At 64.3% G+C, this 45,903-nt stretch carries 39 protein-coding genes, 1 tRNA gene and 1 pseudogene; 20 read left to right on the forward strand and 21 right to left on the reverse strand.

All coding sequences use genetic code 11. From position 1 onward, the window contains the following. Positions 1-122 precede the first annotated feature (122 nt). From IVA98_RS36420 to IVA98_RS36440, 5 genes are all read left to right on the forward strand, one after another. Entirely contained in the window at positions 123-1,379 is a 1,257-nt protein-coding gene (locus IVA98_RS36420) for an aspartate kinase (RefSeq protein ID WP_247297796.1), read from the forward strand. Between the two features lie 286 nt (positions 1,380-1,665). Beyond that, entirely contained in the window at positions 1,666-3,933 is a 2,268-nt protein-coding gene (gene ptsP / locus IVA98_RS36425) for a phosphoenolpyruvate--protein phosphotransferase (protein ID WP_247356907.1), read from the forward strand. A 58-nt stretch (positions 3,934-3,991) separates the two neighbouring features. Then, positions 3,992-5,077, forward strand: coding sequence for a peptide chain release factor 1 (gene prfA, locus IVA98_RS36430; protein ID WP_247297793.1), 1,086 nt, complete (start codon positions 3,992-3,994; stop codon positions 5,075-5,077). A gap of 3 nt (positions 5,078-5,080) precedes the next feature. Then, positions 5,081-5,962 (forward strand): peptide chain release factor N(5)-glutamine methyltransferase, encoded by an 882-nt coding sequence (prmC, locus tag IVA98_RS36435; protein WP_247297791.1) that lies wholly within the window; start codon positions 5,081-5,083, stop codon positions 5,960-5,962. Between the two features lie 460 nt (positions 5,963-6,422). Beyond that, positions 6,423-7,184 carry a DUF4167 domain-containing protein gene (locus tag IVA98_RS36440; protein WP_247276266.1) on the forward strand — a complete coding sequence of 254 codons (762 nt, stop codon included), beginning with the start codon at positions 6,423-6,425 and terminating at the stop codon, positions 7,182-7,184. A 54-nt stretch (positions 7,185-7,238) separates the two neighbouring features. Here IVA98_RS36440 and IVA98_RS36445 read toward each other — a convergent pair whose 3' ends face one another. After that, complete coding sequence (locus tag IVA98_RS36445; protein WP_247297789.1) at positions 7,239-7,985, reverse strand: class I SAM-dependent methyltransferase; 747 nt, start codon at positions 7,983-7,985, stop codon at positions 7,239-7,241. Between the two features lie 108 nt (positions 7,986-8,093). On the opposite strand from IVA98_RS36445, the gene gloB reads away from it, so the two are divergent. Both gloB and IVA98_RS36455 read left to right on the forward strand, forming a co-directional pair. Next, positions 8,094-8,861 carry a hydroxyacylglutathione hydrolase gene (gene gloB, locus IVA98_RS36450; RefSeq protein ID WP_247297787.1) on the forward strand — a complete coding sequence of 256 codons (768 nt, stop codon included), beginning with the start codon at positions 8,094-8,096 and terminating at the stop codon, positions 8,859-8,861. A gap of 23 nt (positions 8,862-8,884) precedes the next feature. Further along, positions 8,885-9,307, forward strand: a complete 423-nt coding sequence (locus tag IVA98_RS36455; RefSeq protein ID WP_247297785.1) for a cupin domain-containing protein — start codon at positions 8,885-8,887, stop codon at positions 9,305-9,307. Positions 9,308-9,313: 6 nt separating this feature from the next. Here IVA98_RS36455 and yddG read toward each other — a convergent pair whose 3' ends face one another. The 3 genes from yddG to IVA98_RS36470 form a co-directional block, all read right to left on the reverse strand. After that, the gene (gene yddG, locus IVA98_RS36460; protein ID WP_247297784.1) at positions 9,314-10,183 is read right to left on the reverse strand and encodes an aromatic amino acid exporter YddG; all 870 of its coding nucleotides are present in this window, start codon (positions 10,181-10,183) and stop codon (positions 9,314-9,316) included. 115 nt (positions 10,184-10,298) lie between these two features. After that, the gene (phbB, locus tag IVA98_RS36465; RefSeq protein ID WP_247276261.1) at positions 10,299-11,024 is read right to left on the reverse strand and encodes an acetoacetyl-CoA reductase; all 726 of its coding nucleotides are present in this window, start codon (positions 11,022-11,024) and stop codon (positions 10,299-10,301) included. 248 nt (positions 11,025-11,272) lie between these two features. Then, the gene (locus tag IVA98_RS36470; protein ID WP_247297782.1) at positions 11,273-12,451 is read right to left on the reverse strand and encodes an acetyl-CoA C-acetyltransferase; all 1,179 of its coding nucleotides are present in this window, start codon (positions 12,449-12,451) and stop codon (positions 11,273-11,275) included. A 304-nt stretch (positions 12,452-12,755) separates the two neighbouring features. Between IVA98_RS36470 and phaR the strand changes: the two genes are divergently transcribed. Beyond that, positions 12,756-13,346 (forward strand): polyhydroxyalkanoate synthesis repressor PhaR, encoded by a 591-nt coding sequence (gene phaR, locus IVA98_RS36475; protein ID WP_247276259.1) that lies wholly within the window; start codon positions 12,756-12,758, stop codon positions 13,344-13,346. Between the two features lie 43 nt (positions 13,347-13,389). Next, positions 13,390-14,007 carry a class I SAM-dependent methyltransferase gene (locus IVA98_RS36480; protein WP_247297781.1) on the forward strand — a complete coding sequence of 206 codons (618 nt, stop codon included), beginning with the start codon at positions 13,390-13,392 and terminating at the stop codon, positions 14,005-14,007. A 192-nt stretch (positions 14,008-14,199) separates the two neighbouring features. On the opposite strand, the gene IVA98_RS36485 is transcribed toward IVA98_RS36480, so the two are convergent. After that, positions 14,200-15,087 (reverse strand): branched-chain amino acid aminotransferase, encoded by an 888-nt coding sequence (locus IVA98_RS36485; RefSeq protein WP_247297780.1) that lies wholly within the window; start codon positions 15,085-15,087, stop codon positions 14,200-14,202. Between the two features lie 114 nt (positions 15,088-15,201). Between IVA98_RS36485 and IVA98_RS36490 the strand changes: the two genes are divergently transcribed. Then, a complete protein-coding gene (locus IVA98_RS36490) occupies positions 15,202-16,137 on the forward strand; it encodes an alpha/beta hydrolase (protein ID WP_247297779.1) in 936 nt (311 codons plus the stop codon). Between the two features lie 8 nt (positions 16,138-16,145). Here IVA98_RS36490 and IVA98_RS36495 read toward each other — a convergent pair whose 3' ends face one another. From IVA98_RS36495 to IVA98_RS36505, 3 genes and pseudogenes are all read right to left on the reverse strand, one after another. Then, entirely contained in the window at positions 16,146-16,391 is a 246-nt protein-coding gene (locus tag IVA98_RS36495) for a hypothetical protein (protein WP_247298006.1), read from the reverse strand. Between the two features lie 205 nt (positions 16,392-16,596). Beyond that, positions 16,597-17,156: pseudogene (locus tag IVA98_RS36500) on the reverse strand (carboxymuconolactone decarboxylase family protein). Between the two features lie 81 nt (positions 17,157-17,237). Then, positions 17,238-17,702 carry an Lrp/AsnC family transcriptional regulator gene (locus IVA98_RS36505; RefSeq protein WP_247276253.1) on the reverse strand — a complete coding sequence of 155 codons (465 nt, stop codon included), beginning with the start codon at positions 17,700-17,702 and terminating at the stop codon, positions 17,238-17,240. 162 nt (positions 17,703-17,864) lie between these two features. Here IVA98_RS36505 and IVA98_RS36510 point away from each other — a divergent pair, with 162 nt between their 5' ends. Then, positions 17,865-18,878, forward strand: a complete 1,014-nt coding sequence (locus IVA98_RS36510) for a 1-aminocyclopropane-1-carboxylate deaminase (protein ID WP_247298003.1) — start codon at positions 17,865-17,867, stop codon at positions 18,876-18,878. A gap of 101 nt (positions 18,879-18,979) precedes the next feature. On the opposite strand, the gene recQ is transcribed toward IVA98_RS36510, so the two are convergent. The 6 genes from recQ to IVA98_RS36540 all read right to left on the reverse strand — a co-directional run bounded on the left by recQ (position 18,980) and on the right by IVA98_RS36540 (position 27,390). Continuing rightward, complete coding sequence (gene recQ / locus IVA98_RS36515; protein WP_247297778.1) at positions 18,980-20,845, reverse strand: DNA helicase RecQ; 1,866 nt, start codon at positions 20,843-20,845, stop codon at positions 18,980-18,982. A 235-nt stretch (positions 20,846-21,080) separates the two neighbouring features. After that, a complete protein-coding gene (locus tag IVA98_RS36520) occupies positions 21,081-21,824 on the reverse strand; it encodes a polysaccharide deacetylase family protein (RefSeq protein WP_247297777.1) in 744 nt (247 codons plus the stop codon). A gap of 103 nt (positions 21,825-21,927) precedes the next feature. Then, on the reverse strand, positions 21,928-22,926 hold the full coding sequence (metA, locus tag IVA98_RS36525; RefSeq protein ID WP_247356911.1) for a homoserine O-succinyltransferase MetA: 999 nt from the start codon (positions 22,924-22,926) through the stop codon (positions 21,928-21,930). Beyond that, positions 22,923-24,239 carry an O-acetylhomoserine aminocarboxypropyltransferase/cysteine synthase family protein gene (locus tag IVA98_RS36530; protein WP_247356913.1) on the reverse strand — a complete coding sequence of 439 codons (1,317 nt, stop codon included), beginning with the start codon at positions 24,237-24,239 and terminating at the stop codon, positions 22,923-22,925. The genes metA and IVA98_RS36530 overlap by 4 nt, the downstream gene beginning before the upstream one ends. A 290-nt stretch (positions 24,240-24,529) precedes the next feature. Next, entirely contained in the window at positions 24,530-26,089 is a 1,560-nt protein-coding gene (locus IVA98_RS36535; protein ID WP_247297773.1) for an amidase family protein, read from the reverse strand. 119 nt (positions 26,090-26,208) lie between these two features. Further along, positions 26,209-27,390 carry an MFS transporter gene (locus IVA98_RS36540; RefSeq protein ID WP_247297771.1) on the reverse strand — a complete coding sequence of 394 codons (1,182 nt, stop codon included), beginning with the start codon at positions 27,388-27,390 and terminating at the stop codon, positions 26,209-26,211. Positions 27,391-27,488: 98 nt separating this feature from the next. On the opposite strand from IVA98_RS36540, the gene IVA98_RS36545 reads away from it, so the two are divergent. Then, positions 27,489-28,442: a LysR family transcriptional regulator gene (locus IVA98_RS36545; protein ID WP_247333306.1), complete on the forward strand. Its 954-nt coding sequence runs from the start codon at positions 27,489-27,491 to the stop codon at positions 28,440-28,442. A 5-nt stretch (positions 28,443-28,447) separates the two neighbouring features. Here the strand turns inward: IVA98_RS36545 and IVA98_RS36550 are convergent. Beyond that, positions 28,448-28,537: transfer RNA gene (locus IVA98_RS36550), tRNA-Ser, on the reverse strand. Positions 28,538-28,731: 194 nt separating this feature from the next. On the opposite strand from IVA98_RS36550, the gene IVA98_RS36555 reads away from it, so the two are divergent. Continuing rightward, positions 28,732-29,073, forward strand: coding sequence for a hypothetical protein (locus IVA98_RS36555; RefSeq protein WP_247297739.1), 342 nt, complete (start codon positions 28,732-28,734; stop codon positions 29,071-29,073). A gap of 132 nt (positions 29,074-29,205) precedes the next feature. On the opposite strand, the gene IVA98_RS36560 is transcribed toward IVA98_RS36555, so the two are convergent. The 3 genes from IVA98_RS36560 to IVA98_RS36570 all read right to left on the reverse strand — a co-directional run bounded on the left by IVA98_RS36560 (position 29,206) and on the right by IVA98_RS36570 (position 33,218). Further along, positions 29,206-30,669, reverse strand: a complete 1,464-nt coding sequence (locus IVA98_RS36560) for a trehalose-6-phosphate synthase (RefSeq protein WP_247297737.1) — start codon at positions 30,667-30,669, stop codon at positions 29,206-29,208. Between the two features lie 239 nt (positions 30,670-30,908). Further along, entirely contained in the window at positions 30,909-31,730 is an 822-nt protein-coding gene (otsB, locus tag IVA98_RS36565) for a trehalose-phosphatase (protein ID WP_247297735.1), read from the reverse strand. A gap of 3 nt (positions 31,731-31,733) precedes the next feature. Further along, positions 31,734-33,218, reverse strand: coding sequence for an MFS transporter (locus IVA98_RS36570; RefSeq protein ID WP_247297997.1), 1,485 nt, complete (start codon positions 33,216-33,218; stop codon positions 31,734-31,736). A 180-nt stretch (positions 33,219-33,398) separates the two neighbouring features. Between IVA98_RS36570 and IVA98_RS36575 the strand changes: the two genes are divergently transcribed. Beyond that, on the forward strand, positions 33,399-33,773 hold the full coding sequence (locus IVA98_RS36575) for a DUF3175 domain-containing protein (protein WP_247297727.1): 375 nt from the start codon (positions 33,399-33,401) through the stop codon (positions 33,771-33,773). A 33-nt stretch (positions 33,774-33,806) separates the two neighbouring features. Here the strand turns inward: IVA98_RS36575 and IVA98_RS36580 are convergent, their stop codons facing one another. After that, positions 33,807-35,840 (reverse strand): methyl-accepting chemotaxis protein, encoded by a 2,034-nt coding sequence (locus IVA98_RS36580; RefSeq protein ID WP_247333292.1) that lies wholly within the window; start codon positions 35,838-35,840, stop codon positions 33,807-33,809. Positions 35,841-36,073: 233 nt separating this feature from the next. Then, a complete protein-coding gene (locus IVA98_RS36585; protein WP_247356915.1) occupies positions 36,074-38,113 on the reverse strand; it encodes a methyl-accepting chemotaxis protein in 2,040 nt (679 codons plus the stop codon). 340 nt (positions 38,114-38,453) lie between these two features. Between IVA98_RS36585 and IVA98_RS36590 the strand changes: the two genes are divergently transcribed. The 4 genes from IVA98_RS36590 (at position 38,454) to IVA98_RS36605 (ending at position 43,494) form a co-directional block, all read left to right on the forward strand. Beyond that, the gene (locus IVA98_RS36590; protein WP_247297721.1) at positions 38,454-38,939 is read left to right on the forward strand and encodes a (2Fe-2S)-binding protein; all 486 of its coding nucleotides are present in this window, start codon (positions 38,454-38,456) and stop codon (positions 38,937-38,939) included. A gap of 79 nt (positions 38,940-39,018) precedes the next feature. Then, positions 39,019-41,361: a xanthine dehydrogenase family protein molybdopterin-binding subunit gene (locus IVA98_RS36595; protein ID WP_247297719.1), complete on the forward strand. Its 2,343-nt coding sequence runs from the start codon at positions 39,019-39,021 to the stop codon at positions 41,359-41,361. A 15-nt stretch (positions 41,362-41,376) separates the two neighbouring features. Next, on the forward strand, positions 41,377-42,177 hold the full coding sequence (locus tag IVA98_RS36600; RefSeq protein ID WP_247297709.1) for an FAD binding domain-containing protein: 801 nt from the start codon (positions 41,377-41,379) through the stop codon (positions 42,175-42,177). A gap of 204 nt (positions 42,178-42,381) precedes the next feature. Continuing rightward, complete coding sequence (locus tag IVA98_RS36605) at positions 42,382-43,494, forward strand: CaiB/BaiF CoA transferase family protein (RefSeq protein ID WP_247297707.1); 1,113 nt, start codon at positions 42,382-42,384, stop codon at positions 43,492-43,494. Positions 43,495-43,611: 117 nt separating this feature from the next. Here the strand turns inward: IVA98_RS36605 and hppD are convergent, their stop codons facing one another. Next, positions 43,612-44,730: a 4-hydroxyphenylpyruvate dioxygenase gene (gene hppD / locus IVA98_RS36610; RefSeq protein ID WP_247297705.1), complete on the reverse strand. Its 1,119-nt coding sequence runs from the start codon at positions 44,728-44,730 to the stop codon at positions 43,612-43,614. Positions 44,731-44,850: 120 nt separating this feature from the next. Here hppD and IVA98_RS36615 point away from each other — a divergent pair, with 120 nt between their 5' ends. Both IVA98_RS36615 and IVA98_RS36620 read left to right on the forward strand, forming a co-directional pair. Beyond that, a complete protein-coding gene (locus IVA98_RS36615; RefSeq protein WP_247297703.1) occupies positions 44,851-45,330 on the forward strand; it encodes an Lrp/AsnC family transcriptional regulator in 480 nt (159 codons plus the stop codon). Positions 45,331-45,404: 74 nt separating this feature from the next. Further along, positions 45,405-45,716: a DUF1272 domain-containing protein gene (locus IVA98_RS36620; RefSeq protein WP_247297701.1), complete on the forward strand. Its 312-nt coding sequence runs from the start codon at positions 45,405-45,407 to the stop codon at positions 45,714-45,716. Positions 45,717-45,903: the final 187 nt, after the last annotated feature.

Raw genomic sequence — 45,903 nt, forward strand, 5'->3', positions numbered from 1 at the left:
GCCCCCGCAGGAACCCGCTTGCCCCCGGCCCCGCCGCTCTGTATACGCGCGGTCGGTATCCGCGAGGCACCCGTCCGGTGCGGTCACCATACTGATCCTTATGAGGGAATGCACGCGCCGTCATGAGCCGCCTCGTGATGAAATTCGGCGGCACATCCGTCGCCAACATCGAACGTATCCGCAACGTCGCGCGCCATGTGAAGCGCGAGGTCGACGCCGGCCATGAAGTAGCCGTTGTCGTCTCGGCGATGTCCGGCAAGACCAACGAGCTGGTGGCCTGGTGCACCGAGGCCTCGCCCATGCACGATGCGCGCGAGTACGACGCCGTCGTGGCCTCCGGCGAACAGGTGACGTCCGGCCTGCTTGCCATCGTGCTGCAGGGCATGGGCATCCAGGCCCGCTCCTGGCAGGGCTGGCAGATACCGATCAAGACCAGCGACGCCCATGCCTCGGCCCGAATCGAGGACATCGACGGCAGCGAGATCATCAAGCGCTTTAGGGAGCGCAAGGAGGTCGCGGTGATCGCCGGCTTCCAGGGCATCAACCCCGAGACTGGTCGCATCACCACGCTCGGCCGTGGCGGCTCCGACACCTCGGCCGTGGCGGTCGCCGCCGCCGTCAAGGCGGACCGTTGCGATATCTACACCGATGTCGACGGCGTCTACACGACCGATCCACGAATCGTGCCGAAGGCCAAGAGGCTCGACAAGATCGCATTCGAAGACATGCTGGAACTGGCCTCCCAGGGCGCCAAAGTGCTCCAGGTCCGCTCGGTGGAACTCGGCATGGTCCACAACATGCCGATTTTCGTCCGCTCAAGCTTCGACAAGCCCGAGGACATCGACCCGCATGCCAACCAGCCGCCCGGCACGCTGATCTGCGGCGAGGAGGAGATCATGGAAAGCCACGTCGTCACCGGTATCGCCTTCTCCAAGGACGAGGCCCAGATCTCGGTGCGCCAGATCGAGGACAAGCCGGGCGTCGCGGCCTCGATCTTCGGCCCGCTGGCGGACGCCAACATCAACGTCGACATGATCGTTCAGAACGTTTCTGAAGACGGCAAGACCACCGACCTCACCTTCACGGTGCCGGCCGCCGACTACACCCGCGCCAAGGACACAATTACCGCCGCCAAGGCCAAGATCGGCTATGCCCGGCTCGACACCGCCACCGACGTCGCCAAGATCTCGGTGATCGGCAGCGGTATGCGCAGCCATGCCGGCGTTGCTGCCCAGGCGTTCTCGGCCCTCGCCAGACGGAATATCAATATCCGGGCCATTACAACCTCCGAGATCAAATTCTCGGTTTTGATCGATGCGGCCTATACCGAGCTTGCAGTGCGCACCCTGCACACGCTCTACGGCCTCGATCAGACTTAGACGAATTTTCTCTTAGCGGTCGCAGCAAACGCGAAGGCGTCCACACATTCGCGTTTGGCAGGCGTTTTGCTTGGCAAAAGAAGCCCCAATTCGCTATACGGCGAACAGGGTTGGCTGCCGAAAACTGTGCCCCAGTTGAAGCGGTGTCGATTCGGCAAAAGCGTCAAGGCTCACTAGATTGAGCTTGGGCCGGCGCCGGACGAGCAGGCTTTGTTGCTTTTCTGGATTTCTGGGCCAGCCGCCGACGACCCTTTCGGGCTCGGCAGACGGAGGAGATTGACGGTTCATGCGGAGCGCGTCGGGAGGTCCCCGCGTCTTATTGAGACGGCTCCGCGAAACCATGGCGGAGCAGGTTTCGGCCCAGGAGCGGCTGGACAAGATCGTGGTGCTGATCGCCGCCAATATGGTGGCCGAGGTCTGCTCGGTCTATGTGCTGCGCGTCGACAACACGCTCGAGCTCTACGCCACCGAAGGTCTCAATCGCGAGGCGGTGCATCACACGGTGCTCAGCGCCCATGAGGGCCTGGTCGGCCTCGTCGCCAGCGAAGCGACGCCGCTCAATCTAAGCGATGCGCAGAGCCACCCGGCCTTTTCGTTCCGCCCCGAGACCGGCGAAGAAATCTACCACTCCTTCCTCGGCGTCCCGATCCTGCGGGCCGGCAACACGCTCGGCGTGCTGGTGGTGCAGAACCGCGCCAAGCGCAACTATGTCGAGGAGGAGCTCGAGGCGCTCCAGACCACCGCCATGGTGCTGGCGGAGCTGATTGCCTCCGGCGAACTATCCGCGCTGGCCCAGCCGGGCCAAGAGCCTGCCGCGCGCCATTCCGCGCAGAAGGTCGGCGCCATCCTGTCGGAAGGCATCGCGCTCGGCCATGTCGTGCTGCACGAGCCGCGCGTGGTCATCAAGGACTACATCGCCGAGGACCTGCCGAAAGAAATCAAGCGGCTCGACACCGCGCTCGCCAAGCTGCGCGCCGATCTCGACCGCATGCTTGAGCGCGGCGACGTCGCGGAGGGCGGCGAGCACCGCGAGGTGCTGGAAGCCTATCGCATGTTCGCCAACGACCAGGGCTGGTCGCACAAGCTGCATGAGGCGGTCGCCACCGGCCTCACCGCGGAGGCCGCCGTCGAGCGCGTCCAGTCCGACACCCGCGCGCGCATGCTGCGCTCGACCGATCCATATTTGCGCGACCGCCTGCACGACCTGGAAGATCTCGGCTACCGGCTGATGCGGCAGCTGGTCGGCCAGGACCACGCGCCCTCCCGCGAGCAATTGCCCGACAACGCCATCGTCATCGCGCGTGCGATGGGCCCGGCGGCGCTGCTCGACTACGACCGCAAGCGCCTGCGCGGCATCGTGCTGGAGGAAGGCACCGCCAATTCCCACGTCTCGATCGTGGCGCGCGCGCTCGGAATTCCTGCGGTCGGTGAAGTCCCGAACGCGCCGGGTATCGCCGATCCCGGCGACGCCATCATCGTCGACGGCACGTCGGGCTCGATCTATGTGCGCCCCTCGCAGGAAATCGAGGCCGCCTTCGCCGAGCGCGTGCGCTTCCGCGCCCGCCGCCAGGCGCAGTACCTCGCACTGCGCGACCGGCCTTGCGTGACCAAGGATGGCCAGAAGGTCGAGCTCATGATCAACGCAGGTCTCGCCATCGACCTGCCCCATATCGAGGACACCGGCAGCGCCGGCATCGGCCTGTTCCGCACCGAATTGCAATTCATGGTCGGCCAGAGCCTGCCGCGCACCAGTGACCAGCTCGCGCTCTATCGCACCGTGCTGGATGCGGCCGGCAGCAAGCCCGTCACCTTCCGCACCCTCGACATCGGCGGCGACAAGGCGCTGCCCTACATGGAAGCGGTGGTCGAGGAGAATCCCGCGCTCGGCTGGCGCGCGATCCGGCTCGGGCTCGATCGGCCCGGCCTGTTGCGCGGCCAAATCCGCGCGCTGTTGCGCGCCGGCGGCGGCCGCGCACTGCGCATCATGTTCCCGATGATCTCGGAAGTCGCCGAATTCGATGCGGCCAAGGCGCTGGTCGAGCGCGAACTCACATATTTACGCCAGCACGGCCACACGCTGCCGGAGCGGATCGACATCGGCACCATGGTCGAGGTGCCCGCCCTGCTCTACCAGCTCGACGAGCTCCTGAGGAAGGTCGACTTCATCTCGGTCGGCTCGAACGATCTGTTCCAGTTTCTGTTCGCTGTCGATCGTGGCAACCCAAAAGTGTCCGAGCGCTTCGACACCATGTCGGCGCCGATCTTGCGCGCGCTGCGCGACATCGCACGCAAGTCCCATGCGGCCAAGAAGTCGCTTTCGCTCTGCGGCGAAATGGCCTCGAAGCCGGTCGGCGCGCTGGCGCTGATCGCACTGGGTTATCGCTCGCTCTCGCTGTCGGCGACCGCCCTCGGCCCGGTCAAGGCCATGGCGCTCGACCTCGACGCCAGGAAGGCCGAAGCCATGCTCGGCCCGTTGCTGGACGCGCCCGCGGGCAGCGTCTCGATCCGGCAGAAGCTGACGGAATTTGCCGAGGCCGAAGGCCTGGCGTTGTAGCGGGCCTGGCGCCGCTTCCGCTCACCTCGCCTCCGCCCGCCCATTTGAGACTGAACCGATGTCGCCACTCCCCGAAGCCAAACTCGACGTCCTGCTCGCGCATCACGCCTCGCTCGAGGCCGAATCGCTCGGCCAGCTCGCCTCCGACCGTTATGTGCAGATCACCCGCGAGCTCGCCGAGATCACGCCGCTGATCGAGGCGGTGAAGACCTATCGTTCCGCAGTCAAGGAGCTCGCCGACACCGAGGCCCTGATCGCCGATCCCGCGACAGACGCCGAGATGCGCAGCATGGCGGAAGCCGAACGCGACGAGCTGACGGCCAGGATCGAGGACCTGGTCCAGAAGATCCGCGTCGCGCTACTGCCCAAAGACGCCATGGACGACCGCAACGTCGTGCTGGAAATCCGCGCCGGCACCGGCGGCGACGAGGCTTCGCTGTTCGCCGGCGATCTGTTCCGGATGTACGAGCGCTTCGCCAGCCTGCAGGGCTGGAAGGTCGAGGTGATCTCGGCCAGCGAAGGCACCGTTGGCGGCTACAAGGAGATCATCGCGGAGGTGCAGGGCCGCGGCGCGTTCTCCAAGCTGAAATTCGAATCCGGCGTGCACCGCGTGCAGCGCGTGCCCGATACCGAGACGCAAGGGCGTATTCACACCTCGGCGGCGACGGTCGCGGTGCTACCGGAGGTCGAGGATGTCGACGTCGACATCAAGAACGACGATCTGCGCATCGAGACCATGCGTGCGCAGGGCGCCGGCGGCCAGCACGTCAACAAGACCGAATCGGCGATCCGCATCACCCACATCCCGACCGGCATCGTGGTGATGATGCAGGACAGCCGCTCCCAGCACAAGAACCGCGCCTCCGCCATGAACATCCTGCGCTCGCGCATCTACGACGCCGAGCGCCAGCGCGTCGACGCCGCGCGGTCGGCCGAGCGCAAGGAGAAGGTCGGCTCCGGTGACCGCAGCGAGCGCATCCGCACCTATAACTTTCCACAGGGGCGCGTGACCGACCATCGCATCAATCTGACGCTCTACAAGCTGCCACAGGTGATCGCGGGGGAAGCACTCGGCGAGCTGATCGACGCTCTGACCACCGAGCACCAGGCCGCGCAGCTCGCCGCGCAAGGCGCGGCGGCCTGACGCGTGAGCAATCCCTTCACCGGACAATCGATCGAGAGTGCACGGCGCACGCTGGCCACACAATTGAGGTCGGCGCAGCGCGACGAAGCCGATCTCGATGCCCGCATCCTGCTCGGTGCGGTGCTCGGCCTCGACCTCACCGGCCTGATCGCGCAGGCCACCCGCTCGCTCACGGATGCCGAGGCGTCGCGGCTCGCGCAGCACGCACAGCGTCGCATCGCCGGCGAGCCGGTGGCGCGCATCCTCGGGACACGCGAATTCTGGGGACTGCCATTTCGTCTGTCCGAAGCAACCCTGGTCCCGCGTCCCGATACCGAGACCGTGGTCGAGCTTGCACTCGAAATCCTTCGCGAGCAGAAGGCAGCTTATCCACCTCGCATCGCCGACATCGGCACCGGATCCGGCGCGATCCTGCTGGCGCTGCTGCATGAGATCCCTGACGCTTTCGGCGTCGCCACCGATCTCAGCCTGACCGCGCTCACAACCGCCAGGGACAATGCCACAGCGCTCGGCCTTGCCGACCGCGCCGCCTTCATTGCCTGCTCCTATGCCGCCGCGCTCTCGGGTCCCTTCGATCTCATCGTGTCGAATCCGCCCTATATTCCATCCGCCGAAATCCCTAAATTGAGCATCGAGGTGCGCGAACACGATCCGCATCTGGCGCTCGACGGCGGCAATGACGGATACGACGCCTATCGCGCCCTGATCCCGCAGGCGAGCGAACGTCTCGCCCCCCGCGGCGCGCTGATCGTGGAGGCCGGACAGGGCCAGGCCGGAAATATTGAAACCTTGATGCTGGCTGCGGCGTTAGTGGTGGACAGGCCACCCAAGGCCGATCTGGCGGGTATTCCGCGGGCCGTTTCGGCCCGAAAAATGCCCCCATAAAAGCCGGAATGGCCTGTAAAAACCTCTTGGAATATCCCGTGGGAACGACTACGTTCCGGTCAACACATCGGTGCCGGCCCCGTAGACCTACGGGCGAAAGCCGGGCTCTCGGGCGAGAGCTTACTGATATAGGTTCCAAGCCGCAGGTCCTGTTGAGCGCGATGGCCAGTGGAGCTGCGCTGCACTCCGACCGCAACGTGAACGAAAGCCTGAATTTGCGCTTGAAGACTTACGCAAGAAAGCTGGGCTTGTTTCGGCAGGCGATATGAATGGGTTCGCTGGCAATGAATGCTGGCGGGTGGGGAACGCGTCTTTGTTGAACGCGACGGTCGACGAACATCGGCAGGGTTCAGGACCCTCTTGCGCGCGGTGCGTGCGAGAGTCGTGAACCGCTGTCACCAGGCCACTCCTAGCAATCAGTAACGCGTGCAACCTTTAGGGCTGGAATTAAAGGCAGGACATGAGAAACGGTCAGAACAAGCAGCGGATGCGCAACCGCAACAACAATAACAACAACAACCGGCGCGGCCAGAACCCGATGACCCGGGTCTACGAGTCCAACGGGCCCGACATCAAGATCCGCGGCACGGCTTCGCACATTGCTGAAAAGTATCTTCAGCTCGCGCGCGATGCGCGCTCCTCCGGCGACCCGGTTGCAGCCGAGAACTACTACCAGCATGCCGAGCATTATTTCCGCCTGATCGCCGCCGCCCAGGAGCAGTTCCGCCAGAACCAGCAGCAGCCGCGCGGTGACGAGCCGACCGCCAGTAACGACGACGGCGAGGACGATGGCGAGAATTTCTCGGCTTTCGGCCAGGAGCCGGGCTTCGTGCCGCAGCCGCCGCAGCAGCCTTTCATGCGCGACCGCGACGGCCAGCGTGATCAGCAGCGCGAGAACCAGCAGCCATATCACCGCGACCAGCAGCAGCCGCGCGAGCACCGCGAACGCGACCATCGTCCGCAACCGCAATACCAGCCGCCGCAACCGCCGAACCAGCCGCAGCCCGTCATTGCCGATGCCGGCAACGTCGATCGCCTGCCCTCCTTCATCACCGGCGCGCAGCCGCAAGTGAATGTCGGCGCGAATGGCGGCCAGGGCGGTTTCGAGGGCGGTGGCGGCAGCGAGCGTTATCCGCGGCGGCGGCGTCGGCCGCATGGCCCCCGCCCCGAGCGCGAAGCCGCGCCGGCGGCATCCAACGACGATCTCGCGCCCGGCGAATGAGCTGGTTGGTTTTCGTAAACTGAATCGTCCCGGCTCCGCCGGGACGATTTGCTTTCAGCTCCGGGTTACCGTCGTCGAGGACGGCACCAAGACGGGCTTCGCCAACGAGGGAATCAGCCGTGTCCGCTCGCGCTTGGCGGGAATCGCGCGGTAGACCTGCTTGGTGGCTTCGACGATGTGCACGCCGGCAAAGGGCAGTGACAGCGCCGCGCCGGCGCGCTCCCACATCTGCGCCGATTTCAAGACCCAGCCGCCGGCATAAGGCGGCATGAACAGCGCCTCGCCCCAGGCGGTCGGCGTGAACCAGGTCTGGCGCAGCAGCTCGGTGATCTGTGAGCGCGAATAGGGCCGGCCGTGGCCGAACGGCGTGCTGTCGGTGCGCGTCCACACCCCACGCCGATTCGGGATCACCGCAATGACGCGGCCGGACGGCGCCAGCACGCGCCAGACTTCGCGCAGCAGCGCAGCCGGGTCGTCCGACATCTCGAGCGCGTGGACCAGGAGAATGCGGTCGACCGCGGCGTCAGGAAGCGGCAGCGAGAATTCATCGACCAGCGAGGCCAGCGCCGGCCGCCCCGTCGGCCATTTCAGGACCCCCTGGGCCGCCGGCATGAACGCGAGGCAGCGCTCCGCGTCCTCGCGGAACAGTCCGAGATAGGGCGTGGGATAGCCGATGCCGAGTACGCGTTGACCCGCCGCGCCCGGCCAGCGCTGCCTGATGCCACGGTTGATCATTTGTCGCGCCACGATCCCGAGGCGGCGGGAATAGAACTCGCGGAGGTCGACGACGTCGATGGTCATGGCGGCAATGTAACATGCGCAAGGCCGCCGCCGCGCGCGGAATATTGCATTGCCTGCGCAACGTTAACGCCATATTTGTCTGGCGGGGCTGAGCGCGATGGAGATGTCATGGCCGCCGAAATTCGTACTTTCACCTGTTTAAGCGACAATTTCGGTTATCTGATCCACGATGAGGAAACCAAGGCGACGGCGTCGATCGACGCGCCGGAGGCAGGTCCCATCCTCAAGGCGCTGGAGCGCGAGGGCTGGCAACTCACCGACATCCTGATCACCCATCATCATGGCGATCATGTCGGCGGGGTCGCCGAACTCAAGCGGAAATTCAGTTGCCGCGTCGTCGCGCCGCACGACAAGACGACGAGAATTGCCGACGTCGATTTGCGTGTCGCCAATGCGGACGTGGTCAAGATCGGCAACCTGCTGGCGCGGGTCGTGGAGACGCCGGGCCACACGCTCGACCACATCTCTTACGTGTTCGACAATGAAAAGACCGTGTTCGCCGCCGATACGCTGTTCTCGATCGGCTGCGGCCGCGTGTTCGAGGGCACCTATCCGATGATGTGGGACTCGCTGTTGAAGCTGCGGGCCCTGCCCGACGACTTCAAGCTCTATTGCGGCCACGAATACACGGCGTCCAACGTCAAGTTCGCGCTCACCATCGAGCCGGACAACGCGGCGCTCCAGGCGCGCGCAGCGGAAGTTGCGAGGCTGCGGGCCGAGAACAAGCCGACCATTCCCGCCCTGCTCGGCGACGAGAAGCGGGCCAACGTGTTCCTGCGCGCCGATGAGCCATCGGTCGCAGCCAGGCTGCACATGAAGGGCGCGGATGCCGCCGCGGTGTTCGGCGAGCTACGCGAGCGCAAGAACAAATCCTGAAGCACAAGTCCTGACGGGGATCGATGCCGACTGCAGCCGAGATCATCGCCCGCCTCGAACTTCGCCCCCATCCCGAAGGCGGGCACTACCGCGAGACGTTTCGCGACCAGACCACGGATAGCAACGGGCGCTCGCGTTCGACCTTGATCTATTTCCTGCTCGCGCGCGGCGAGCGCTCGCACTGGCATCGCATCGATGCAGTCGAAGTTTGGCACTATTACGCCGGCAGTCCCTTGATGCTGCGCATCGCGCACGAGGGCTGCTCGCAGCACGAGGTGCAGCTCGGCACGGATCTCGTGAGCGGCGAGCGGCCGCAGGCCATCGTGCCGGCGAATGCCTGGCAGATGGCGGAAACGACCGGCGAATGGACGCTGGTCGGCTGCACCGTCGCGCCCGCATTCGAGTTCGCGAAATTCGAGCTCGCGCCGCCGGGCTGGGAGCCGTAGGCCCGTTCACTGCTTCCGCAGCACCATGTCCTTCGCCGCGATCAGGCCGCCACCGGCGATCAGGATGGCGGCGATGGCGATGTTGGTGCTGGCTTTCGCAAAGCCGGCAGCGATGAGGAAGCCGGTCGACAATAGCGGCGTCGCATAGGAGGCGGCGCCGAGCACGCGGATGTCGCCGCGCTTCATGCCGATGTCCCAGGCGTAGAAGGCAGCACCGACGGGACCGATGCCGAGCGCGGCCACGGAGAGCCATTGCAGCGCGGTCTCCGGCCAGACCGTGGTTTCGAGCAGAGCATGCATCAGCGCGGCAAGCGCGGCGGTGGCGAGGCAGAAGCCCGCGACCGCGTCGGTCGGAACCGCCTTGAGCCGGCGTGACAGCACCGAATAGCTCGCCCAGACGAAGGCGGCGATGAAGGCCGCGACCAGTCCCGGCACCGCGCCCGACGCGAAGCCCGAGGTGTTGCCGGCCAACAGCAGCACGGTGCCGACAAGTCCGAGCACGGCGCCGGCGATGTGATGCAGGGCGAGCCGCTCGCCCGGCAGGAAGGACGAGAACAGCACGATCAGCAGCGGCCAGAGATAATTCAAGAGGCCGGCTTCTGCCGGCGGGGCGAAGCGCAGAGCAAGGAAATAGAGCGCGTGATAGCCGAACAGGCCGCCGACGCCGACGACCCAGACGACGAGCGGCTGGCGCACGCTGCTTGCCGCCTCGCCGCGACCAATCCAGGTGAGCAGGCCGACGAGACCGCCGATCGCGAAGGTCATTGCGGCGAGCTGGAACGCCGGGATCTTTCCAGTCGCCACCGTCATCACTGACAGCAGCGACCACATCAGGATCGCGGTCAATCCGATCAGCGTCGCGGTGCGGGGAGTCATCGATCAAGGGCTCTGAGGACGCTTATGCCCGGCGCGGAGCCGGGCATTTGCGTCTTCACTATCGCCTTGTCGCGCCTGAGGCTACAGGCTTTTGGCTCAAAAGCCTGCGGCCCTATCAGGCCTGATACTGGCCGCCATTGATGGTCATGGTCGACCCGGTGATGAAGCCGGCCTCGTCCGCCGCCAGGAACACGACTGCCCGCGCGATCTCCTCGGGCTCGCCGAGCCGGTTGACGGGAATCTGCGGAATCACGCTCTTTTCCAAAACGTCCTTCGGCACCGCCTGCACCATTTCGGTATTGATGTAGCCGGGGCAGATCGCGTTGACGGTGATGCCGCCCTTGGCGTTCTCGAGCGCGAGCGCCTTGGTGAAACCGATGTCGCCGGCCTTCGCCGCTGAATAGTTGACTTGCCCGAACTGCCCCTTCTGGCCGTTGATCGACGAGATCGAAATGATGCGGCCGAACTTGCGCGCACGCATGCCCTCGATCACCTGGCGCGTCATGTTGAACAGCGAGCCGAGATTGGTGTTGATGACAGCGTTCCACTGCTCGAGCGTCATCTTGTGGAACGCGGTGTCGCGGGTGATGCCGGCATTGTTGACCAGCACCTCGATCGGGCCGAGATCGGCCTCGACCTTCTTCACGCCCTCGGCGCAGGCGTCGAAACTGCTGACGTCCCATTTGTAGACCGCGATGCCGGTCTCGGCCTTGAACTTCTCCGCCGCAGCATCGTTGCCGGCATAGCTCGCCGCAACCTTGTAGCCCGCCGCCTTCAGCGCCTTGCTGATGGCAGCACCGATGCCCCGCGTACCACCCGTGACCAATGCAACACGTGCCATGTCGTATTCCTTCCCTTGGACTCTTCGGACGTTTCTGACGCGATCGTTTTTTAACTGCGGATTATGCGGGACGTTTGACGGACATCAAGAACAAAACGCCCGGCGTCGAGCCGGGCGTTTCTCTTTAGTCGAGACGTGCGCAGTTGCGAAGAATATTTGATTTGCAACCGCCGCCTTTTTAATCGCGTGCAACGCACTCATTGACGTGTGCAGCGCACGCGCAAGTTAAGGTACGTGTCAGGTTCTTCTCAGTCGCGTGCCAGACACATCGCAATGCCCATGCCGCCGCCGATGCACAGCGTGGCAAGGCCCTTCTTCGAATCGCGCTTCTGCATTTCGTGCAGCAGCGTGACCAGCACGCGGGCGCCGGACGCGCCGACCGGATGACCGATGGCGATCGCGCCGCCATTGACGTTGACCTTGGAGGTGTCCCAGCCGAGGTCCTTGTTGACGGCGCAGGCCTGTGCCGCGAAGGCTTCGTTGGCTTCGATCAGGTCGAGATCACCGACATTCCAGCCGGCCTTCTTCAGCGCGGCGCGCGAGGCCGGGATCGGGCCCGAGCCCATGATCTTCGGATCGACGCCGGCCTGCGCCCAGGACACGATGCGGGCAAGCGGCTTCTTGCCTTCCTTGGCGGCCTGCTTGGCGCTCATGAGCACCACGGCGGCAGCGCCGTCATTGATGCCCGAAGCAGAGCCCGCAGTGACCGTGCCGTCCTTCTCGAAGGCCGGCTTGAGCTTGGCCATCGCATCGAGCGTCGCGCCATGGCGCGGATATTCGTCGGCGCTGACGACGACGTCGCCCTTGCGGGTCTTGATGGTGACGGGAACGATCTCGTCGTTGAACTTGCCGGCCTTCTGCGCGGCCTCGGCCTTCTGCTGCGAGGCGACCGCGAACTCGTCCTGTTGGGCGCGGGTGATCTGCCACTGCCGCGCGACGTTTTCGGCGGTGTTGCCCATGTGATAGCCGTTGAAGGCATCCCACAGGCCGTCCTTGATCATGGTGTCGACCAATTCGAGACCGCCCATCTTGACGCCGCCGCGCAGGTGCTGGGCGTGCGGGGCCATGCTCATGGACTCCTGTCCGCCAGCGACCACGATCTCGGAATCGCCGTTGAGCAGCGCCTGGTAGCCGAGCGCGACCGTGCGCAGGCCGGAGCCGCAGAGCTGGTTGACGCCCCAGGCCGGGCTCTCCACCGGAATGCCGGCGGCGATCGAGGCTTGACGGGCTGGGTTCTGGCCCTGAGCTGCGGTCAGGATCTGACCCATGATGACCTCCGAAACCCGGCCGGGCTCGATGCCGGCGCGCTCCAGTGCAGCCTTGATGGCGATGGCGCCGAGATCATGGGCGGGAAGAGTCGCGAACGCTCCGTTGAAGCTTCCGACCGGGGTGCGGGCGGCGCTGACGATGACGACATCGTCTGACATGGGCATCTCCTGAGGTTGAATGGGGGTAGGCGGGGCTGGGGAAACGGCTCGCCAGTCTCGGTCGGCATCCTGTTAACGTCATTGCGGCATGTCAATCGGCCGGCGGCCGAATTCATGCCGCAGCGCATTCAAAATAGCGTTCTTGGCGCTTTCGCAAGCACGTTTTTGCTCTCCGATTAACCGTGCCGCACAAAACGGTAGCGTGACCCCTTTGAAAATGCTTATTTTGTTGCGTTGCGTACTCTTCCCGCCCTGCGGCATAGCCCGCTGGGTTCCTGTTCTCCGCGTTTGCAAGTGAGAGCCCATGGCGAAATCAGACCAACCCACCACCATCAAGAAATACGCGAACCGCCGGCTCTATAATACCGGAACGAGCACTTACGTGACGCTCGAGGACCTCGCCGCCATGGTCAAGGACGGCGAAGATTTCCTGGTCTACGACGCCAAGACCGGTGACGACATCACCCGCTCCGTGCTCGCCCAGATCATCTTCGAGCAGGAGAACAAGGCCGGCCAGAACCTGCTCCCGACCACCTTCCTGCGCCAGCTCATCCGCTTCTACGGCGACAGCATGCAGATGGTGGTGCCGAAATATCTGGAACAGTCGATCGCGACACTGACGCAGGAGCAGGAGAAGTTCCGCAAGCAGATCGCCAACACGCTGTCCGGCACACCGTTTGCGCCGCTCGAGGAGCAGGTCCGCCGCAACATGGAGCTTTTCCAGCAGACCTTCTCGATGTTCAAGCCCTTCGCCGCGCCCCGTCCGGCGGCCACTCCGGAGCCGGAGCCCGATGCAAATGCCGAGGCGCCGAAGGACAGCAACATCGACGATCTGCGCCAGCAGATGAAGGAAATGCAGGAACGCCTCGAGCGGATGTCGAAGAAGGACGAGTAGGTCTATCCATTGAGCCGGCTCTCCGCGAGCCGGAGGACGCAACATGCCCGATCGACGCGCGCATTGGGATAACGTCTACGCCACCAAGGGCGAAGCCGAGGTCAGCTGGTTTCAGAACAGCCCGGCGACCTCGCTCGCGATGATCAGAGCAGCCAATTTGGACCGCGAGGCCGCCATCATCGACATTGGCGGCGGCGCATCGCGATTAGTCGATGCTCTGTTGCAGGACGGACATCGCGACGTCGCCGTGCTGGATCTCTCCGCCAATGCGCTTGACGTCGCGAAGAAACGCCTCGGCGCAGCCGCTTCAGTGGTTGACTGGATCGTTGCCGATGTCACGACATGGCGCTCAGCAAAGACCTACCATCTATGGCACGATCGCGCAGCGTTTCACTTCCTGACCGAATCCCGCGACAGGGCCGCCTATGTCGAGCGCCTGCGGTCGGCGCTTGCGCCCGGCGGCTACGTCATCATCGCGACGTTCGCGCCCGACGGTCCGGAGCAATGCAGCGGCCTGCCGGTGCAGCGCCATGACAGTTCGAGCCTTTTGGCGGAATTGGGGGCCGAGTTCGAGCTGATCGAGACGCGTAGCGAAATCCACCATACGCCGTGGCATTCGACGCAGGCGTTTCAGTTCAGCCGGTTTGAGCGAAGCCTTTAGAAACGGTGTCATGCCCCGGCTTGCCGCCTTCGCTAAAGCTTCGGCGGCCGAGCACCCTTGAGGCCCCGGCGTAGCCTTGGCGGAGCCGGGACCGGGGGCATCCAGCACGCCGCGCCTATCGAGGAGTCACAACTGTCTCTGGAATACTGGATCGCCAGATCAAGTCGGACGATGACAGCGGAGTAATGGCAGCTACGCCGCCAGCTTCACCGCATGCGCAAAATCCCAATAGAGTTTTCGCGCCCGGGCGTAGAACGGACCCGGCTTCAGTTCGCGCTCGTCGATGCGGACAACCGGCGCGACTTTGGCGAAATTGCCGGTGGAGAAGATCTCGTCAGCAGCGAGGAAGTCGGCATAGCGCAGCGTCTTCTCGACCACGGCGACGCCGTCGGCGCGAAGCAGGTTGATGACGCGCTGGCGCGTGATGCCGTTGAGGAACGTTCCGTTGGGCACGGGGGTGTAGACCACGCCGTCGTTGGCCATGAACACGTTGGAATTGCCGAACTCGGCGACATTGCCGAGCATGTCGAGCATCAACGCGTTCTGGAAGCCGCGCGAGGCGGCCTCAGCGAGCGCGCGCGAATTGTTCGGATAGAGGCAGGCGGCCTTGGCCTCGACCGGCGCGCATTCGGCGGTAGGCCTGCGAAACGGCGACAGCGTGATGGCGTTGCCGACGGGTTTTGGCATCGGCGCCTCGTAGATGCACAGGCACCAATTGGTAGTCTCGGGATCGAACAGCACGCCGCCGCCCGAACCGTGCTGCGCCCAATACATCGGACGGATGTAGAGCTCGGCGTTGGCCGCAAAGCGCGCAATGCCCTCGCGCGCGAGCGTGAGCCAGGTGTCGGTATCGACCACCGGCTTGAGGCCAAAGTTGACCGCCGATTGATTGGCGCGGGCGACGTGGCGGTCGAGATCGGGCGCCACACCCTCGAACGCACGCGCGCCGTCGAACACGACAGAGCCGAGCCAAGCCGCATGCGTCCGCGGGCCCATGATCGGCACATTGCCGTCCTGCCATTTGCCCTCGAAGAAGGTCCAGCTCGGTGAATATTCGATGGGCTTCCTGATCTCGGCCATGACCGGCCTCCCTGGCGTGATGCCGCATTAACGCGCCACTATTGGTCGCAATTTCTAAATGATTCCCTGCGGGAAGACAGTTACCCTCTTCCCTTGTCGGAGAATGAAAGATCCATGCCGCTCGATCCGCTCGCAAAACGTTTGTTGACCATGATGGCTGCCGCCGCGCCGCAGACACGAAGCCGGCCGAGCGTCGAGGCACGGCGGCAGTCGCTCGCGAAACTGATGCAGTTCGCGCGCGCTGATGCGCCGGATGTGACGACGTCCAATGGCAGGCTGCCGGGTCCTGGCGGCGAGCTGCCCTATCGCCTCTATGCGCCCGCAAGTGCCGGTGAACGCACGCCGGGATTCGTGTTCTTTCACGGCGGCGGGCTCGTCGCCGGCAGCATCGCCACGCACGACCGCATCGCAGCGGCGCTGGCGCATGCGACGGGCTGCCGCCTTGTCTCGGTCGACTACCGGCTCGCGCCCGAACACAAATTCCCTGCCGCCGTCGACGATGCGATCGCCGCCACCGAGTGGGTCGCGCGTGAAGCGCCAACACTCGGCATCGATGCGGAGCGGCTGGTGGTCGGCGGCGATTCCGCCGGCGCCACGCTGGCTGCGATCGTGTGCCAGGAGGCGATGCAGAACGCAGGCCTCTCCATCGTCGCGCAATGCCTGATCTGCCCGGTGCTGGATTTCGAGGAGATCTCGCCGTCACGCGAGGCGTTCGCCGAGGGCCACCTGATCGATCGCGCCACCATGGAAGCCGACCTCGCCGACTATCTGCCTCAGGGCTTGGATGCCGCCGATCCCCGCATCTCGCCGCTACGCGCGACACGGCTCGCGGGCCTGCCGATGGCGATCATCCATACCGCCGAATTCGACCCGATGCGTGACGAAGGCAATGCCTATGCGCGCAAGCTGCTGACCGCGGGCGTGGTCGTCGAGCACACCTGCCATGACGGCATGATTCACAATTTCCACGCCATGGGCGCCATCCTGCCGCAGGCGCAGCTCGTGCTGTCGCAAATCGGCGAGCAGGTCAGGCGAGCGGTGGAGAGATAGAACGCCAATCACACCCGCGCGTCGAGCACGGCCCTGGCTGCCACGACATATTCAGGCCAATGTGCATCAGCGTAAAGTTCGGCCTGTCGTGCACAGCTGACGTCGGGTGCATGCGCGGCCGCGATCATGCGCGCATAGCGCTCTTCCGCGACCGTCGTATCCTCGGTGGCAGGCTTCGGCGCGGCGGCCACCGCGGTCGGAGCGATAGCAAGCCCAGCCAGACCCGTGAGCAGGATACGGCGTGAGGTGTTCATGGCTTTCATGTCTCTATTGTCCTGCGCAGTGTTTAGTTCGGCCGTAACCGGCGAATGCGTCGCCGTGGCGGCAGCAAAATAGCGTTCGGCATCCGGATGGTCCAGCAGCCGACGGCGCCACTTGCTCGAACGCGCGACCAGCGCACCGGTTCTGTCGCCAAATCGCCGCACCGGGATGAGCCGCGCGCCCGGTTCGATCCGGGGGCTAATCCGGCACCGGCACGTCGTAGGTGTTGAGCGTGACCGAGACCATGCAGTAGACGCCGACGAGATAAGACAGCTCGGCTGCGCCGTGCTCGCCGAACTCCTTCACGGCGGCGCGCCAGGTCAGCTCCGGCAGCACGCCGCCGCCGACCAGCGCCGAGGCCATGTCGTAGGCGACCGCTTCCTGCTTGGTGAGATCGACCGGCCGCTGTCCAGCGACGATGGTCGCGAGCTTCTCGTCGGACAGCCGCGCTGCTCGGCGACCAGCACGTGGGCGTAGAGTTCGTATCCGGAGCGGAAATGCGAGCCGGTGACGAGGATGGCGACCTCGCGCACCGGTGCCGGCAGCAGCGGGTTCGACGCGATCGCCTTGACCAGCTCCCATACCGGCTTGCCGAAGCGCGGCTCGCGCAGCCAGGGATTCCACGGCCCCAGCAGCGCGCCGTCGTCGCGCATGTTCACAAAACCCTTGAAATGGTCCTTGATGCCGGCTCGCATGTCGTCATAAAGCGGCTTCTGTTCGTCGGCCAGATCCTTGGGATCGAGAATGGAAAGGCGCACGGCGGGATCTCCTCTTTGAGAAGATGCGAAGCTCGCCTGCATGCGCGCGCAGGGCAAGTGAAGTTGCTGTGACGGGCGCGCTCAAAACTCCAGCGGCGCGTTGTCGACGACTTCCTTCATCACGAAGAAGGTGCGGGTCTGGCGCACCCCGGGCAGCGCGATCAGCTGCTCGCCATGGATACGGTTGAAATCCTCCATGTCGCCGACACGGATCTTGAGGAAATAGTCGAAATCGCCGGCGACGAGGTGGCAATCGAGCACGAATTTCAGTTTTGTAATCGCCTGCTCGAAAGTGGCAAAACTCTCCGGGGTCGAGCGGTCGAGCACGACGCCGACCATCACCAGCGTGCCCTTGGCCACCTTCTTCGGCGCCACCATCGCGCGCACAGTCGCAATGAAGCCGTCCTCGAACAGGCGCTGGGTGCGGCGATGGCAGGTGGCGGGGCTGATCGCGACGGTTTCGGCCAGCTCGGCATTGCTGAGCCGGCCGTTATTCTGAAGCAATCGCAATATTTTAAGGTCGATACGGTCGAGCCGGGAAGGCATGGAAGAATCTCTCATCTTTAGCGGTCATCACGGCATAAATAGGCGTAATTGATGTCATTTTTGCAAGCAACGGCGCAAGATTGGTGCAGTATTTGAGAGCACCTTTCTTGCAGCAAGTGCTAGTCGCTGCGGCCAGCCCAATGCCAATCGGGATGACCCATGATGCTGAAAAAATTCGCGCGCTATCCGCTCACCTTCGGTCCGACGCCAATTGAGAAGCTTGAGCGGCTATCGAAATATCTCGGCGGTCAAGTCGAGGTCTACGCCAAGCGCGAGGACTGCAATTCGGGCCTTGCCTACGGCGGCAACAAGCTGCGCAAGCTCGAATACATCATTCCCGATGCGATCGCCTCCAACGCCGACACGCTGGTATCGATCGGCGGCGTGCAATCCAACCACACCCGCATGATCGCGGCGGTCGCCGCCAAGCTCGGCATGAAGTGCCGTCTGGTGCAGGAAGCGTGGGTACCGCACGAGGACGCCGTCTATGACCGCGTCGGCAACATCATGCTCTCGCGCATCATGGGTGCCGACGTGCGCCTGGTCGACGACGGCTTCGACATCGGCATCCGCAAGAGCTGGGAGCAGGCGATCGAGGAGGTGAAGGCGGCGGGTGGCAAGCCTTACGCGATTCCGGCCGGCGCCTCCGTGCACAAATTCGGCGGCCTTGGCTATGTCGGCTTCGCCGAGGAAGTGCGCAAGCAGGAGAAGGAGCTCGGCTTCAAATTCGACTACATCGTCGTCTGCACCGTCACCGGCTCGACCCATGCCGGCATGCTGGTCGGCTTCGCCGCCGACGACCGCGCCTGCAAGGTGATCGGCATCGATGCGTCGTTCACGCCTAGCCAGACGAAAGCCCAGGTGCTCGAGATTGCGCAGAACACCGCAAAGCTCGTCGAGCTCGGCAAGGAGCTCGTCCCCGACGACGTCGTGCTGATCGAGGACTATGCCTATCCCGCCTACGGCGTGCCGTCGGAAGAGACCAAGGAAGCGATCCGCCTCACCGCGCGGCTCGAAGGCATGATCACCGACCCCGTCTACGAGGGCAAGTCGATGCAGGGCCTGATCGACCTTGCGAAGAAGGGCTATTTCGAGAAGGGCGCGAAGATCCTGTACGCCCATCTCGGCGGCGCGCCCGCGTTGAACGGGTATGCCTATGCGTTCCGGAATGGGTGAGGTGGCGCAGATCCCGCCACATACACGGCTGTCGTCCGGACAAGCATGAGCACAGATCCGGCACCGAGAGCCACAGGGTCGCGTTGGGCGAAGACTACTCGCTAGCTCGCCCTGACGATCTGCAACAGCTCGTCGCCGTAATGCTCGAGCTTCTTGTCGCCGATCCCGGGCACGTTGCGGAGTTCATCCAGCGTCGTCGGCCAGGCCCGAACGATGCCGTCGATGGTGGCATCGTGCAGCACGACATAGGCGGGCACGCCGCGCTCGCGGGCGACGTCGGAACGCCAGGAGCGCAGCCGCGCGCGCAATTCGGGATCGATGTCGCCTTGCGGCGCGCTCGCCGCGGGTGCGAGGTCGCCGCGGCGCGATTTGACCCGTCTCGAACGGATGCGGGTGCCGGGCGCCTCCTCGCGCAGCCACACTTCCGTTTCGCCGCGCAGCACGCCCCGCGAAGAGTCCGTCAGCTTCAACGCGCCGAATGCTTCGCTGTCGCTCTGCAAATGCCCCATTGCCACTAATTGCCGCAGTACCGTGCGCCACTGCTTTTCGTTGAGCTCGCGGCCAATGCCGAACACCGACAGCTTGTCATGGCTGAACTGCATCACCTTCTCGGTCAGGCGCCCGACCAGCACGTCGATCAAATGCATTGCCCCGAAGCGTTGGCCGGTGCGGTAGACGCAGGACAACAGCTTCTGCGCCAGCACCTTGCCGTCACGCATTTTCGGCGGCGTCAGGCAATTGTCGCAATTGCCGCAACTCTCGGCCATCACGATCTCGCCGAAATAGGCGAGCAGCCGCCGACGCCGGCAATGCGGCGTCTCGGCAAGGCCGACCAGCGCGTCGAGCTTACCGATCGAGACGCGCTTGAATTCGTCGGAAGCGTTCGACTCGTCGATCATGCGGCGCTGCTGCACGATGTCGGAGAGGCCGTAGGCCATCCAGGCGGCGGAGGGCTTGCCGTCACGGCCGGCGCGCCCCGTCTCCTGATAATAGGCTTCGATGCTTTTGGGCAGATCGAGATGGGCGACGAAACGCACGTCAGGCTTGTCGATGCCCATGCCGAACGCAATGGTCGCGACGATGACGATGCCGTCCTCGTTGAGAAAGCGGTCCTGATTCCGGGAGCGCACGCTGCTGTCGAGGCCGGCATGATAGGGCAGCGCGGCCATGCCTGCGTCTTGAAGCGCGGCAGCGACCTCCTCGACGCGGTTGCGGGACAGGCAATAGACCACGCCGGCATCGCCCATGTGGCGCTCGCGGATGAACTCCTTCAGCTGAGACACCGCATTGCGCTTGTCGACGATCTCGTAGCGGATGTTGGGCCGGTCGAAGCTGGAGATAAATTGCGGGGACCCGGCAAGCTGAAGCCGCTCGACGATTTCCTTGCGGGTCAGATCGTCGGCGGTCGCGGTCAGCGCGATGCGCGGGACATCGGGAAAGCGCTCGGCGATGACGGACAGACCGACATATTCGGGCCGGAAGTCGTGGCCCCATTGCGAGACGCAATGCGCCTCGTCGATCGCGAACAGCGCCACCTTCGCCCGCGCCAGCATCGACAGGCAGCGCGGCGTCACCAGCCGTTCCGGCGCGACATAGAGCAGGTCGAGATCGCCCGCGATCAGGCGGCGCTCCACCTCCGAGGCTTCGTGCGGAGTCAGGGACGAGTTCAGCGCGGCCGCGTTCACACCTGCTTCGATCAGGCCCGCAACCTGATCGCGCATCAGCGCGATCAGCGGCGAGACCACGATGCCGCAGCCTTCGCGCAGCAGTGAGGGGAGTTGATAGCAGAGCGACTTGCCGCCGCCGGTAGGCATCAGCACAAGGCAATTGCCGCCTTCGGTCACGTGCCGGATGATCTCACCCTGCGCGCCGCGGAACCCCGGCAGGCCGAACACCGAATGCAAGACCGACAGCGCGTCGCGGCCGTTGGCCGGAGCAGACAGCGGAGCGGTCGAAGGAGAGGACATGGGCGTGAGGACATTGAGCTTTCGGTCAACGCCAGTCGCACGACCGAGCGGGCATGGCAAGACCGTTTGCGCGGCAGGGTATAGTGTTCCCCTCTCCGCTTTTGAGAGAGGCTGGCTCGCCGCATAGTGAGGGGTCTCTGACCGCGCATTCGATGAGACTTGTTTCGCGGCGACATACCCCTCATGCGGCCCTTCGCGCCACCTTCTCCACAAGAGGAAAAGGGAAGAACAGCCGCTATGCTCCGATCCTTCGCAGCGCCTCCGCGACGGTCAGGATCGGTACACTGCGCTTCTCGGCCGCCTTCAGCGCATGGCGCATCAAATGCGGCGTGCAACCATAGGGGCTCGGCCGGTCGGCGACGTCATGGCCGTACAAGATCAGCCATCCGCCGCTTGCGACCGCCTCGTCGAAATAGCGATCGATGCCTGTCGTATCGATGTCGCGGTCGATCAAGGGCGAAGCACGCAGGAACTGAAGGTCGATGACGCCGTGATTGACGCCGGGAAGGATGCCGCGCGCCGAACGGTAGGCTCTTGCAAGCTGCGGCTTGCGCCAAACCGAGGCGAGACCATACGGATAGGCGAAGTTCTCCAGCATGATCGAGGAATCGATGCTGCGGAAATGGTCGCGATTGCGCTCGATCTCGCGTTCCATGGCGGCTTCGTCGAGATCGACCGCGCTCTGGTGCGAGAAGGTGTGGCAGGCAATCTCGTGGCCGGCGCGGTGAAGCCGCACGATCGCGTCGTTCGACAGGCCCTGCCAATGATCCGACGGCTGATCGATCAGGCTGCCCGAGAGGTAGAATGTGCCGCGGCCGCCATGTTGCTCCAGGAGTTCGGCACCCTCCCCTGCAGCGCTATCTGGGGCATCGTCGAAGGTGAAGCTCACCATCGGCGCGCGCGCAGGCAACCGGTGCGGCGCGGCGCGGAAATGCCGAGCCAGCCGATTGCTCACGCGTCCCTGGAATGCCGACCACACGCTGCGTTTCCCGTGATTCCGTATGCGCTACTGAAACATTCGCGCGCTGGTTGAGGCAAGCCTAACGCTCGGGTAATCCTAACATGGAGCCAACACCCTTCGGCTAGCACGCAGGGACCGATACGTCGGCATCCGTATCGAGATATTGCAGCCAGTTCCGGAATAACGCTGCCGCTGCGGTACCGGCGGCGATATCGACGCGCAAATTCAGCGCAGGCAATTCGTTGGTGAGCGCGGGATGGCGCTGGTGCCGTGCCTGTTTCTCGAAGCGGGCCAGCTTCTCTTCCGTCGCTGCGTCAAAATAACTCACGGGCAAGTTCGGATAATTCTCGCGCTCACGGGCGAGATAGCGACCGACGTCGCGCAGATATTCGCGCTGGAGCGACAGCGCGTCATATTCCGGGTGGCCCTGGAAGAACACGAAGCGGCTGGCATATTGGCGGACAAAGACGTCGACGCCGGCCTCTTCCGAGCGCGTCAGCACCCGGTACCCGGCTTGCACGAGCTCGCTCTCGGCGATCTCGTTCAGGCGCGAATGCGAGACCTTGAGCGGCATAGGCGCACCGCGCGTCAGCGGATCGTTCGTCACGGCTTCGCAGTCGAAGATGCCGTGACATTTGGCCGGCAGCCGCCGTCGTTCGATACGGTCGAGATGCAGCACCGCCGCATGCGCGGCGAGGCACGACCAGATCGTCGAGCGCGTGTTGACCTTGGCCCAGTCGATCAGCTCGGTCAGGTCGCGCCAGTACGGCTCCTGGTCGAGCTCGGGCGCGACCGGCTCGGCGCCGGTCACGATCAGCCCATCGAATTGACGGCGCCCGAGATCCGCAAGATCGGAATATTCGCTCTCGATATGCCACTTGGCGTCCGGCGAGCGCTTCACCGAAGGAAGCGAGAAGCAGTGAAAGCGGATGCGGCGCGAGCCTGCGGCCGCTTGGAGCAGCTTCATAAACTGCCGCTCGGTCGCCTTCAACGCCGGGTCCGGCACGTTGTTGATCAGCCCGATGGTCAGCTCGGCGCCGCGATCACGCGCGAGATCACCTTCGGCCGGCACCAGGGCCGGGCTTGATATGACTTGATCCCTGTCGATCAAGATCGTCATCGGCGCCGCCGCCTACTCCGCGGCCTGCAGATGCGACGACGGACAGCCTTTTCCAGCGCCTGGTCGATGTCCTCGATGATGTCTGCGGAATGCTCGATGCCGATCGACAGGCGGATCGTCTCCGGCAGCACGCCCGCTATGCGCTGCTGCTCTGCCGACATCTGCCGGTGCGTCGTCGACGCCGGATGGCAGGCCAGCGACTTGGCATCGCCGATATTGACGAGGCGCGTGATCAGCTTCAGCGCATCATAGAAGGTCTTGCCGGCTTCCATGCCGCCCTTGATGCCGAAGGTGAACAGCGAAGAGGCGTTGCCGTTCAGATATTTCTGCACCAGCGGATAATAGGGGCTGTCCGGGAAGCCCGTGTAATTGACCCAGGCCACCCGCGGATCGCCACGGAGGAATTCGGCGACCTTGCGGGCGTTCTCGACGTGGCGCTCCATGCGCAGCGCCACGGTTTCGATGCCCTGGAGCAGCAGGAAGGCATTGAAAGGCGAGAGCACCGAACCCATGGTGCGCTGATAGACGCTGCGCGCGCGTTCGATGTAGGCGGTCCTGCCGAACCGCTCGGCATAGACGAGGCCATGATAGGACGCATCCGGCTTGTTGTAAGCCGGGAAGCGGTCGGCGTGTTTCCCCCAGGGGAAGTTTCCGGAATCGACGATGGCGCCGCCGAGCGTGGTGCCGTGGCCACCGAGGAACTTGGTCAGGGAATGCACGGCAATATCGGCACCGTAGTCGAACGGCTTGAGCAGAATCGGGGTCGCGACCGTGTTGTCGACGATCAGCGGCACGCCATGCGAATGCGCGATTTTCGCCAGCGCCTCGATGTCGCAGACATTGCCGGCGGGGTTGCCGATGGTCTCGGCGAATACGGCACGGGTATTCTCGTCGATCAGTTTCTCGATCGCCTCGGGCTTATCGCTGTCGGCGAAGCGGCCGGTGATGCCCTGCCGCGGCAGGATGTGGGAGAGCAGCGTGTGTGTGGTGCCGTAGAGCTGCGGCACCGAGACGATGTTGCCGCCGTGATCGGCGACATTGACAAAGGCGAAATGCAGCGCCGCCTGGCCGGTCGCAACCGCAAGCGCGCCGACGCCGCCTTCGAGCTGAGCGATTCGCTTCTCCAGCACCGCGCTGGTCGGATTTGCGATGCGGCTGTAACGAAAGCCCTCGGCCTCGAGATTGAAGAGCGCCGCGCCATGATCGGCGCTGTCGAACGCATAGGCTGCGGTCTGGTAAATCGGCACGGCGACGGCGTGCGTTGTGGCTTCCGGTTCGTAGCCGGCGTGAATAGCGATCGTCTCGTTGCGCATCGTGCCACCTCCGCGTGGAGCGGGCCGCACTTATCGGCCTGTATGAGGCGCGTGCGTTGTCCGCCATCCTCCTGTTAGAAGGGGGTGGTAAAGCGGACAATAATTCGCCTAGAGATCGAGGAAGTAACCCTAACGCTTGTTGGCGATGTGGCCAGAATTCGGGTTAAACTGGATTAACGAATTGACGAGGTTGCCGCGCCAGCGGCGTTACTTTTCCCTTCTCCCTTGGTTTTGCGTACCGCATAGGGGACAAAGGGTGCACCGTCAACGCGTCGACAGCCTGCCTAGCTTCAGGCCATCGTCTCCCACAATCGATGAGCGAGCACGCCGGCGCGCTTCTCGATCGCGGCCGCGGCATCGAGCGCGAGATCCTCGCGATAGCGCCCGGCAATGAGCTGCACGCCGATCGGCCTGCCGTCATGCACTGCCACCGGAACTACCGCGCCAGGCAGGCCCAGCACGTTAATCGCGGAGATGAAGCGGATCTCGCCCCAGAAGATCTCGCGCACGCGCTCGGGGCTGACGGTATCCTCGCGCGGGCCCGGCGTCGGCTTCACCGTGGTCGGCGCCAGCACGACCGGATACTCCTCAAAGAACAATTGCCAGGCGCGGATGTGGCCGTTGCGCGCGGCCGTCGCCTGCATCCAGGCTTTGAGATCGAGCACGTTGGCCTTGGTCTTCATGCCGCCCCAGGCCTTGTGAAAATCCTCGGACGTAACCTTCAGCATGCTGGCTTCCTGCATCACAACGGTCTCGTTGGTGATGATGTCGCACCAGGTCTGCCAGACGCCGTTGATGTCGGGCACCTCGACCTCGCTGACGCGATAGCCGGACCGCTCGAGATGATCCGCGGCCTGGCGCAGCGCCGCGGCAACCTGCGGCTCAACGTCCATGTCATCGGGGATCTTGGCCAGCGCAACCTTGATCGGCCCCTTTGGCTTCGGCCCGACGAGCGGCGCCGGCACCCACCAGGGATCGCGCGGATCGCGTTGGCTCATCACCTCCAGGGCGAGACGAACGTCGGCGACGTGGCGGGCGAGCGGCCCCTGCGCCGACATCAGATGCGCCAGCATCGGCCGCTCGGCGGTGGCGCTTCCGTTGAAAGCGGGGATCCGTCCCTGCGTCGGCTTGATGGTGGCAACACCGTTGCAATGCGCCGGCCAGCGCAGCGAGCCGCCGATGTCGTTGCCATGGGCGATGGTGCCGATGCCGGCCGCCACCGCCGAGCCTGCGCCGCCCGAGGAGCCGCCGCAGGTGATGTTCGGATCCCAGGGGTTCAGCGTCAGCCCGTGCAGAGGATTGTCGGTGAAGCCGCGGAAGGAGTATTCCGGTGTGTTGGTGAGCCCGATCACGATCGCGCCGGCCTTTTTCAAGTTGCGCACCACGGGGGAATCCGACGGCGCGATGAGGTCCTTGTTGGCGGGAACGCCGTTGAAATTTGGCCGCCCTTCGTAGTCGACATTTTCCTTGATGGTTACAGGCACGCCATGCAGGAGGCCGAGCTCGCCGCCCTTCGCGCGCTGCCTGTCGGCCGCATGCGCCGCTTTTAACGCCTCTTCGGAGAGATCGACGACGACGGCGTTCAGCCTCGGATTGACGGCGCGCATGCGTTCGAGATGCGCTTCGACCGTCTCGACGGCGGAGATTGCGCCGGAGCGGATCGCAGCCGCGGTCTCGACCGCCGACCATTGCCAAGCCGGCCCCTTGGGACGGCGCGATGAGGCCGGCTTGAGCCGCGTGGCTTTCTTTGTCTTCTTCGCAGCGACGGCCTTGCGGCTTGTGCTTTTCTTGCTGGAGGTCTTTACCGGTTTCTTCGAAGCCGTTTTCTTCTTGGTCGTCGCCTTCGCCACGTCGCATCTCCTGAAATTGCGCCGTAGACGTTACGAATGGCGAAAGGACGTGTACAGGTGCGTTTTCTGCATGGCGCGATGGCGCGACGCGGCGAATTGTCCGCGAACGCACCGCTGCGCTATTCCGCGGGGCAAGCCGCAACGGCGGCCTGGGCGCGGTCCAGCCGGAGGCTCCACAGCGCCAGCAGGAGACCGACAGCGGTGATGCCGGCTGCGACCAGAGGCAGCGCCGAGAAGCCGAGCCCGCGATCGATGGTGACGCCGCCGGCCCAGGCGCCGAGAGCGTTACCGAGATTGAACGCGGCGATGTTGAGGCTGGAGGCAAGCGTGCGGCCATCGGGGCCTGCCGCTTCCAGCACGCGAAGCTGGAGCGGGGCGACCGTCGCAAAGGCGGCGATGCCGAGCAGCAGGATCAGCACGACCGCGGGGATCTTGAGCGACAGCACGGCGGCAAGGCCAAGAAGCACGATGGCGAGCGCAGCGAGCGTTCCGATCAGCGCGCCGGCGAGCCCACGGTCGGCGAGCTTGCCGCCGGCGACGTTGCCGATCGCGAGGCCGACGCCGAACACCAGCAGGATCGGTGAGACCGCGGCCTCCGAAAAACCGGTGAAGCGCGTCAGGATCGGCTGGATATAGGTGAAGACGACGAACAGGCCGGCAAAGCCGAACACCGTCATAGCAAGGCCGAGCAGCACCTGCGGGCGGCCGAGCACCGAGACTTCCTCGGCAAGCGAGACCGGCTTTTCGCCATTGCCGACATGCCCGGGCACCAGCGCGGCAACCACGGCAAAGGCGATCACACCGATGACCGTCACGGCCCAAAACGCCGCGCGCCAGCCGAGCATCAGGCCGAACCAGGCGCCGAAGGGCACGCCCAGCAATGTCGCGACCGTAAGGCCGATGAACATGGTGGCAATCGCCGAGGCCTGCTTGTCCTCGGCGACGAGGCTGGTCGCCACCACCGAGCCGACGCCGAAGAAGGTACCGTGGGCAAGCGAAGTCAACACGCGCGCGGCCATCAGCAATTCGTAGTTCGGTGCCAGTGCGCAGGCCGCATTGCCGAGCGTGAAGATCGCCATCAGCGCGAGCAGCACGGTCTTCCGCGGCATACGCCGTGTGGCGAGCGTCAGTACCGGCGCGCCGACGAACACGCCGAACGCATAGCCGGAGATGAGCAGGCCCGCGACGGGCACCGAGACGTGCATCTCGGCGGCAACCTGGAGCAACAGGCCCATGATGATGAATTCGGTGGTGCCGATGCCAAAGGCACCGGCGGTGAGCGCAAGGACGGCGGAAGGCATGCGTGGCTCCGATGGATGAGACGAGCCACGCAGATAGCCGCGCGTGGGCAAAACCGTTAGCATGGCCGCAATCCAATCATTTGTGACGTGAATTCAACATGAGCCGTTTCGACACCAACCGCTCCGCCGAGATGGAGGTCTTCGTCCGCGTCGTCGACCTCGGCGGATTCACCCAGGCCGGTCGAAAACTGCGCCTGACGCCATCGGGCGTGAGCAAGCTGATCTCACGGCTGGAGGCACGGCTCGGCTCGCGCCTCGTCAACCGCACCACACGCAAGCTGACCCTGACCGAAGAAGGGCAGGCGTTCTACCAACGGGCCGTGCGCATCCTCGCAGAGATGGAGGAAGCCGAGCGCGAGGCGGCCTCCGGTGCGACCCCGCGCGGCCGCCTCACGGTGAACAGCAACATTCCATTCGGCATGCTGCATGTGATGCCACTGATCCCGCGGTTCCTGGAAGAGCATCCCGACGTCACGCTCGATCTCGTGCTCACGGATACGGTCATCGATCTGATGCAGGAGCGCGCCGACGTCGCGATCCGGGTCGGGCCATTGCGTGCATCACGTCTCGTCGCCCGAAAACTCGGCACCAGCCGCATGGTCGTGGTCGGCGCGCCGGACTATCTCGCACGTTGCGGCACGCCGAGGACGCCGGCCGATCTCGCTGATCACCGCGGCATCGGTTGGACGTTTCCGCGCAGTATCCGGGGCTGGCCATTCAAGCGCGGCGACCACACCGAAGAAGCGGTGCCACCTCCCGTCGCGCGCGCCAGCGACGGCGAAGCCGCGCGCCGCCTTGCGCTCGGCGGCGTCGGCCTCGCGCGCCTTGCCCTCTTCCACATCGGCCCCGACATCGAATCGGGCCGCCTCGTCCCGGTGCTGCAAAGCCACAATCCCGGCGACCGCGAAGACATCCACGCCGTCTATGTCGGCCACACCGCGCCGCTCCCGGCACGCGTCCGTGCGTTCATCGATTTCCTCGCCGAGCACGTGCGGGTGAGCGATCCCGTGCTGAAGCGGGCCGGAGACGGGAGATGGAAGCTGGCGGGATGATGAAATGGCGGAGAGAGTGGGATTCGAACCCACGGTACGGTTTCCCGCACACACGCTTTCCAAGCGTGCGCCTTAAGCCACTCGGCCATCTCTCCGGAGCGCCCTCTCTTGAAGGGGCGCCGAGGATTTTGCAAGGGATCGCGCTAAAATCGGATGAATTTTCCGCAACATATTGGATTTACGAGAGAATATCTCGCGCCGGCCAATGTCCTGACGCGCCGGTCGACTGAACCAGCGGTGGGTTTGGGGCGACGATTCACGTGAGGACGCCAGACATGCCAGGGACGCCATGACCATCTGCAGGACCATCACCGCGCTGAGTCTGATTTCGGCCTTGGGTACCGCCCTCGCCACGCCGGCCCTGGCGCAGGTCTGCACGCGGCAGGGCGTCCATGTGAGCTGCGACGACGGGCGGCGCGGAATGCTGTCGGGCGATGCCATCATCTGGCCGGACGGCACGCGCTCGAGCGCCGCGCCGCATCCGAGCGTGATCATCGGCAACAAAAGTTCGGTGCATGTCGGGCCAGGCGTGTTCGTCGGCCAGGGTAAGGGTATGGCGCCGATGGATGATCCGAACGCGCCGAACAAGCGGCAGTGCGCGATTCTGGATGGCGTGTCGTATTGTTATTGACGCGTTGCTAATTGACGCGGCGGGCCGCCCTCGCAGTGCACCGTCATGCCCGGGCTTGTCCCGGGCATTCACGTTCCTAAGGCGAGGCGTGAGGCGTGGATGGCCGGGACAAGCCCGGCCTGACGCGAGACCTTAGATCAACCGCACGCCTGAGATCGCCGACTTCAGCCAACGTAGCGCCTGCGGCGGTTGCGCGGCAAGCGGCGCGACGGCGGCCTTCTCCGTCCGGCACTTCTCGAGCTCAGCGACGAAATCAGCGGACCATTGCTGGATGGTGTGGCCGCGCAGCTTCTTCATCATCGCGTCCCAGCGCATCTTGCGCTCGGTGAGCGCCATTGAGGCCGCGACCGCGATCGCGCGCGCCATGCCGTCGATGTCGTGCGGATTGACCAGCAAGGCGCTGTCAAGCTCGTTGGCCGCGCCCGCGAACTTCGACAGCACCAGCACGCCCGGATCGGCCGGGTTTTGCGCGGCCACATATTCCTTGGCGACGAGGTTCATGCCGTCATGCAGCGGCGTTACCACGCCGATCTGCGCGGTGCGGTAGAGGCCTGCGAGCACGGCCTGGCTGAAGCCCTTGTTGAGGTAGCGGATCGGCGTCCAGTCCACTTCGCCGTGGCGACCGTTGACGTCGGTGACGAGGCGAGCGACCTCGTTCTGGAGGTTGCCATAGGCCTCGATGCCACCCCGCGAGGGATTCGCGATCTGGAGCAGCGAGATGCTGCGCGCAAGCTGCGGCTGCTCGGTCCAGAGCCGGTCGAACGCGCTGATGCGGTTCACGAGGCCTTTCGAATAATCGAGGCGGTCGACGCCGATCGCGAGGCGCTCGCCGTTGAGGCTGCGCCGCAGCCGCGACACGTCAGGATGCGAGACCGATTTCGCGGCATAAGCTGCGAACTTTTCCGCATCGATGCCGATCGGAAACACTTCACAGCGGGTGCGGCCATGCTGAGAGATCGCAACGCCGTCCTCGACGGCGAGGCCGAGCTCACCGCCGACATAACCGAGGAAGTTCTGGCAATCCTCATTGGTCTGGAAGCCGAGCAGATCGTAGGCCAGCATCGCGGTGATCAGCTCGCGATGATTGGGCACGCCCTGCATCACCGCGGCGACCGGCCACGGCGTATGAAGGAAGAAACCGATCGGATCATCGACGCCGAGATCGCGCAATTCCGCACCGAGCGCAAGGAAGTGATAATCCTGCACCCAGAACGCAGTTTTTGCTTTTCGGAAGCGCATCAAGGCGCGCGCCATGAAAGCGTTGACCTCGCGATAGCTGACATAATCCTCGCGCGAGACGCGGATCAGATCGCTGCGCGAATGCAGTGCCGGCCACAACGCCGAATTGGCAAAGCCTTCGTAATAGCCGCCGTAATGCGCCGCCGGCAGATCCAACGTCGCAATCGCGCCCGACCCCAGCGCTTCGATCTCCGCGAACGGTTCCTTCTGATGGCCATCGCGCACGCGGCCTGAAGAACCCACCCAAATAGCTCCCGAATGTTCCACGACCGGCAGCAAGGCCGCCGCGAGGCCCCCCGTCATGGGTTCATTGGGTTTGCCGCGCGCGACGCGATTTGAAACGACGACTAAGTTCACAGGTCGTCCCCTCCTGTTTCATTCCACCCGTTTAACTGCCGTTCATCAATATGGTTCCTGATCATCGTTTCAACGAATTGAAACCAAAATCAGGCGTGCGCGTTGGAACTGGTTTCGCTCGCGGAACCAAGGATTTCACCGCAAAGAGAGTTCGTGCGCCCGGAATTGCGCAGGATGCATTGCGATACGCCACGACAGCGTGTCGGACATTGTGTTTGCGAAGTGGCGCTGCCTTTGTTTCACCTCGGATCGAGCAGGTGCGCAAGGAACGCGCGCACATCGCTCGGCGCATCGAAGTGACCATTCACACCCATGGCGCGGCGGCCGACCGAGAAGGCGAGCCCGTTCATATCAGGCATGATCGCGAACACGGTCTCATCCGTGACGTCGTCACCGATGAACAGTGGACGACGCCCCCTGAAGGGCTCGTGCTTCATCAACTCGCGCACGCCGCTCGCCTTGGTGAAGCCTGAATGCTTGATCTCGCAGACGAACTTGCCAGGCAGCACCTCGATCGGCGCACTGGGCAGGTCCGCGCGGATCAGCGACACGGATTCGTAGATCGCCTTCTCCGCATGCGGCGCCAGGCGGTAATGCAGCGCCAGCGAGTAGCCCTTGTCCTCGAGCAGAATGCCCGGGCTGAGCTTGGCAATCGCAGCCAGCCGCCGCTTCAGCTCCTTGTCCAGCGGCGGCGCATGCACGGCATCAGCTTCATTGTCCGCAGACAGCCGCATCTCGGCGCCATGACCGGCGACGGCGCAAAACACGTCGGGCGCGAAAATCAGATCGATATCGTTGAGTGAGCGGCCGCTGACCAGCGCCAGCGCGCCTGACGTACATTCGACCAAACGGTTGAGTGTGTCCGAAAGGCCCGGCGGCACCCACACCTCGCGCGGCGTCGGCATCAGGTCGAGCAGCGTGCCGTCGATATCGAGCAGGATCGCGGTCTCGTTCAGATGCGGCACGAGCGCGTGCGGCACCGGCACCGTTTCGGGCGTCTCGTCGTCACCAGGGATGGTGAGCTTCTCGTCCAATGCCATTTCCGCCAGTTCCGATTTCATAGTCTACTCCATAAAGGCAAGCGGCCGCGCGATTTGTTCGAGCGATTTGCGCTCCGCCGAGACGGCATAGCGCCACGCCACGATCGCAGCCGCGATCATCAGGGCTGCCCCCAGCAAATAGCCGGCGAATACGCTGGTGCGCGATCCCGTGTCGATCAGAACGCCGAACAGCGCCGGCCCGATCACGCCGCCGATGCCCGTGCCGACGGCATAGAATACCGCGATCGCCAGCGCGCGAACCTCCAACGGAAAGTTCTCGCTGACGGTGAGATAGGCCGCGCTCGCGGCGGGCGAGGCGAAGAAGAAGATCACCATCCAGGCGACGGTCTGCCCCTGCGCGCTGAGCGCGCCGATCGAGAACAGATAGCCTGACAGCGCCAGCAGCAGGCCTGACATGCCATAGGTGAACATGATCATGGTGCGGCGGCCGAGCGTATCGAACAGCCGGCCGAGCAGCAGCGGGCCGAGGAAGTTGCCGGCGGCGAAGGGTAGCAGGTACCAGCCAACGTGATCGGCGCTGATGCCGTAGAAATCGGTCAGCACCAGCGCGAAGGTGAAGAAGATGGCGTTGTAGAAAAATGCCTGCGCGCTCATCAGCACGAGGCCGACCAGCGCGCGCTGGCGATAAACCGAGAACAGCGTGTGGACGACCTCGGCGATCGGCGTGTGATCGCGCATCCTCAGGCGGATCTTCGTAAAGCGACCGTCGCTCGTATCCTGGCCGTGTCCAATGACCGAGCGCTCGATCTCATCGGCGATCGCATGAGCCTCATCGGGCCGGCCATGGATCATCAGCCAGCGCGGACTCTCCGGAATCCACATCCGCATCAATAGCACGACGAGGCCGAGCGTCGCGCCGATCAGATAAGCGAGCCGCCAGCCCATGTCGGGCCCCATCACCGCAGGATCGAGCAGCACGATGGCTGCCACCGCGCCCATCGCAGCGCCGATCCAGAAGCTGCCGTTGATCACGAGATCGGTCCAGCCGCGATACCGCGCCGGCACCAGCTCCTGGATGGTTGAGTTGATCGCGGTATATTCGCCGCCGATACCGGCACCGGTGAGGAAACGGAACACCGCGTAGCTCGCCACATCCCATGACAGAGCCGTCGCAGCCGTCGCCGAGAGGTAGAGCGCAAGCGTGATGAAGAACAATTTCTTGCGGCCGATGCGATCGGTGAGCCAGCCGAAGCCGAGCGCACCCAGCACCGCGCCGGCGAGATAGGCGGAATTAGCGATGCCGAGATCGAGATTTGAGAAATGCAGCGAGGGACTCTGCTTCAGTGCGCCCGAGAGCGCGCCGGCCAGAGTCACCTCGAGTCCGTCGAGGATCCAGGTGATGCCGAGCGCGAGAACGACGCGCGTGTGAAAGCCGCTCCACGGCAGCGCGTCGAGCCGCGAGGGGATGCTGGTCTCGACGATGCGATCCGTCGCCACCGCCGAGATCGCAGGTCCATAATTCAGCGCTGGGCTTTCCTGCAATTCCATCGCGTTGTTGCGTCTGATCAATGGAAGCGGCCCCGGTTCACATGACGTGGACGGGGTCGATCCGATCATTGGGGGTGCGGCATTCCGCCTGCCTGCGACAACGTCTGCCATGAGGTCGGGTTCCCTTGGGAACAGCCTCCAAGAACATCCGTTTCCGATGGAGCTGCAAGGAGTTGACGCATGGCTCAGGTCAGAAAGACGACACATTCGCGGAAGACAGGCGCGCGCAGCACCGCGCGCCGCAAGGCCAGCACGACACGCAAGAGGTCAAGCCGCCGCGCAGCACCGAAGCGATGGTCGCAACGTGTGACGAAGGAGAGCAACGCGCTCGATCTCAAGCACGGTGTGTTCAAGCTCAAGGACCCCAGGAAAATCGCGGGCTCCCTAAAGCGCTCGGCCGAGCACAGCTCGCGTCGCAAGACCGGCGCCTATCGCTCTGCGCTGTCGATGCTGACGTTCTATATCAACCGCGCCGGCAAGACGCTGCCGAAGACGCAGCGCACGCGACTGGAGCGCGCAAAGGTGGAGCTGAAGCGAGCTTTCGGGAAGGAGTGAGTTTCAGAGCTCCGCAGTGGCGCGGTCCGAGCGTCACGCCGCGCGGATATTGGCCATGAAGCGGTCGAGTTCGGCGCGCAGGCGGGTGCTTTCGCTCGACAGCGTCTTGGCCGAGTTCAGCACCTCTTCCGAGGCCGAACCGGTCTGGGCGGCGCCGCGATTGACCTCGCCGATATCGGTGGCTGCGGTCTGGGTGCCCTGCGCGACGGTCTGGACGCTGCGGGCGATCTCCTGCGTCGCCGCACCCTGCTGCTCGACGGCGCTCGCGATCGAGGTCGAGATCGACGAGATCTGGCCGATGGTCGCACCGATCTCCTTGATCGCGGCAACCGATTCGGCCGTGGCGCCCTGCATGCCGGTGATATGCGAGGAGATTTCATCGGTCGCCTTCGCCGTCTGGCTCGCCAGCGACTTCACTTCGCTCGCAACCACGGCAAAGCCGCGGCCCGCTTCCCCGGCGCGCGCCGCCTCGATGGTGGCGTTGAGCGCCAGAAGATTGGTCTGCTCGGCAATCGCCGTGATCAGCTTGACGACCTCGCCGATCTGCTGGGCGGCATGCGACAGCTTGCCGATGCGGCCGTCGGTCTCCTTGGCCTGCACCACGGCGGCCTCGGCGATGCGGCTGGAATCGCGGACCTGGCGGCCGATCTCCTCGACCGAGGCCGAGAGCTCTTCGGTCGCGGTCGCGACCGATTGCATGTTGGAGGAGGCCTGCTCGGAGACGCCGGCGACCTGGCTCGACAGGCTCTGCGTGGTCTCGGCGGTGCGGGTCAGCGTGGAGGCTGCCGATTCCAGTTGCACGGCGGAGGCCGAGACGTTGGAGACGATGGCGCCGACCGCGTTTTCGAAATCGTCGGCGAAGCGGATCAGCTCGGCGCGCCGGCTTGCAGCCTGCTCCCGGTTCTGGGCTTCGCTGGCGGCGGCATCGCGCTCGGCCTTGGCCACCGCCTGAACCTTGAACTCCTCGACCGCCCCGGCCATCTCGCCGATCTCGTCCTTGCGACCAAGACCCGGCAGCACCACGTCGAAATTGCCCGAGGCCAGCTCCCGCATCGCCTTGCACATCGCGATCATCGGACGCGAGATGCCGTTGCCGAGCAGGAAGGCCAGCGCGGCACCGATGGCAAGGCCACCGAGCGCCATCATCAGCATCAGCCGCTCGGTGTCCCCGATCGTCGCATTGGCGCTCGCCTCGATGCGCTGCTGGTCGGCAGTCAGATCGGAGCGCAGCTCGCCCGAGAGTTTCACGATGGACGCGGCCGTCTTGGTCATCTCGCCATTCAGCTTGACGATGACCTTGACGTTTTCGGTCAGCTTTACGAAGGAGGTGCGATACTGCTTCAGGAGATTGCCGATCTCGGTGACGCGGTCGGTGATCTTCTGGTCGTTCGCGTAGATCGAGACCAGCAAGGTCTCCAAGAACTTGATGCGGGCGATCACGCCATCGGCGGTCTTCGGCTCCGGCTTGGCAACGAAGGCACTGACCGAGGTGGAGACCGCCAGATATTGCGAGGTGATGTCCTTCGCTGTGGTCTGGACGGATGCAAGACCCGCCAGCGCCGCCGTGTCGCCGAGATCGTCGAACTTGAAGCGGATCTTGTTGCCGACGCCGTTGAGCTCATCGGCCGCGATCTTGTTGTTTTCGCGTGTCAGGGTGATGATCTCACCGAACAACTTCGTGAAGCGCTGGAACTCGGCCTCGAGCTTGCCGACCTGCTCGCGGCGCGCAGCGCCGGTCGTGGCGGACAACGACTTGCCGATCGCGCCCCTCAGATTCTCTTCGGCGGCCTTGGCCGCGGTCTCGTCGTCGGCGGCGCCGGTCAGGGTGTAGGCCCGCGCCAGCCCCTGATAGACGATCAGTTCACGATCGACCGTCCGCGCCAGATCGGCTTCCGATACGCTGGTCCGATACGCGGCCACGGCGCCTGCGATCCGCTCGAAGCCGAAATAGGCGAAAGCCATGCTGACGGCGAGGATGGCTAGCACCGCCACGAAGCCGAGGATGATTTTTGCGCGAAAACGCAGCGTTGGCAGCTTCGATGGTTTCGACTTCGACTTGACCGACATTCCCCCACCCCATTCCATTCGCGGAAAACCAGGCGCAGCCCGGAAGCAGCCCGCTTCCTGACCCTTGGGCACGTTACGGGGCAAAGGATAAGCTGTGGTAAATTTGTGGCACCGCAACTGGCGGTTAGCTGACGCGGGGGATAGTTATGAGCCGAGCGCCGATCGGGACGACGGGCCGAATGTGAGGCGACAGCGTGGGCTTCGGCCGCAGAATGGCTTGACGCGCAGCGAACTTACGCCGCGCGGATATTGGCCATGAAGCGGTCGAGCTCGGCGCGCAGGCGGGTGCTTTCGCTCGACAGCGTCTTGGCCGAGTTCAGCACCTCTTCCGAGGCCGAGCCGGTTTCAGCGGCGCCGCGGTTGACCTCGCCGATATCGGTGGCTGCGGTCTGGGTACCCTGCGCGACGGTCTGGACGCTGCGGGCGATCTCCTGCGTCGCCGCACCCTGCTGCTCGACGGCGCTCGCGATCGAGGTCGAGATCGACGAGATCTGGCCGATGGTCGCGCCGATCTCCTTGATCGCGGCAACCGATTCGGCCGTGGCGCCCTGCATGCCGGTGATATGCGAGGAGATTTCATCGGTCGCCTTCGCCGTCTGGCTCGCCAGCGACTTCACTTCGCTCGCAACCACGGCAAAGCCGCGGCCGGCCTCCCCGGCGCGCGCCGCCTCGATGGTGGCGTTGAGCGCCAGAAGATTGGTCTGCTCGGCAATCGCCGTGATCAGCTTGACGACCTCGCCGATCTGCTGGGCGGCATGCGACAGCTTGCCGATGCGGCCGTCGGTCTCCTTGGCCTGCACCACGGCGGCCTCGGCGATGCGGCTGGAATCGCGGACCTGGCGGCCGATCTCCTCGACCGAGGCCGAGAGCTCTTCGGTCGCGGTCGCGACCGATTGCATGTTGGAGGACGCCTGCTCGGAGACGCCGGCGACCTGGCTCGACAGGCTCTGCGTGGTCTCGGCGGTGCGGGTCAGCGTGGAGGCTGCCGATTCCAGTTGCACGGCGGAGGCCGAGACGTTGGAGACGATGGCGCCGACCGCGTTTTCGAAATCGTCGGCGAAGCGGATCAGCTCGGCGCGCCGGCTTGCAGCCTGCTCCCGGTTCTGGGCTTTGCTGGCGGCGGCATCGCGCTCGGCCTTGGCCACCGCCTGAACCTTGAACTCCTCGACCGCCCCGGCCATCTCGCCGATCTCGTCCTTGCGACCAAGACCCGGCAGCACCACGTCGAAATTGCCCGAGGCCAGCTCCCGCATCGCCTTGCACATCGCAATCATCGGACGCGAGATGCCGGTACCGAGCAGGAAGGCGAGGACCGCACCCAGCAGCGTGCCGCCGACGGCGAGCATCAGCACCAGTTGCTCGGTCTGCCCGATGGTCGCCTCCGACTCCGCCTCCAGCCGCTGCTGTTCGGCGATGAGGTCCGCCTTCATGGCGGTGGCGCCCTGAAGGATGGCGCCGGCCGAGCCGCTCATTTCGGTCACGAGCTCATCGACCAGCTTGGCGTTGGCGATCAGCTTCTCCAGCGCTTCCCGATAAGCCCCCAGCAGCGCCTTGGCGTCCTTCAGCCCGGCGACGATCTTGTCGTCCATGGAATAGATTGCACCGAGTGAGTTCTCGACGAATTTCAGCCGCGCCAGCGCGCTTGCCGCGACCGCCTGGTCGGAATTGAGGATGAAATTGCTCGCGGCGGAGCTTGCGGTCTGGAACTGGGCATTGACCTGCTTGGTGCCGAACTCGATCGCCTGCGCCTCCGCGTCGGAGGCGTTGTTGCCGATGTCATCGAGCTTGTATTTCAGGAGATTGGCGTTGCGCTGGAGCTGGTTCTGGACCAGCAGCACGCTGTCAAGCTTGGCCTGCAGGATCTTGGCAAACGTCGCGGAGAAGTTGGAAAACTCCTTGGCGAGCTTGTTGAGGCCCTCTTGCCGCGCCGGCTTCTTGGCGCTCTTGATGGCCAGGTCGATCGCGCTCTTGAGGCTGGCTTCTGCCTCCAGCGCCGCCTTGGCGTCGTCCTCCTTGCCGGTAACGACAAAGTAGCGGGCAGCCGAACGATAGGCGAGCAGCTCGCGGTCGATGTTGCGGGCAAGGTCGGCTTCGGAAACGCTGGTGCGGTAGGATCCGACCCCGGAGGAAACCCGCTCAAAGCCGAAATATGAGAAGGCCATGCTGCCGGCGGAGATCACCAGCACTGCGGCAAAGCCCAGGATGATCTTGGTACGGAACCTGAGAGCCGGAATTAGTGTTCGCTTCGACGGCGACCCGATACGCCCGGACATTCCCACCCCCATTTTCATTCAGCCGCGACCCGGAGGCGCCCCGCCCCAGACCTGGACGCGCAAAACTAAGGCACAATCGATAAGGGGCGGTAAACTCAGTGCATCTCCCGATTCCGAGGTCATCGGGCCAAAGCTGACCGGCTACAAAAAGACGACAGCTGGCATCCCATGGTCAGAGGGCCGCGCCGTCCGAGTCCAGCGGCTCGCTGGCAAATCATTGCACGCCCTTCTGGATCAATGACTTTTCCATGACGCCGGCGACCAAAATCCCAGTTGCAAAGTTCCGGGTCGCCGGTCTCTAATTGGAAACAATCAAAATCAATCCCGGGAGGACTTCACCGTGTCTACTGTCAAACTGACGGTCAACGGCAACGCCGTTGCCGTTGACGTCGAGGACCGCACGCTGCTGGTCCAGCTGCTGCGCGACCACCTCAACCTCACCGGCACCCATGTCGGCTGCGACACCAGCCAGTGCGGCGCCTGCGTCGTCCACATGGATGGCCGTGCGGTGAAATCCTGCACCATGCTGGCGGGACAGGCAGACGGCGCGAGCGTCACCACGATCGAAGGCATCGCAAAGGGCGACGAACTGCATCCGATGCAGGCCGCTTTCCGCGACAATCACGGCCTGCAATGCGGCTATTGCACGCCAGGCATGATCATGTCGGCGATCGACATCGTGCAGCGCCACGGGGGCCAGCTCGACGAGGCCACCGTGCGTCAGGAGCTCGAGGGCAATATCTGCCGCTGCACTGGCTACCACAACATCGTCAAGGCCGTGCTGGATGCGGCCGGTCGCATGAAGGTTGCGGAGGCGGCCGAGTAAAGGCCGCAGCGAACAAGAAAATCACTGGCGCTTTCGATGGAAAGCGCGGGTCAACAAATTCCGGTCGGGAGGACCAGACATGGGTGTTGAAGGCATCGGCGCACGCGTGCTGCGCAAGGAAGACAAGCGTTTCATTACGGGCAAGGGCCGCTACGTCGATGATATCAAATTGCAGGGCATGACCCATGCGTATTTCATCAGAAGTCCGCACGCGCACGCCAAGGTGAAGGGGATCGACTCTTCCGCCGCGCTGAAGATGCCGGGCGTTGTCGCGGTGCTCACGGGACAGCAGCTCGTCGACGACAAGGTCGGCAACCTGATCTGCGGCTGGGCCATCACCTCCAAGGACGGCAGCCCGATGAAGATGGGTGCATGGCCGGCGATGGCGCCGGAGACGGTGCGCTTCGTTGGACAGGCCGTCGCTGTCGTGATCGCCGAGAGCAAGAATCTGGCGCGCGACGCGGCGGAGGCCGTGGTGGTGGATTATGAGGAGCTTCCGGCGGTCGCCGACATGCACGCCGCCATCAAGCCCGGAGCACCGCAGCTTCACCCCGAAGCCCCCGGCAACCAGGTCTACGACTGGGTGATCGGCGACGAGAGTGCGGTGGATGCAGCCTTCTCGAAGGCCGCCAATGTGGTCAAGCTCGACGTCACCAACAACCGCCTCGCGCCCAACGCCATGGAGCCGCGCGCGGCGATCGCCGATTACGACGCGGCGGAGGAGCATTTCACGCTCTACACGACGTCGCAGAACCCGCACGTCGCCCGCCTCGTGCTGTCGGCGTTCTACAACATCGCCCCCGAGCACAAGTTGCGCGTGATCGCGCCCGACGTCGGCGGCGGCTTTGGCTCGAAGATCTTCATCTATCCCGAAGAGATGGTGGCGCTGTGGGCCTCCAAGAAGGTCGGCCGTCCCGTGAAATGGACCGGCGACCGCACCGAGGCCTTCCTCACCGACGCGCATGGCCGTGACCACGTGACCCATGCCGAGATGGCCTTCGACGCCAACAACAAGATCACCGGGTTGAAAGTGAAGACCTACGCCAATTTCGGCGCCTACATGTCGCTGTTCTCGTCGTCGGTGCCGACCTATCTCTACGCAACGCTGCTGTCCGGCCAGTACAACATCCCGGCGATCCATGCCGAGGTGATCGGGGTCTACACCAACACCACGCCGGTCGACGCCTATCGCGGCGCCGGCCGCCCCGAGGCCAGCTATCTGCTCGAGCGGCTGATGGAAACGGCGGCGCGCCAGCTGAACGTCGATCCGGCCGCACTGCGCCGGACCAATTTCATCACTCAGTTTCCGCACCAGACGCCTGTCATCATGGCCTATGACACCGGCGACTTTAACGCTTCGCTCGATGCGGCGATGAAGGCGATCGACTATGCCGGCTTCCCTGCCCGCAAGGCACAAGCAAAGGCACAAGGCAAGCTGCGCGGCATCGGCGTATCCTGCTACATCGAGGCCTGCGGCATCGCGCCGTCAAAGGCCGTCGGCAGCCTGGGTGCCGGCGTCGGCCTGTGGGAATCGGCTGAGGTGCGCGTCAACCCAGTCGGCACCATCGAGATCCTGACCGGCTCGCACAGCCACGGCCAGGGTCACGAGACCACCTTCTGCCAGCTCGTCGCCGATCGCTTGGGCGTTCCCATCAGCCAGGTCTCGATCGTCCATGGCGACACCGACAAGGTGCAGTTCGGCATGGGCACCTATGGCTCGCGCTCGGCTGCCGTAGGTCTCACTGCGATCCTGAAGGCGATGGAGAAGATGGAATCCAAAGCCAAGAAGATTGCCGCGCATGCGCTGGAGGCTTCTGAGGCCGACATCGTCATCGAGAACGGCGAGTTCAAGGTCACCGGCACCGACAAGGCGATCGCCTTCCCGATGGTCGCGCTCGCGGCCTACACCGCGCACAATCTGCCTGAAGGAATGGAGCCCGGCCTGAAGGAAAGCGCCTTCTACGACCCGACTAACTTCACCTTCCCGGCCGGCGCCTATATCTGCGAGCTCGAGGTCGATCCCGGCACCGGCAAGACGTCCTTCGTCAACTTCGTCGCGGCGGACGATTTCGGCCGGCTGATCAACCCGATGATCGTCGAGGGACAGGTTCATGGTGGACTCGCCCAAGGCATCGGGCAGGCGCTGCTCGAGCACGCGATCTACGATGCCAACGGCCAGCCGGTCACGGCCTCGTTCATGGATTACTCCATGCCGCGCGCCGACGATCTGCCCTCGTTCAATCTCTCCCACACCACGACGCTATGCCCGGGCAATCCCCTGGGCATCAAGGGTTGCGGCGAGGCCGGCGCGATCGGCGCTTCTGCGGCCGTGATCAACGCGATCACGGATGCGATCGGCAAGAACAATCTGGAAATGCCCGCAACCCCGGACAGGGTGTGGCGCACGATCCACGCGGCTTAAGAGGGAGGAACAAAGATGTACCAGACCACTTATCATCGGGCTTCCTCGGTCGAAGAAGCCGTGAGCCTGTTCGGCAAGAGCAGCGATGCGAAATTTCTCGCCGGCGGACAGACATTGCTGCCGGTCATGAAACAGCGGCTTGCCAGTCCCTCAGACGTGATCGACCTCGGCAGGATCAAGGAGTTGCAGGGCATCGAGCTGTCAGGCGATACGCTGACAATCAAGGCCGCCACGACCTATTACGACATCATGCAGAATGCCGATGTGAAGAAGGCGATCCCCGCGATTGCCTATCTCACCTCGGTGCTCGGCGACCCTGCCGTGCGCTATCGCGGCACGATCGGCGGCTCGATTGCCAACAACGATCCTGCCGCAGACTTTCCGGCCGCGCTGCTGGCGCTCGGCGCGACCGTAAAGACCAATAAGCGATCGATTGCGGCGGAGGATTTCTTCCAGGGCCTGTTCACCACGGCGCTCGAAGACGGCGAGATCATCACCGCGGTGTCGTTCCCGGTTCCGGCAAAAGCGGGTTACGAAAAAATGCGGCACCCGGCCTCGCGCTTCGCACTGACCGGTGTGTTCGTCGCGCAGACCAAGTCCGGCGAGGTTCGGGTGGCCGCCACCGGCGCCTCGCAGTCTGGCGTGATGCGCGTGCCCGCAATCGAAGCCGCGCTGAAGGCGAACTGGTCGCCATCGGCGCTCGACAGCGTCAGTATTTCTGCAAGCGGATTGCTGGCTGACATCCACGGCACCGCCGAGTACCGGGCCAACCTCGTCAAGGTAATGGCGCAGCGCGCGGTGGCCGCGGCTGGGTGATGTTCGCGCTTCAGCGCCTCGACGCAAATTTTCCGCGGCGCGCACTTCGGTGCGCGCCGCTTTTATTATGCGCCCATGCATGAAAAGCGCTTGCCTCGTTCGGCGTAAGGCGGGAAAAGTTAATTGACCAATTAACTCGATAAGGAAACGTCCAGGCGAATGCGCTCATCGCGCACGCGCGCTGCGACCCGAGGAAACAACAACGTGCTCGACAAACCAGCCCAAAACTCCTCCGTCCGCACCTCCGGCCCGCTGTCGGGCTTTCGCATCGTCGAATTCGCCGGCATCGGACCCGGCCCGTTCGCCTGCATGATGCTGGCCGACATGGGCGCCGACGTCGTCACGCTCGATCGCGTCGGCGCGAGCAAGAGCATGAAGTCGGTGGCGGGCCGCGGCCGCAAGGTGATCGAGCTCGACCTCAAGGACAAGGCGGCGATCGCGCAAGTGCTCGACCTGCTGGCCAGCGCCGATGCGCTGGTCGAAGGCTTCCGTCCCGGCGTGATGGAGCGGCTCGGGCTCGGGCCGGACGTGGTGCTCGCGCACAATCCCAAGCTGGTCTATGGCCGCATGACCGGCTGGGGCCAGGAAGGCCCGCTTGCCAACGCCGCCGGCCACGACATCAATTACATCTCCATCACCGGAGCGCTCGCCGCGATCGGCACCAAAGAGGCACCGGTGCCGCCGCTCAACCTGGTCGGCGATTTCGGCGGCGGCGCGCTTTATCTCGTCGTCGGCGTGCTGGCGGCACTGCTGGAGGCGCAGCGATCAGGCAAGGGCCAGGTGGTCGATGCCGCGATGTGCGACGGCGCGGCGTCGCTGATGTCGTTCTTCTTCGACATGACCACGATGGGACGCTGGACCGAGGAGCGCGACCAGAACTTCCTCGATGGCGGCGCGCATTTCTACGGCGTCTACGAATGCGCCTGCGGCCATTTCGTCTCGATCGGCTCGATCGAGCCGCAATTCTACGCGCTGCTGCGCCAGCACGCGGGCCTGACCGACGCCGATTTCGACGCGCAGATGGATCGGAACGCCTGGCCGGCGCTGAAGGAGAAGCTGAAGGCGGTGTTCAAGAGCAAGACGCGCGAAGAGTGGTGCAAGATCATGGAAGGCACCGACATCTGCTTCGCGCCGGTGCTGACCATGTCGGAGGCGACACGGCATCCGCACATGGTCGCCCGCAACGTCTTCATCGAGCGCCACGGCGTGAAGCAGCCCGCGCCCGCGCCGCGCTTCTCGCGCACACCGTCCACGGTCCGCGAGCCGGAAGCGGCGGAGATCGGTGCGGTCACGAAGGCGTGGAAGGCAGCGAAGTAGCCTCAGCGCACGAATCCGTTGGGTGAGAAAAGGCGCATAGCGCCGTGCCGAGCATCTCTCGGAGATTGCAACAGAACTGGTGGGCACGCTTACGCTTGCCCACCCTGCGGCACCGAGCTATGCCGCGCTGTCCACCTTCAACACCCCGCGCCGGATCTGATCCTCCTCGATCGATTCGAACAGAGCCTTGAAATTGCCCTCGCCGAATCCATCGTCGCCCTTGCGCTGGATGAACTCGAAAAAGATCGGCCCGATCGCGTTGGCCGAGAAGATTTGCAGCAGCACCTTGGTCTGACCGCCATCGACCACACCCTCGCCGTCGATCAAAATGCCGTTGGTCTTGAGACGTGCGACGTCCTCGCCGTGTTTGGGCAGGCGCGCGTCAATCTTCTCGAAATAGGTATCGGGCGGAGACGGCATGAAGGGCAGGCCGGCCTGGCGCAGGCCTTCGATGGTTTGATAGATGTCGCGGCAGCCGCAGGCGATGTGCTGGATACCTTCGCCGCGATAGGTCTTCAGATATTCCTCGATCTGGCCGGAATCGCCGGCATCCTCGTTGATCGGAATCCGGATCTTGCCATCCGGGCTGGTCAATGCGCGCGAGAACAGGCCCGAGGCGCGGCCCTCGATGTCGAAGAAGCGGATCTGGCGGAAGTTGAACAGCTTTTCGTAGAAGCCGGCCCAAACATCCATGCGGCCGCGATGGACGTTGTGGGTGAGATGGTCGAGATAGAACAGGCCCGCGCCGAACGGCCGCGGATCGCGCGCCCCTAACCATTCGAACTCGGCATCATAGGCCGAGCCGTTGTCCCCATAGCGATCGACCAGATACAGCAGGCTGCCGCCAATACCCTTGATGGCGGGGACGTCGAGCGTCTTTTGCGACGACAATACGTCGGCCGGCTCGGCACCGAGCGCGATCGCGCGATCATAGGCCGCTTTCGCATCGACAACACGGAACGCCATCGACGGCGCACAGGGGCCGTGCGCGGCGACGAAGTCGTAGCCATGCGTGCCGGGCTCTTCGTTGACGAGATAATTGATGTCGCCTTGGCGATAGACCGTGATCTTCTTCGCCTTGTGGCGCGCCACGGCCGTATAGCCCATCAGTTTGAACAGCGCATGCAACTCTTCCGGGTTGGGATGCGCATATTCGACGAACTCGAACCCGTCGGTTCCCATCGGATTGTCGGCGCTGATCCTGGCCGGCGGCGCATCGTGCGGAAACGGACCCATGGTGTTCTCCCAAATTGCTGCTGGCAGAACTATCCTTCATGCAGCGCGCAATGAGCGTGCAAATGCGCCGCTAAATCGCTATCTTACACACGATCCATGCACAGAATGGGCGAAATACGCATGATCTCAGTTGATGCCTTCGACCTCAGGATTCTCGACGCACTCCAGGACGATGGCCGCCTCACCAACCAGGAGCTCGCCGACTTCGCTGGCCTCTCTGCCTCGCAATGCTCGCGGCGTCGGATGCGGCTTGAAGAGGAGAAGGTGATCGCGGGCTACCACGCTGATCTCTCCAGCGAGACGCTCGGCTTCGGCGTGGTCGCCTTCATCCAGGTGACGCTGGCGACGCACTCGCCGGACAATGCCAAGCGCTTTCGCGCGCTGGTCAATCGAATCGACGAAATCCAGGAGGCCTATTCGCTCACCGGCGATGCCGACTATGTGCTGAAAGCCGTGCTGCGTGACCTCAAGGGTCTCTCCAACCTCGTCAACGACGTCCTAATGCCGCATCAGAGCGTGGCGCATGTACGCTCCTCGATCGTGCTCGACAGGCTGAAGGAGAGCACGCGGCTGCCGCTCAAGGAGATCAAGCCGGGCTGAAATCGAGGGAAATCCGACATTCGCGCTAGGCATGGGATCTGCGATGATTGAGGCCAATCCGCGGAGATTCGACCATGGCCCTCCAGCTTCGACCGAACTGCGAATATTGCGACCGCGACCTGCCGCCGAATGCAATCGACGCGCGGATCTGCTCCTATGAATGCACCTTCTGCGCACAATGCGTCGAGACCAGGCTCTTCAATGTCTGCCCGAACTGCGGCGGCGGCTTTGCCCCGCGCCCGATCCGCCCCACGCAAGAATGGCGGCCGGGCGTCTGCACGACCAGGCAGGCGCCCTCCGAGAAGCGGGTGCATCTGAAGTACAGCCTGGAGGATGTCGCTGCGCATTGCGCGAGGATACGCGAGGTGCCGCCGGAGAAGCGGTAGGTTCTCTCAACACCGTTGATCCCGTAGCAACCATTAAGTGACGGCAGTTTTTTGCTCCGCCCGGATGGTCTGCGCCTGCCATGATGACGCCGTGCTCGCGTCCGTCAAGGCGTGGCCTGGCAACAGACCACGTGAGGTTCGAGCGAGCGACGGCCATCCTTGACGGACGCTGCGCGCGACGTCATGA

Origin of the sequence: Bradyrhizobium sp. 160, from assembly GCF_023073735.1 — a bacterium.
Classification (GTDB): Bacteria; Pseudomonadota; Alphaproteobacteria; order Rhizobiales; family Xanthobacteraceae; genus Bradyrhizobium.

What these genes read in the sequence shown, in the direction of transcription:
- IVA98_RS36420 (WP_247297796.1), top strand. Translation starts at nt 123, where the DNA reads ATGAGCCGCCTCGTGATGAAATTCGGCGGCACATCCGTCGCCAACATC.
- ptsP (WP_247356907.1), top strand. Translation starts at nt 1,666, where the DNA reads ATGCGGAGCGCGTCGGGAGGTCCCCGCGTCTTATTGAGACGGCTCCGC.
- prfA (WP_247297793.1), top strand. Translation starts at nt 3,992, where the DNA reads ATGTCGCCACTCCCCGAAGCCAAACTCGACGTCCTGCTCGCGCATCAC.
- IVA98_RS36440 (WP_247276266.1), top strand. Translation starts at nt 6,423, where the DNA reads ATGAGAAACGGTCAGAACAAGCAGCGGATGCGCAACCGCAACAACAAT.
- IVA98_RS36445 (WP_247297789.1), bottom strand. Translation starts at nt 7,985, where the DNA reads ATGACCATCGACGTCGTCGACCTCCGCGAGTTCTATTCCCGCCGCCTC.
- gloB (WP_247297787.1), top strand. Translation starts at nt 8,094, where the DNA reads ATGGCCGCCGAAATTCGTACTTTCACCTGTTTAAGCGACAATTTCGGT.
- IVA98_RS36455 (WP_247297785.1), top strand. Translation starts at nt 8,885, where the DNA reads ATGCCGACTGCAGCCGAGATCATCGCCCGCCTCGAACTTCGCCCCCAT.
- yddG (WP_247297784.1), bottom strand. Translation starts at nt 10,183, where the DNA reads ATGACTCCCCGCACCGCGACGCTGATCGGATTGACCGCGATCCTGATG.
- phbB (WP_247276261.1), bottom strand. Translation starts at nt 11,024, where the DNA reads ATGGCACGTGTTGCATTGGTCACGGGTGGTACGCGGGGCATCGGTGCT.
- IVA98_RS36470 (WP_247297782.1), bottom strand. Translation starts at nt 12,451, where the DNA reads ATGTCAGACGATGTCGTCATCGTCAGCGCCGCCCGCACCCCGGTCGGA.
- phaR (WP_247276259.1), top strand. Translation starts at nt 12,756, where the DNA reads ATGGCGAAATCAGACCAACCCACCACCATCAAGAAATACGCGAACCGC.
- IVA98_RS36480 (WP_247297781.1), top strand. Translation starts at nt 13,390, where the DNA reads ATGCCCGATCGACGCGCGCATTGGGATAACGTCTACGCCACCAAGGGC.
- IVA98_RS36485 (WP_247297780.1), bottom strand. Translation starts at nt 15,087, where the DNA reads ATGGCCGAGATCAGGAAGCCCATCGAATATTCACCGAGCTGGACCTTC.
- IVA98_RS36490 (WP_247297779.1), top strand. Translation starts at nt 15,202, where the DNA reads ATGCCGCTCGATCCGCTCGCAAAACGTTTGTTGACCATGATGGCTGCC.
- IVA98_RS36495 (WP_247298006.1), bottom strand. Translation starts at nt 16,391, where the DNA reads ATGAACACCTCACGCCGTATCCTGCTCACGGGTCTGGCTGGGCTTGCT.
- IVA98_RS36505 (WP_247276253.1), bottom strand. Translation starts at nt 17,702, where the DNA reads ATGCCTTCCCGGCTCGACCGTATCGACCTTAAAATATTGCGATTGCTT.
- IVA98_RS36510 (WP_247298003.1), top strand. Translation starts at nt 17,865, where the DNA reads ATGCTGAAAAAATTCGCGCGCTATCCGCTCACCTTCGGTCCGACGCCA.
- recQ (WP_247297778.1), bottom strand. Translation starts at nt 20,845, where the DNA reads ATGTCCTCTCCTTCGACCGCTCCGCTGTCTGCTCCGGCCAACGGCCGC.
- metA (WP_247356911.1), bottom strand. Translation starts at nt 22,926, where the DNA reads ATGACGATCTTGATCGACAGGGATCAAGTCATATCAAGCCCGGCCCTG.
- IVA98_RS36530 (WP_247356913.1), bottom strand. Translation starts at nt 24,239, where the DNA reads ATGCGCAACGAGACGATCGCTATTCACGCCGGCTACGAACCGGAAGCC.
- IVA98_RS36540 (WP_247297771.1), bottom strand. Translation starts at nt 27,390, where the DNA reads ATGCCTTCCGCCGTCCTTGCGCTCACCGCCGGTGCCTTTGGCATCGGC.
- IVA98_RS36545 (WP_247333306.1), top strand. Translation starts at nt 27,489, where the DNA reads ATGAGCCGTTTCGACACCAACCGCTCCGCCGAGATGGAGGTCTTCGTC.
- IVA98_RS36555 (WP_247297739.1), top strand. Translation starts at nt 28,732, where the DNA reads ATGACCATCTGCAGGACCATCACCGCGCTGAGTCTGATTTCGGCCTTG.
- otsB (WP_247297735.1), bottom strand. Translation starts at nt 31,730, where the DNA reads ATGAAATCGGAACTGGCGGAAATGGCATTGGACGAGAAGCTCACCATC.
- IVA98_RS36570 (WP_247297997.1), bottom strand. Translation starts at nt 33,218, where the DNA reads ATGGAATTGCAGGAAAGCCCAGCGCTGAATTATGGACCTGCGATCTCG.
- IVA98_RS36575 (WP_247297727.1), top strand. Translation starts at nt 33,399, where the DNA reads ATGGCTCAGGTCAGAAAGACGACACATTCGCGGAAGACAGGCGCGCGC.
- IVA98_RS36580 (WP_247333292.1), bottom strand. Translation starts at nt 35,840, where the DNA reads ATGTCGGTCAAGTCGAAGTCGAAACCATCGAAGCTGCCAACGCTGCGT.
- IVA98_RS36585 (WP_247356915.1), bottom strand. Translation starts at nt 38,113, where the DNA reads ATGTCCGGGCGTATCGGGTCGCCGTCGAAGCGAACACTAATTCCGGCT.
- IVA98_RS36595 (WP_247297719.1), top strand. Translation starts at nt 39,019, where the DNA reads ATGGGTGTTGAAGGCATCGGCGCACGCGTGCTGCGCAAGGAAGACAAG.
- IVA98_RS36600 (WP_247297709.1), top strand. Translation starts at nt 41,377, where the DNA reads ATGTACCAGACCACTTATCATCGGGCTTCCTCGGTCGAAGAAGCCGTG.
- hppD (WP_247297705.1), bottom strand. Translation starts at nt 44,730, where the DNA reads ATGGGTCCGTTTCCGCACGATGCGCCGCCGGCCAGGATCAGCGCCGAC.
- IVA98_RS36615 (WP_247297703.1), top strand. Translation starts at nt 44,851, where the DNA reads ATGATCTCAGTTGATGCCTTCGACCTCAGGATTCTCGACGCACTCCAG.
- IVA98_RS36620 (WP_247297701.1), top strand. Translation starts at nt 45,405, where the DNA reads ATGGCCCTCCAGCTTCGACCGAACTGCGAATATTGCGACCGCGACCTG.